Below are 57671 nucleotides of genomic sequence, written 5' to 3' on the forward strand. Positions count from 1 at the left end.
CGCCCTGGACCGCCCCGGCGCAGCGCCCGCCGCCGGGCCGGGCGGCGCGCTCGGCGCGGCCCGGGTGCCGTTCCACGGCGAGCACCAGGCCGGCATCCTCGAACCCCAGCAGGCCCGGGTCCAGCTGGCCGCCTTCGACTTGGCCGAGGGCGTCGGCCGGGACGGGCTGCGCACCCTGCTCCAACGCTGGACGAAGGCCGCCGAGCGGCTGACCGCCGGGGAGCCGGCCGAGGACACCGACAACCAGGTGGCGCTGGACGCCGGCCCCTGCTCGCTCACCCTCACCGTCGGCTTCGGCGCCGCCCTGTTCGACAAGGCCGGGCTGGCCGACCGCCGCCCGCAGGCGCTCGAACCACTGCCGCCCTTCCCCGCCGACGCGCTCGACCCGGCGCGCGGCGACGGCGACCTGTTCGTCCAGATCGGCGCCGACGACGCCCTGGTGGCCGTGCACGCGCTGCGGGTGCTGCAACGCCAGGCGGCCGGCACGGCGGCACTGCGCTGGCAGTCGGCCGGCTTCGCCCGTACGCCCGGTGCCACCGCGCGCCCGATGACCGGCCGCAACCTGATGGGCCAGATCGACGGCACCAACAACCCCCAGCCGGGCGAGGACGGCTTCGCCGCCAAGGTGTTCTGCACCGCCGGGCCGGACCAGCCGGCCTGGCTCGCCGGCGGCTCGTACCTGGTGTTCCGGCGGATCCGGATGCTGCTGGACAACTGGGAGGCGCTGCCGACCGACCGGCAGGAACGGGTGATCGGGCGGCGCAAGTCGGACGGCGCGCCGCTCGGTGCGCCCGCCGGGGCCGGCGAGCGCACCCCCGTCGACCTGGCCGCGCAGGGCCCGGACGGCGCGCTGGCGATCCCCGCCGACGCGCACGTCCGGGTGGCCGCCCCGGCCGCCAACGGCGGGGCGGCGATGCTGCGGCGCGGGTTCTCGTACCACGACGGCCTGCTGCCCGACGGCTCGCCGGACGCCGGGCTGCTCTTCCTCGCCTTCCAGGCCGACCCGCGCAAGGGCTTCACCCCGGTGCAGCGCAAGCTGGCCCGGGGGGACGGCCTCTCCCGCTTCCTGCGGCACGAGGCCAGCGGCCTGTACGCGGTGCCGCCGGGCGTCCCGGCCGGCGGCTACCTCGGCCAGCAGCTCTTCGAGTAGCACGCCCCCGACGGTCTCCGGTCCCGGCCACTGAAACGCTTTCCTGGCCGGCGCGCGGAGTCGTTATGGTGACTTCTTCGGCAACACCCCTGCCCCGGTTCCACCCTGTTCCCCACGGAGGCGTCATGTCGGCCACCCGCTACACCTACCTCGGCCCGGCCGGCACCTTCACCGAGGCGGCGCTGCGCACCCTGCCCGAGGCCGCGACCCGGGAGCTGGTGCCACTGGCCTCGGTACCGCTGGTGCTGGACGCGGTGCGCGGCGGGGACGCCTCCGGGGCGTTCGTCCCGATCGAGAACTCGGTCGAGGGCGCCGTCACCGCGACCAATGACGAACTCGCCGCCGGCACACCGCTGATGATCTACCGTGAGGTGCTGCTGCCGATCTCCTTCGCGCTGCTGGTGCGGCCGGGCACCGACCTGGCGGGGGTCAAGACGGTGACCAGCCACCCGGTGGCCCAGGCGCAGGTGCGCCGCTGGCTGGCGGCCAACCTGCCGGACGCGCAGTGGGAGTCGGCCGCCTCCAACGCGGACGGCGCCCGGCTGGTCGCCGAGGGCCGCTACGACGGGGCGTTCGCGGGCGAGTTCGCGGCGCCGATCTACGGGCTGGACCCGCTGGTCAAGGACATCGCGGACGCGCAGACCGCGACCACCCGGTTCGTCCTGGTCGGCCGCCCGGGCCGGGTCTCCTCGCCGACCGGCGCGGACAAGACCTCGATGGTGGTCTGGCTGCCGGACGACCACCCGGGCGCGCTGCTGGAGCTGCTCCAGGAGTTCGCGGTGCGCGGGGTCAACCTGATGCGGATCGAGTCGCGGCCGACCGGCGAGGGCATCGGCAACTACTGCTTCCTGATCGACTGCGAGGGGCACCTGTCCGATCGCCGGGTGGCGGAGGCCGTGATGGGGCTGAAGCGGATCTGCCCGCAGGTGCGGTTCCTCGGCTCCTATCCGCGCGCCGACCGGCAGGTCTCCACGCACCGGCGGCCGGGGACCTCGGACGACGATTTCACGGCCGCCGCCGACTGGCTGTCCCGGTGCCTCGACGGGCGCGGCGACATCTGATCCGCGCGACGGCACTGCGACGGCACCACGACAACATCTGATCGCCGCCCTTTGTCTTTCCGCCCTTTTCCGATCGTTTTCCCCCGGCCGGACGGGCGGGGACGGGTGACCGCACCCGTCGTCCACAGGGGCCCGTAGCGCCGGAACCCGCCATCCACAGGGGCGGGGACTATCCACAGCCGAAAGTTATCCACAGGCCTGGGGATGAGTCGACAAACCGGTATAGCCACTGCGGGTTTCGGTCGGATCATTGGTTAGCGGCGTAGAGATGACTAATCGGACCAGAGTCACCCGTGTGCCAGCAAATCACCCGTCTGAGTGCTTCAATTCCCTCACCCGAGAAGGTCAAATGAGGTTTGAAACCTCAATTCCCTGGCTTCGGCGATCGGAGGGTCGACCTCCCCTTCAATCCACAGGCACCGCCCGGATCCTGTGGATAACCCCGGCCCCGCCCGTTCCCCACAGAAGTTATCCACAGGATCCGGGTGGTTATCCCCAGGGGAAAACCCGTACCGGTGGACGAGCCTGCGCCCGGTACGCTTGGGCCTGTGATTGACCTTCGCCTGCTTCGTGAGGACCCTGACCGAGTGCGCGCCTCGCAGCGCGTCCGTGGCGAGGACGTCGACCTGGTCGACGCCCTCCTCTCCGCCGACGAACGGCGCCGGTCCTCGGGCAGTCGCTTCGACGAACTGCGCAGCGAGCAGCGGACGCTCGGCAAGCAGGTCGCCCAGGCCAAGGGCGAGGAGAAGGCCGCCCTGCTGCAGCGCACCAAGGAGCTGGCCGCCGCGGTCAAGGCCGCGGACGCCGAGCAGGGCGTGGCCAAGGAGGAGGCCGAGCGCCTGCTCCGCTCGCTGGCGAACCTCATCGACCCGGCCGCCCCGGTCGGCGGCGAGGAGGACTTCGTCACCCTGGAGGAGATCGGCACCCCGCGCGACTTCGCCGCCGAGGGCTTCGAGCCGCGCGACCACGTCGAGCTCGGCCAGATCCTGGGGGCGATCGACACCGAGCGCGGCGCCAAGGTCGCCGGCGCCCGCTCCTACTACCTGACCGGCGTCGGCGCGCTGCTGGAGCTCGCCCTGGTCAACATGGCCATCGCCCAGGCCACCGCGGCCGGCTTCATCCCGATGATCACCCCGACCCTGGTCCGGCCCGCCGCCATGGACGGCACCGGCTTCCTCGGCCAGGCCGCCGAGAACGTCTACCACCTCGCCGAGGACGACCGGTACCTGGTCGGCACCAGCGAGGTCCCGCTCGCCGCGTACCACATGGACGAGATCCTCGACGCCGAGAAGCTGCCGCTGCGCTACGCCGGCTACTCGTCCTGCTTCCGCCGCGAGGCCGGCACCTACGGCAAGGACACCCGCGGCATCATCCGCGTCCACCAGTTCGAGAAGGTGGAGATGTTCGTCTACACCACTCCCGAGGACGCCGAGAACGAGCACCGCCGCCTGCTCCAGTGGGAGAAGGACTTCCTCAACGCACTGGAGCTGCCCTACCGGGTGATCGACGTCGCCTCCGGCGACCTCGGCGCCTCGGCCGCGCGCAAGTTCGACATCGAGGCCTGGATCCCGACCCAGGGCAAGTACCGCGAGGTCACCTCGACCTCCAACACCACCGAGTACCAGGCCCGCCGGCTCTCCATCCGGATGCGCGAGGAGGGCAAGACCCGCCCGCTGGCCACCCTGAACGGCACCCTGGTCGCCATCCCGCGCACCATCGTGGCGATCCTGGAGAACCACCAGCAGGCCGACGGCTCGGTGGCCGTGCCCGAGGCGCTGCGGCCGTTCCTCGGCGGGCGGACCGTCCTCGAACCGGTCAAGTAGCACCGCGCCACCCGCACCACCCGCAACTCCCGGGAGACGTACGGCCCATGAGCACCACCAGCCCCAGCCCCGTCTCCCCCAACGGTGAGCACCCGAGCGGTGGCGACCTGCCCTACCGGCTGGTCGCCACCGACCTCGACGGCACCCTGCTGACCAGCGCGGAAACCGTCTCCGAGCGCACCCGCGCCGCCCTGGCCACGGCCACCGGCGCGGGCGCGCTGCACATCGTCGTCACCGGCCGCTCCGCCGCCTGGGCCCGCCCGGTCTTCGACGAGATCGGCTACACCGGGATAGCCGTCTGCGGCCAGGGCGCCCAGGTGTACGACGCCGGCGCGCACCGGCTGCTCACCTCCCTCACCCTGGACCGCCGGCTCGCCGCGCTCGCCATCGCCAAGATCGAGGCCGAGACCGGCCCGCTGGCCGTCGCCGCCAACCAGGACGGCCTGGACGGCCAGGTGCTGGCCGGCCCCGGCTACGAGCTGCTGATCGGCTCCGACCTCCCGGTCGTCCGGGTCGACCGCGACCAGCTGCTCGACGCCCCGGTCAGCAAGCTCTACATCCAGCACCCGGGCCTGACCGACGACGCGCTCGCCGAGGCCGCCCGCCGCGTCGCCGGGGACCTGGTCGGCGTCGTGATGGCCGGCGCCGGAGTGGTCGAACTGCTGCCGCTGGGCCTGTCCAAGGCCACCGGGCTGGCCGTCGCCGCCCGCCGCCTGGGCGTCCGCGGGGCCGACACCATCGCCTTCGGCGACATGCCCAACGACGTGCCGATGTTCGGCTGGGCGGCCCGCGGCGTGGCGATGGCCAACGCCCACGAGGAACTGCTCGCCGTCGCCGACGAGGTCACCGCGAGCAACGACGAGGACGGCGTCGCCGTCGTCCTGGAACAGCTCTACCCGGGCGTCTAGCCCCTTCTCCTCCGGACCTCGCCGTGGTGTTCGGCAGGGGTTCACCTCCAGTTGTAGGATGACCGGGCAAGCGGTTGTAGGATGACCGATGACCGGCGTTGACCAGCGACGCGGCGACCAACGACGAAGGGAGCACCGGCATGACCAACGACGGCAACAGCCTCCAGGCGGCCGGACGGCGCTCCCTGGTGGACACCGCGATCGACCAGCTGCGCGAGCAACTGGCCGGCGGCGTCTGGCCGGTGGGATCGCAGATCCCCACCGAGCACGAGCTCGCCGAGCGGCTGCAGGTCGGCCGGAACACCGTCCGGGAGGCGATCCGGGTGTTGGTGCACGCCGGCATGCTGGTCTCCCGCCAGGGCGAGGGGACGTTCGTCCGCTCCACCAGCGACCCGGCCGCCGTCCTGCGCGGCGTCCAGCGCTCGGGCATCCGGGACGTCCTGGAGGTCCGGGCCGCACTGGAGACCGAGGCCGCCCGGCTGGCCGCGCTGCGGCACACCCGCGAGGACGTCGAGCGGATGCGGGCCGCGCTGGCCCGCGAGGCCGAGGTGATCGCCTCGCACGCCGAGCGGACCGACCGCGAGGCCACCGTCGAGCACGACCTGGAGTTCCACACCGCCATCGTCGAGGCCGCGCACAACCCGGCGCTCACCGAGGTCTACCGCTACTTCGGCGCCTCCGTGCGCGAGTCGATGACCTCGGCCTTCGGCGACCACGACATGCCCGAGGTGGCCGTGGCCACCCACGCGGCGCTGGTCGACGCGATCGAGAGCGGCGACCCCGACCGTGCCGAGGCCGCGTGTCGTGCGCTGCTCGCCGAGCCGACCGCGGCCGTCGAGCAGCTCCTCGCGGCCATCGCGGCCCGGAAGTGACATAGGCACCCGCCTGCCTTCCGCCCTCCGCGCCCTCGCGCACATTCACGAAAGAACAGCACACCCATGGCCGTCACCCGTGCCCAGCAGCCGGTTGCCACCACGTCCCTCCCGCTTCCCGTCCGCACCCGGCTGGCCCACCCCGCGCTGCTGCTGACCGGCATCCTGCTGGTCGCGCTGAACATGCGCGCCTGCCTGGCGGCGGTGTCGCCGATGGTCGGCGAGATCCAGCGGACCTTCGGACTCTCCGCCACCGCGAGCGGACTGATCACCACCGTGCCGGTGCTGTTCCAGGGCGTCGGCGCCCCGCTCACCCCCCGGCTGACCCGGCGGTTCGGCACCGAGCGGGTGGTGCTGGGCGCCGTCCTGGTGCTGGGCGCGGGCGTGCTGCTGCGGGTGCTGCCCTCGGTGGCGGCGCTGTACGCGGGCTGCGTGGTGATCGGCGTGGCCATCGCGGTGCTGAACGTGTCGATGCCGGGCCTGGTCAAGCGGGAGTTCCCGGACCGGGCGGCGGCGATGACCGGCGTCTACTCGACCACCATGCTGGTCGGCGCGACCATGGCGGCCGGCCTCTCGGTGCCGCTGGAGCACGCCCTCGGCGGCGGCTGGCAGGCCTCGCTGGGCACCTGGTCGCTGCTCGCGCTGATCGCCGCGGTGGCCTGGCTGCCGCAGGTGCTGCGCTCCCGGCAGGAGCGGGCGGCGGTCGCGACCGGTCTCTCCACTGGCCCTGCGGCCGGTCAGGCGGCCGGTCAGGCGGCCGGTCGGGCGGCCGAGAAGCCGATCGAGGGCATCTGGCGCTCGCCGATGGCCTGGCAGATCAGCCTCTTCATGGGCATCTCGTCGCTGCTGGTGTACACCCTGGTCGCCTGGATGCCGACCATCCTGGCCGACCACGGCATGGACCGCGGCGAGGCCGGTCTGGTCTTCGCCTTCTCCAACCTGGTGCAGGTCGCGGGCGCCTTCCTGGTGCCGCTGCTGGCCGGCCGGATGACCCGCCAGCGCGGGCTGGCGGTGGCCATGGCCGGGCTGAACGGCCTCGGCATCGCCCTGCTGCTGATCGCGCCGGTGTCCGGCGCCTGGGTGTCGGCGACCATCCTGGGCGTCGCCCAGGGCGGTTCGCTGGGCCTGGGCCTGGCCTTCATCGTGCTGCGCACCGGCAGCGCGGCCGGCGCCGCCCAACTGGGCGGGATGTCGCAGGCGGTCGGCTACCTGGTCGCGGCGGCGGGCCCGGTCGGCGCCGGCGCGCTGCACCAGCTCACCGGCGGCTGGACGGCCACCCTGGTGCTGATGCTGGTGCTGGCCACCGTGGTCGGCGCGGCCGGCTGGGGCGCGGGCCGCAACCGGACGCTCGGCTAGCACCTCTGCTCGGACCGACCCGGGCTGGCCTCGTTGAGGCCGGCTCGGGCCGACCCCGGCTCGGGCCGACCCCGGTTACCCCGGTTACCCCGGGCCGACCCCGGTTACCCCGGGCCGACCCCGGTTACCCCGGGCCGGCCCCGGCCGGCTACTCCTCGGCGGCCAGGGTCAGTCCGGCCAGCTTCACCGAGGCCAGCACCGTCGCCGCCACGGTGACCGCCAGCAGCAGCGGGACGGCCACCCCGAGCGAGACGTCGGCGCCGATCGCGGCGTCCCCGGCGACCGCCTCGGCCACCGACCGGCCCCACTGCTGGACGCTCAGCGTCCGGGCGCCCGACACGAAGTTGCCGATCAGCGACTCCCAGACCAGCGCGTACCCCAGCCCGGCCACCACCGCGTGCCGGGTGACCACGCCGAGCAGCAGGAACAGCGCACTGTACGCCGCCCCGGCGACCAGCACGGCCACGGTGTAGCCGAGCGCGATGCCGTCCCTGGTGCCGATCAGCAGCAGGCCGCAGAGCAGCGTCGGGAGGGCCGCGAACACCCAGGTGGTGCCGATCGCGACGACCAGTTTGGTGGTGACGATCTTCCACCGCGGCAGCGGCTTGGCCAGCAGGTAGACGATCGACCCGTCGTCGATCTCGGTGGCGATCACGCCGGTGCCGACGACCAGGCCGAGGATCGGCACCAGGGTGCCGAGGCCGAGCTGCCCGAGGATCTTGACGGTGAGGTCGTGCTCGTTCCCGCTGGCGGTGCCGCTCGCGACGGCCGAGATGACCAGCAGCAGGGCGGGGACCACCAGCAGCAGGAGGCCGCGGCGGCGGCCCAGCAGGCCGCGCAGGGTCAGCCTGGCGACGGTCGGGTTCATGGTCGGTCGGCCCTTTCCTGGGTCCGGTACGGGAGTTCGGTGGCTCGGACGCCGGGCCTCACGCGGAGACCAGGTAGGAGAAGACGCTCTCCAGCGACTCGTCCGCCGGCGAGACGGTGTACAGCCGGATGTCCGCCTCCTGGGCGACCCGGGGCAGCAGGGTGGTGAAGCCCTGGAAGTTCACCGCCTCGATCCGCAGCGCCCGTTCCCGCGCGTCCACCTCGATACCGGTCGTGGAGCCGTCGGCGATCAGCGCGGCGGCCAGCCTGCGGTCGTCGCTGGAGCGGACCAGGTAGCGGTGCGGCCGGTCGGTCATCAGTCGGCGGATCTTCCGGAAGTCGCCCGAGGCGGCGTGCCGGCCGGCCACCACGACCTCGATGTGCCGGGCCAGTTGCTCGACCTCCTCCAGGATGTGGGAGGAGAACAGCACCGTCCGGCCGTCCGCGCCGAACCGGCGCAGCAGCTCCATCAGCTGGAGCCGCTGGCGCGGGTCCATGCCGTTGAACGGCTCGTCGAGCAGCAGCACGGCCGGGTCGTGGACCAGCGCGGAGGCCATCTTGACCCGCTGCTTCATGCCCTTGGAGTACGTCCCGGTGCGGCGGTCCTTGGCGTAGGCCATCTCCACCAGGTCCAGGGCACGCCGGGCGGCGGCACCCGGGTCGGCGAGGCCGTGCAGTTCGGCGTTGGCGAGCACGAACTCCCAGCCGGTCAGGTAGTCGTACATCGACTCCCGCTCCGGGACCAGGCCGATCTGCCGGTACACCTGCTGGTTGCGCCAGATCGGCGCGCCGTCCAGGGTGACCGCCCCGCTGGAGGGCGCGAGGAATCCGCTCATCATGTGGATGAGGGTCGACTTGCCCGCGCCGTTCGGACCGAGCAGGCCGGTGATGCCTGGGCCGATCGTCATACTGATGTCGTTGACGGCGACCACGTTCCCGAACCAGCGGGAGACCTTGTCGATGGTGATGGTGGCCATGACGCCCTCTCAAACTCCTCGGTTCATCAGACGCTGCGGTAGCGGCGCAGCAGCAGCCCGTACGAGCCGGACACCATCGCGAGAACGGCGACGGTGAAGACGACCACGCCGAGCCCGCCGGGCGCGTGCATCCGGCCGCCCATCCCGCCGACGTCGAAGAGCTGGTTGGTCAGGCTCTCCACCAGGTCGTTCGGCGACAGCAGCGCGATCCACTGGGCGGAGTCCGGGACGGTGAGCTCGGTGGCGGTGCCGATCCGGGTCAGGATCGCCACCACGGCCGTGCTGATCGCCAGGTAGCCCATGATCCCGGCCACCCCGAAGCCGCGGCGCGGGGTCGCGGCGGCGACCACCAGCGCCACCGAGGTCGGCACCAGGGAGTACAGCAGGGCGGCGACCAGGCCGGACAGGAAGTGCCCGGTGTTGTGCCCGAAGTCCAGCCCGCCCAGCAGCGCCCCGATGTAGAGGACCAGCAACGGCGCAGCCATCAACAGGAACTGGGCGCTGACCATGGCGGCGAACTTGGCCCGGACGTAGTCGGCGCGGGTGATCGGGCGGGAGAAGTACAGCGGGACGGTGTGGTACCGGAGATCCCGGGAGAACAGCACCGGCGCCTGCGAGGCCAGGAAGATCGACACGACCAGCACGAACGAGGACAGGTACCGCGGGTAGTCCAGCGGCAGCTCCTTCGCGCTGGTGGCGAGCGCGACCGCCACCATGACCACGGCCGGCAGCGTGACCACGCCGAGCACCAGCATCGGCAGCACCTTGGACTTGCCGGAGCGCCCGAGCCCGTACGCGGCGCGCAGGCTCTGGGTGAACAGCGAGCGGGTCGCGTAGGCCCGGCCGAGCCGGGGCCCGGTGTAGCCGCGGTAGCCGATGTCGTGGATGACGCCGGTGTCGGCGGACCTGGTGTCAGGAGGCAGCGACATCGTCCGTCCCTCCCCTGTTCTCGTCGGTGAAGATTTCGGCGACCCGGTGGCGGCGCTGCTCCAACCGGACCAGACCGAGGCCCAGGCCGGCGACCGTGTCGCGGATGGTGTCGTAGGTGTCGTCGCCGGCCAGCCGGACCAGCAGCAGGTGCGAGCCCTCCGGCTGGACGGACAGCCCGGCGGCGGCCAGCCGTGCGCGGACGGCGTCGCCCGGCTCCGGGACGGCGTCCTGCGGATGGTCCGTCACCTCGACCGCCAGGACGGCCGTCGCCTCGGTGAAGGAGGCGGTGGAGGAGGAGCGCAGCAGCTTGCCGCCGTCGATCACGACCAGGTGGTCGCAGGTTCGCTCCAACTCGCCGAGCAGGTGGGTGGTGACCAGCACCGAAATCCCGAAGTCGGTGTGCACCCGGCGGATCAGGCCCAGCATCTCGTCCCGGCCCGCCGGGTCGAGACCGTTGGTCGGCTCGTCCAGCAGCACCAGCTTCGGGTCGTGCACCAGCGCCTGCGCGAGCTTGACCCGCTGCTTCATGCCGGTCGAGTACCCGCCCATCGGCCGGTACCGCTCCTCGTACAGGCCGACGTGCCGCAGGGTGTCCGCGGTGCGCTCACGGGCGGCGGTGGCCGGCAGCCCCGCCATCCGCGCCATGTGCACCACGAACTCGGTCGCCGACACGTCCGGTGGCAGGCAGTCGTGCTCGGGCATGTAGCCGACCCGTTCACGGATCTCCGGGCCCCGGGTGGCGACGTCCAGGCCGAGGACCTCGCCGCGGCCGGACGTCGCCGGGGCGAGGCCGAGCAGGATCTTGATGAGGGTGGACTTGCCCGCACCGTTGGCCCCGACCAGCCCGACCACCCCGGGCCGCACCTCGACGGTGAGCTGGTCGAGGGCGGTGACCCGGGGGAACCTCTTGGTGAGGCCATCCGTCTTGATGACAGCAGTGGACACCTGCTCAACGTAACGGGCTTGCGCGCCAAGGGCTATGAGCTGGAATGACGAGCCCGTCTGCTGCTGCGGTATGACACTGCGGACGATCTCCCCTAAGGGGCGGAGGATCTCCCCCTCAGGGTCGACGCAACGCTCAGCCCAGCTGGGCGAGGCCCTCGGTGGCGATCTGCTCGAAGACGGCGAGGTCGTTCTCGAAGATCGAGTCCGGCACCGGCCAGTGGATCACCAGCTCGGTGATGCCCAGCTCCTGGTACTTCCCCGCCCAGTCCACGAAGGCGTCCAGCGACTGAAGCGGCCGCTCCGCCGTCGAGCCCTGGAGCAGCATCTTCTCCAGCTCGCGCACGTCCCGCCCGGTCGCCTCGCAGGCCGCGGTCAGCTTCTCGATCTGCTTCCCGACCACCTCGGGCGCCCGCTCGACGGGCACGTCCGCCGGGCCCTTCGGGTCCCCGTACGTCACCCAGCCCTGCCCGTACTCGGCCGCCAGCTTCAGCCCGCGCGGCCCGGTCGCGGCGACGTAGAACGGCAGTCGCGGCGTCTGCACGCAGCCGGGGATGTTCCGGGCCTCGACCGCCGAGTAGTGCGCCCCCTCGCGCGTCGTGGCGTCCGTACGCAGCAGCTCGTCCAGCAGCGGCAGGAACTCACCGAACCGGTCCGCCCGCTCCTTCGGCGACCACGCCTCCTGCCCCAACGCCGTCGCGTCGAAGCCCGTCCCGCCGGCCCCGATGCCCAGCGTCACCCGCCCGCCGGACACGTCGTCCAGCGTGATCAGCTCCTTCGCCAGCGTCACCGGGTGCCGGAAGTTCGGCGACGTCACCAGCGTCCCCAGCCGGATCCGCTCGGTGGCGGTCGCCGCAGCCGTCAGCGTGGGAACCGAGCCGAACCACGGCTCGTCCCGGAAGCTCCGCCAGGACAGGTGGTCGTAGGTGTAGGCGGCATGGAAGCCGAGCTCCTCGGCACGCTGCCAGATCTTCTGCCCCTCGCTCCACCGGTGGATGGGGAGGATCACGGTACTCAAGCGCATGCCGTCGACCCTACGTGTTCACTCCGGCAGGTGAGGTTTCGAGCGACCCTCGGCTAGAGCGCCTTCACGGCCGCTACCGTGGCGCCGTGGGTGCATCGGGCAGGGCGGGGCCGAGCTTTGGACCATGATCGATGAGGGCCACCGTCGGTGCCTACGGCAAGAGCCGAGCAACTCACACATCACGACTTCGGAACCGGCTTGTGGGGAGAGCAGGACATGGCGATCGCCGTTCGGGGCGCGGATCACGGCGAGCGCGCGCTCGCCGACCTCATCGAGCGCTGTGCCGAGTTGAAGGGGGAGCTGGTCGCCTTCGCGCAGGGTGCGCGCTTCGACCGGTGGTTGACTCCCCTGCTGCTGGAGGCCGCCGGGCCGGAGCGGCTGCTGGACGAGGGTGAGGCGGTCCGGATCACCGACCACTTCATCCTGCGCTTCCGCCTGCCGGACGGTTCGACGGTGGTGGACCGGTTCGTCGGTGGGCGGCGGGACTTGGGCGAGATCGACCGGGAGATGCTGCTCGGCTGGCGGGACCCGGTCGAGGGGATCTTCGAGATCTGCCGCAAGGACGGGGATGCCCTCGTCCTGCTGAACCTGGTCGACGACCTGGAGTACCGCACCTACTCGAACGCCGGACGGGCTGCTTTCCGCGGGGTGACGAGGGGAGGGTTCCTCCACACCTGCCTGGTGCCGGTCTTCTCGGCCGACGGGACGTGGCTGGTCTCCGGGGCGATGTCGTACTACCCCAAGTCCAGCGCCACCGAGATCGCCCGGGCCGCACTCCAACTGGCCACCAGCCACCCCGAACTGGTCTTCCGCAACCCCGAGAAGATCGAGCAGGGGTGGGAGTCGATGCGGAAGGACCGGGCCGCGTTCGTCGAGTTCTTCGGCAGCGACGAACTGGTCCTTCCGCCCGCCGAAGCCGAGGAACGGCTCAACGCCTACTACCGGCACCGGCGGGAGGACACCGCCGCCGAGCATCCCGACCGCGCCCGGGGCGGGCGGCGCCCGGCCCTCGACTTTCCGGCTTTCGAGCTGCCACGGGACCTTGCGGATGCGGACACCGTCGGAGTCATCTACGACGAGGTCGACGGACTCAACTTCTACGCGGGCTACGGGCTGTTGCGGGACCTCTTCGCCGCCCCTTCCCGCACGGGCCGTAAACCGCACCAGGACCTGCTGCGCACGTACCTGCGCGAGGAGTCGATCACGCCACTGCCGATCCGCCGGCTGGCCGCCGCCCACCCGGAGACCGCCGACTCGGTGTTCCGGAGGCTGCTGCGGAAGCCCGGGTTCACCTGGAGCGAGCACGGAGAGGCCTTGCTGCGCCGCCGCAAGCCCTGGTACTACGCGCAGGAGCCCCGCCCCGGCGTCTCCGTCATCGGCGAGCGCCTCGGCGAACTGGCCGCCGGCGGGCGACGGCAGAGGTTCACCAGCGCACGGCGCGTGCCGAGCCAATCCCATCGCCCGTAGCCGCGAACGCCGTGGCCGCCGTCGTCAGAAGTCCGCTGAAGGGCGGCCGGTCAGAGCTGGCGGACGATGGGGAGGGTGTCCGTGCCGCGCTGGCGGGCGGCGCGGCGGGCGAGGCCGGGGGAGTTGCCGGTGCCGAGGATCTGGCCGTCGGCGATCGCGATCCAGGTGCCCGGTGCCAGCCCGGTGGGCGGGGTGAGGGACAGGGCCGACGTCAGGGCGGGGTCCGGCTGGAGGCGGTCGGGGCGTGGGGCAGGCGAGTCGGTACCGGCGCGCCAGCGGGCCGTCGTCCGCTCGCCGCCCAGTCGGCGTGACCACAGCACGTGCTGCACCACGATCAGGGGGCCGAGCACGGTCAGCAGGGGGAAGCCCGCCGTCAGCACGCCCAGGGCGAACAGCGCGCTGACCGCGCTGGTCACGACCACTCCGACGGCTGCCGCCAGCAACGCGGCCGTCCGTCCGAACGCCTTGGCGGCGACCAGCGGGAACAGTACGAGGAGCAGCAGGTCGCCGAGGCCCACGGCGACCGGCGGGCTGCCGCCCGTCAGGACGAGCATCGGGGCGAACGGCCGTCCCTGGACCTGGGTGACGAAGTTCGCGGTGACCTGCGTCAGGGTGGTCGCCACCAGGTCGTAGCAGGACAGGACGGCGGCCAGGCCGGCCGCGTGCGCCGATCGCATTCCGCTCTGCGTCCACAGGTTGGCCACGCCCACCACCGCGACGGCGAGCATCACGTCGGTGCAGGCGCGCACCGCGACGGGGTGGCCGCTGCACGCCGCCGTGGCGCCGGCGGCCACGAGTGCGAGGCCCCAGGCCCAGCGGCCGGAGCAGACCGGTGCCAGGGTGAACTGCACCGCCAGGCAGAGCACCAGGCCGAAGAGCGCCGAGACGACCACGCCCGGCAGCTTGAGGTAGAGCAGCGGGGCGAGCACGACGCCGACGCACAGGACGGCGATGTCGCCGGAGGTGTAGACGCCCACCGGAGGCCTGGGCATCCGCACGCGGACCAGGTACCCCCCGGCCGCGGCCATCAGCAGGGCCACGCAGCAGCTCAGGGCGACGAGGGGGATCGCGTTCATGCGCCGCTCCCGGCCCGGACGCCGACCGGACGGGCCGACTCGAAGGTGTGTTCCCGCAGGTCCGCGCGGACCGGGCTGGACGGCGGCAGTTTCGACCGGTCGTCGTGGAGCACGATGCCGGCCAGCGGCAGCCCCGCCGCCGATGCCCCCTGTTCGAGCCTGCGGTGCAGTGTCGCCGCGGGCAGCGCACGGACCAGGAGGTGCAGCAGCGCACCGCCGTCCGGCTCCTCGGTCAGCGTGTACCTGGCCGGCAGCGGCACGTCCGGCTCCCCCTCGACCAGGTCGAGGACGTCCCTGGTCGGCACGGAGGCGCTGAGCGGCCCCGACCAGCGGCCCAGGACGGCGGACGTGGCCGGCAGGTGCGCCCACTCGCACCCGGCCTCGCCGACGGGCAGCCGGACCAGGTCGCCGGTGGCGTACCGCAGCAGCAGGGTGCACTCCCGGTAGGGCACGAAGGGGGTGTGCACCAGCATGCCGACCTCCCCCGGCGCGGTCGGCTCCCAGGTCTGCGGGTCGAGCACCTCCAGGTGCCCGAACTCGGTGGTGTGGTGCAGATGCCCCTGGGAGCACGGCGTGCCGCCCGAGGGGAGCGTCTCCGTCATCAGGTAGGACGTGGACACCGGTGCGCCGAACGCCGCTTCGGCCCGCTCCCGCAGGGGGGCCGACAGCACCTCGCCGCCCACCCCGATGCTCTCCAGCCCGAAGTCCGCGGACCGCCACCCGCCCTGTTCGGCCTCCTGCACGAGCGCGGAGAGGTACGACGCGGAGGCGGTGAGGTGGGTGATCTGCGGGGCCTTGCCGGGCAGGCCGAGCGGTGCGGCGAGGCGGTCCAGGGCGAGCGCGGGGTCGATCGTCCCGAACTGGACGAACGAGGCGCCGACCCGGGTGGTGGACTCCTCGGCGACGACCAGCGGCAGGGTGGCCCTGGAGCAGCCCGCGTACGCCACGGTGTGCCGGGGGCGCAGCCCGAGGGTCAGTGCCGCCGAGATGGTGCTGAGGGCGATCGTCGTCTCCAACTCGGCCCGGGAGTACCAGACCGCGGTCGGGGTGCCGCTGGTGCCGGTGGTCAGCGCCATCAGGGCGGGCGCGGCGGCGGCGGAGACGAACGCGGCGGGCAGGCCACGCAGGGCCGCCTTCGGGGTGACGGGCACCCGCGACCAGGTCTCCGTGTCGAGCGTGTCGGGGTCGATCCCGAGGTCGTCGAAGGTCCGCCGGTAGTAGGCCGTGTGGCGGACGGCGGCGCGCGCGGTGGCCCGCAGGCTCCGCCGGGTGACCGTGCGCCGCACCTCCGGGTCGACCTGCCCGGCCTGCCCCGGCAGCAGTGCCGAGTCCGCGCCCGGCTCGCCGAACTCGGCGAGCGTGCGGACCATGTCGTCGGCGATCCGTCCGAGGTCCTGGGGCCGGATCCTGCGGTTGAGCAGGATCGATGCGCCGTACCGGAGTTGACTCACCGCAGTGCCGAACACGAGACCTCCTGGAACCTGGGCCGGGGATGCTCACCCCGGCCCAGGCCGGGACGACTCGGTCAGGCCATGTGCGCGAACATGGCGGCGGTCAGGGTGCTCAGGGCGTACTTGAAGTAGTGCTTGACCATGTCAAGACCTCCTGGTGGGGCTGGCCGGCGCGGCCGAGCACGCCCCGATGGCGTGCTCCGGTGCCGGCGGGTGGGGAGTGCAGTTTAGGGAATCGAACAATGCGCGACCAGAGGTGAGACGGCATCAAATTCCGTGTTCCGAAAGGGCGGTGGCGCAGCTCGACCGGGCAGGGCCTACGGGTGCGGGCGGGTGCGCTGGGCCGGGAGGCGGGGCTCGGGGGCGCGGCGGGCGATCTCGGCGAGGGTGTGGAAGAGGACGTCGCCGAGCAGGACCGGCTCGCGGGAGGCGTCCGAGGAAACGTCCGGGGAAGCGCCCGAGGAAGCGCCCGAGGAAGCGCCCGAGGAGGCGTCCGAGGAGGCGTCCGGGGAGGCGGCGGGCGGGATGGTCGGGGGAGGCTCGTCTCGGAGCTGGCGAGTGGGCATGGCTCTTCCTGCCGACGGGGTGGCCGTGCACACTCCTGCCCGTCGCGCCCCGGGGACACCCCGGCCGCCGGGCGAATAGGCCGGAAACGGCGCCTCGGGGGCCGAAAGCCACAGGTCCGGCGGGTCGGCGGCGCCGTCCTGCGGGTCCGCGACGAGGTCCGTCCTCGCCGGTGACCGGTGCGGCACCGATGGGCGAAGATGGACCGGTGACCGAAGCCCGTACCGCCCCCCGCCTCATCGCCACCGACCTGGACGGCACCCTGCTGTGCGCCGGCGGCACCGTCAGCGAACGCACCGCCGCGGCCCTGGCGGCCGCGGAGGCGGCCGGGGTGCAGGTGGTGTTCGTCACCGGGCGGCCGCCGCGCTGGATGCAGCAGGTGAGCGCGCACATCGGCGGCCACGGGGTGGCGATCTGCTCGAACGGCGGCGCGGTGGTGGACGTGCGGCGCGGTGAGCTGCTGGAGTCGTTCCCGCTTCCGGTGGAGACCACCCTGGCGGTGGTCGAGGTGCTGCGCGCCGAGCTGCCCGGTACCGCGTTCGCCTTCGAGTACCCGGACGGGTGGGCCCGCGAGCCCGAGTACGCGGTGCCGATGTGGGGCGACGACCTGGAGCACGCGGTCGGCCCGGCGGAGAAGCTGCTGAGCGCCGGCGGGCCGGTCCGGGGCCTGTTCAAGCTGCTGGCCAAGCACCCCGACCTCGACCCGGACACGTTCCTCACCCGGGCCCGGGAGGCGGCCGGGCAGCTGGCCGAGATCACCCGCTCGGCGCCGATCCCGCTGCTGGAGATCAGCGCGCCCGGCGTCACCAAGGCCAGCACGCTGGCCCGTTGGTGCGCCGGGCACGGGATCGACCGGAGCGAGGTGGTGGCCTTCGGCGACATGCCGAACGACCTGGAGATGCTGGACTGGGCCGGCACCGCGTACGCCGTCGCCAACGCGCACCCGCAGGTGCTGGCGGCGGTGCCGCTGCACACCGTGAGCAACGAGCAGGACGGCGTCGCGGCGGTGCTGGAGGAGCTGCTGCGACTTCCCTGGCTCCCCTAGCTCCCCTGGCTCCCCTAGGACGTATCGCCTGGGCCCTGTCCGGCCGGGCAGGGCCTACCCGAAGCGGCCGTTCACGTAGTCGGAGGTCCGCTGGTCACGCGGGTTGCCGAAGACCTGCGCGGTCGGCCCGGCCTCCACGATCCGGCCCGGGGTGTCGTGGGTGGCCAGGAAGAAGGCGCAGGTCTGCGAGACGCGCTGGGCCTGCTGCATGTTGTGGGTGACGATCACGATGGTGAGCCGCCCGCGCAGTTCGGCGATGGTCTCCTCGACCCGTCGGGTGGAGGTCGGGTCGAGCGCGGAGCACGGCTCGTCCATCAGCAGGATGTCCGGCGAGACCGCCAACGACCGTGCGATGCACAGGCGTTGCTGCTGCCCGCCGGAGAGCGAGCCGCCCGGGGTGTGCAGCCGGCTGGAGACCTCGTCCCAGAGCCCGGCGCGGCGCAGGCTGGTCTCCACCAGGTCCCGGCGCTCCTCCTTGGAGACCTTGATCCCGGCCAGCTTCAGGCCGCTGGCGACGTTGTCCTGGATGGACATCGCCGGGAACGGGTTGGGCCGCTGGAACACCATGCCGATCCGGCGCCGCACCTCGGCGGGGCGCCGACCGGGACGGTAGACGTCGTCGCCCTCCAGCAGCACCTCGCCGGAGAGCGCGGCGCCGCGCACCATCTCGTGCATCCGGTTGAGGATCCGCAGGTAGGTGGACTTGCCGCAGCCGGACGGGCCGATCAGCGCGGTGACCTCGCCGGCCGGCATCGCCAGCGAGACCCGCTCCAGCACCTTGCGGGCGCCGAACCAGGCGGAGACCTCCCTGGTCTCCAGCCCGGCCAGCGGCTCGCCGCCGGGGTGCGGGGCCGGCGGCAGCGGCGGGAGGGTGAGGGTGTCGGCGGCCGGGTCGGTCGCCGGGGCGTCGACCGTCCCCAGGCCGGTGGTCGGGGTGTCGGTCATCGGTGCATCCGTCATCGGTACGGCCTTCCGGGCGCGCTTCAGTAGAGGTTGGGCAGCAGGGCGGCGGCGTTCTCGTAGACCGCCCAGAGCAGTGCGCCGAGCACCGGCGCGAGGCTCAGGTAGGCCGCCGAGGCCCGCCAGTACCGGGCCAGCAGGAGCGCGCCGAGCACCACGCCCAGCAGTCCGAGCGACCACAGTTGCAGCGTGGCCAGCGCGCCCTTGTCGGCGGCCAGCGCCTTGTCGTACGGGACGGTCCGGGGCCGGCCGCCGGGGTTCTGCTGGGGGTCGCCGTCCAGCCGGGCTCCGACCATCACGGTCGAGCCGGGGATCCAGTCCGAGTCCCCGGTGACCAGGACGAGCCGGTTGCGGGCCGGGTCGGTGATCGGGTGGTCGCCGTCGCCGTACACGTTGACGGTGTAGATGAACTTGCCCTGCCCGGTGGTGGCCTCGATCTTGTCGCCGACCCGGAGCCCGGACAGCTCGGCGAAGGGCGCGCCGAAGGTGGCGCCGCGGCCGAACAGCACCGCGACGCCGCCCTGGCCGGGCAGGGCGGTGTCCCGGCGGTGGCCGGGCCCGCGCATGAGGTCCCGGCCGGTGGTGCCCTCGACCACGACGGCCTGGTGCAGGCCGATCGCCGGGATGTCCAGCAGGGCCACCGGGGCGCCGTCGGCGGCGGCCCCGGTGGGGGCGACGGCCCGGGCGAGCTGGTCCCGGAAGGTCTTGTACGCGGTGGACTGGAAGTGCCGTTCCTGGACGTGCGAGAGCGTGAACAGGTAGCCGACGAAGCCCAGCACCAGCGCGGCCAGCAGGCTGGCCACCCGGGCGCCCTGGAGGAGGCGGCGCCGCGAAGGGGCGGCGGCGGGCCCGGCCGCGGGGGTCGCGGCGGGTGGGCCCGCGGGCGTGGCCGGCCGCACGGGGGCGGCCGGCTTCTCCAGCACCGGGGCGGTCACGAGGCGCCGTCCGAGGACTTGCGCCGCCGCAGCAGCCGCCGGCCGAGCAGCGGCGGGACGAGCACCACGGCGAGCAGTTCGAGGGCGGTGAGCGTGCTCAGCGTCCAGTCCTCGGGCTTGCCGGCCACCTCGACCACGTTCGCCGCGACCTCGGTGCTGCCGCCGCGGCCGCGGGCGACGACCTGGCCGGTCTGCGGGTCGACGACGTCCTCGGTGCCCGGGTCGCCCGGCGCGGCACCGGCCGCGTTCGGGTCCGTGCCGGCCGCGCCGTCGGCCGCTGCGCCGCCGTCCCCGGTGCCGCCGGTGCCCGCGCCGCCACCGCCCGTACCGCCACCGGTACCGCCGGTGCCGCCGGACGTGCCTGCGGCCGTGCCGTTGCCGGTCCGGCCCGAACCGCCGGCGGCCGTGCCGCCCGTGCCGCCGGTACCGCCCGTGCCGCCCGTGCCGCCGGTCCCGCCGGCCGCGCCGCCGCCGGTGCCGCCCGAACTACCCGCGCCCGAACCGGTCTTGACCGGCTGGCCGCCCTGCACGGTGCAGTCCAGCGGAGCGCCCTGCTTGTCGCAGGGGCTGGGCTGCGGCGCGTTCTTGAGGACGGTCAGCTCACCGGCCGAGTTGAAGGTCGGGTTCGCGCAGTTGGAGAGGGTGTCCAGGTCGACGGGGCTGGCGTTGCCCGGGATGCTCTTGGTCTGCAGCAACCCGCCCTTGACCAGGTTGCGCGGGATCGGCGAGTAGCCGAGGCCGTCCGCCTCGCCCTGGCCCTCGCACAGGACGTAGGCGAGGAAGCGGCTGAGTGCGCCGCCCTTGTCGTTGTTGAAGCGGGGCGGCGGCTTGAGCTCCGCTCCGGCGCGCGGAACGATCACGTAGCTGTAGCTGGAGATCGGGTAGGCGCGGGGGTCGTCCATCGTGTAGACGCCGTCGAGGTTCTGCTGGAGGTAGTTCGGGTCGCTCGCCGGGGTGTTGTCGTCGACGCCGCGGATCTTCGCCGCGGTGAGCGCGACCGCCACGTTGGAGGCCGTCGGCAGGGAGTAGTAGCCGGCCTTGTTGAGCACCTTCACGACCGGCCAGTTGCTGCGCTTGGCGAAGGCGTACTCGTCGTAGCCGATGGTGCCCTGGCCGATCGAGGACTTGATGTAGCCCGCGACGATGTCGGAGCCGTTCTGCGCGGTCATCCGGCCGGACGGCGGGTAGAACTCGGTGTAGTCGCCGCAGGTGGTGCCGTTGACGGACTTGCAGTAGTCGTCCCACTGAGCCTGGTAGCTGTGCTCCATCCAACGGGTGAACTGCGCGGTGGCGCCGGAGCCGTCCGAACGGACCACCGGGGTGATCGGCATGCTCTGCAGCGGCTTGCCGTAGTCGGCGGTGATCTTCGGGTCGTTCCAGTTGGTGATCTTGTTGGTGAAGATGTCCACGATGGTCTGCGGGGAGAGTCGCAGGTCGCGGACCTGCTTGCCGCCGACCTGCAGGTTGTACATGAAGGTGGTGCCGCCCGCGGTGATCGGCACGTACGAGAAGCCGTAGACCGGGTTCTCCCGGCCGCCCTGGCCGCCGGTGCGGGCCGATTCGCTGAGGCCGGTGTCATCCCCGCTGCGGAACGGCACGTCCGAGGCGGTGAAGTCGGTCTGCCCGTTGCTCCAGGCCGTGCGGCCGGCGGCCGAGCCGACCGGATTGAAGTTGATCTGGATGCCCTGCGGCCCGACGTCCTGGCGCCACTGGTCGATCGCCGGACCGGACCAGCTGGAGCCCTGGGCGCTCAGCGCGACCGACGCCGCGAACGCCGCCCCCTGCCCGAGCAGCAGTGAGGCCGCGGCGAGCGACAGGGACAGCAGCACGGCCAGGGTGCGGGCCACGGGGCGGCTTGCGGCCTCCCACGACATGGGAACTCCTCTGGTACGGAGGGTGGTTGGGCTGGGCATCAGCGCTTCTCCGGCTGGATGGCGTACGGGCGGGCGACGGCGGCCGCGGCGGCCGCCTCGAGACGACGGGCGTCCCGGTTGATCCGGCGCTTCTGGCCCCGCGTCAACTGGCCGGGCCGACGGCCGCCGAGCACCCGGGCGGTCACGAACAGGACCAGCACCACGGCCATCAGGGTCAGCCCCGCGGCGAAGGCCCGCGCGACCATCTCGGGGTAGGGCTGCTTGACGTAGTTCCAGATGTAGAGCGGCAGCGACACCTGAGGCTCGGTGAACGGGTCGGCATTGAACTGCGCGGTGAAGCCCGAGGTCAGCAGCACCGGCGAGGTCTCGCCGACGCCGCGCGCCATGCCGAGCACCACCGCCGTCACCAGACCGGGCCGGGCGGTCGGCAGCACCACGTTCCACACCGTCCGCCACTGGCTGCCGCCGAGCGCGTACGAGGCCTCGCGCAGGGTGCCCGGCACCAGCCGGATGACCACCTCGGCGGCCCGGGTGACGATCGGCATCATCATCACGGTCAGCGCCAGCGAGGCCGCGAACCCGCTCTGCTCGAACCCGAGGGTGAGGATCACCACGCCGAGCACGAACAGGCCCGCGACGATCGACGGCAGCGCGGTCATCGCCTCGACCAGGGTCCGCACCGGACGGGCCATCCGGCCGCCGACCTCGGACATGAAGACCGCCGCGGCGATGCCCAGCGGCACCGCGAACAGCGTGGCCAGGCCCAGCTGTTCGAGCGAGCCGACGATCGCGTTGAGCGCACCGCCGGAGGTGATCGGGGAGAGCGCGGCCGTCCTCTCCATCGACTCGGTGAAGAAGTTCAGGTGCTGGGCCGCCTCGGAGCCTCGGACCACCAGATAGCCGATCTGGTCGACGATCAGCGCGAGCACCAGCAGTCCGGAGCTCCACGCGACCACCGACACCAGGCGCTCGCGCACCAGCAGCCTGCCCCACTGGAGCCGCCCGAGGGTGAAGTAGCCGGCCAGGAACAGCACGTACCAGCAGACCAGGAAGCCGAACGCGCCGCTGAACGGCAGGATCCGCTCGTAGCTCATCCAGTCCAGCGCCAGCGAGCCGACCAGCGAGCCGGCCACGGTGAGCACGTCCTCGCGGGTGACCCCGCCGAGCTTCACCCGCCGCTCCGGGCGCGGGGGTACGGGTGCGGGGGCGGGCGGCGCCTCGGCGGGCTCGGACGCGGCCACGGGTGGCAGGTCGAGCGTGGTCATCGGGTCGTCCCTTCAACGGGGTTGGTCATGTCGGCCGCCCTTCTCAGTCCGCGGTCGAGGCGCCGGAGCGCGACCGGTTGATCACGAAACCGGCCGCGACGTTGACCAGCAGGGTCAGTGCGAACAGCACCAGGCCGGCCGCCATCAGCGCGGAGAGCGACAGCGCGTCCGACTCGCCGAAGCGCAGCGCGATCAGCGCCGAGATCGAGTTGGCGCCGTTCTCGAGGATGTGTGTGATGGTCTTGAAGTTCGGCGAGATGATCAGCGCGACGGCGATCGTCTCCCCCATCGCCCGGCCGAAGCCCAGCATCACCGCGCCGATCACACCGCCCTTGCCGAACGGCAGCACCACCGCGCGCACCATCCCCCAGCGGGTCGAGCCGAGCGCGTACGCGCCCTCCCGCTCGCCCTGCGGGGCCTGGGAGAACACCTCCCGGCTGAGCGAGGTGACGATCGGGATGATCATCAGGGAGACCACGACGCCCGCGATGAAGGTGGACGAGGTGTAGGACGTCCCGATGTCGCCGGTGCGCACCTTCAGGAAGGGGATCGCGTCGCCGAGGTGGTTGGCCAGCCAGCGGACGAAGCCGATGATGCGCGGCTGGAGGAAGAACAGCCCCCACAGGCCGTAGATGATGCTGGGGATCGCCGCCATCAGGTCGATCAGCGAGACCAGCACCGAACGCAGCCGCACGGGCGCGTACTCGGCGATGAAGACCGCTGTGGTCAGCGCCACCGGGACGGCGATGGCCAGGGCGATCACGGCGATCAGCAGGCCGTTCGGCAGGACGGCGGCGATGCCGAAGTTGTGCGCGGCGGTCTGCCACTTCTGCTCGGTCAGGAACGACCAGCCCACCGCGCGCAGCGCGTCCGTGCCGCGCAGCAGCAGGAAGAACGCGATCAGCCCCATGATGGCGAAGACCGAGATCCCGGCGAGCCGCAGCACGCCGCGGAACACCCGGTCGCCGGGGGTGGCGGGGGCGGTGATGACGCGCGGGACGTCGGGGTCGGGCTGGCCGTCGGGGTGGCCTGGCGCCCCGGCGTACGGTGCCGCGGGCTCGGCGGCGGCTGTCATGGTCTGCTCTCCGTGCTCGGGTACGGGTGCCGGGGCGGTGCCCCGGCCTGGACGGCGGCCCGACGAAAGCGTCGAAGGCGGCTCGGTCGGCTGGTTCGTGGTCGTCGGTCGGTCGTCGGCGTTCCGGTCGCCGGTCGGTCCGGTCGCCGACGCGCGGGCGGCGCGGGTCGGGCTGCGGGACTGGTCAGCGGGCCCGGGGCAGACGGCAACGGGACCGGGCGGACGAGTCGGCGGGGCCGGAACGGCGGCCCCGCCGAGTCGTCCGAGGTGCGCCGGCGTCAACCGGCGCGGGCGTCAACCGCGGGCGTCAGCGGCCCCAGCGGCGGCGACGCACCCGCGACCAGCCCTCGCGCAGCCCGGTCAGCGCCTTCTGCCCGGCCGGAGTGCCGCCCAGCAGCAGCGTCGCCGGTCCGCCGACCAGCAGCACCAGGCCGCCGATCAGCGCGATCGGGAGCAGCAGGCGGGCCATGCCGGAGCGGTCCGCCGCCGGCGTGCCGGCCGCGACGGGCGCCACAGTGATCGGCTTGCCGGACGCGGAGGGGGCAGCGGCGGCCTTCGCCCCGCCGGCCGTTGCGGCGGCCGGGACGGCGGCGGATCCGCCGGTGCCGGCCGTGCCACCGGTCGTCCCGGTGGAACCGGTGGATCCGATGGAGCCGGTGCCGCCGGTGCCGCTGGTCCCGCCGGTCGTGCCGAAGGTGTTGCCGTCGGCCGAGGTGTCCCCGGTCCCGCCGGCCGCCGTGCCGCCGTCGCTCACGGGCGCGGGCGCGGTGCCGGGAGCGGCGCCGTCCGTGGCGCCCGATCCGCCCGCCGGGGTGCCCCCGGTACCGCCGGTCGTCCCCGGGTCGGGAGTGACGGGGGGCGGGTTCGGCGGCGCGGCCTGGTTGCCGGGCAGCTTGCCGTCCTGCGTCTCCACGTGCGAGGCGGCGTCCGCCGCCTGCGCGCGCTGGGCGTTGGTCAGGGCGAGGAAGCCCTGCGCCAGCCGGCCGGGCTCGGTGCCGTACACCTGGCCGCTGGTCGTCACCGTCTTCAGGAACTTGGTGATCGCCGCCGCCTTGGCGTCGGGCACGCCCTTGGTCGGCACCATCGCGTACTGCACGCTGGTCAGCGGGTAGGCGAACTGGTCGTGGGCGTACGCCGTGTCGGCGACGCCGTACGGCAGTTGCTGGACACCCGTCGACGCGTCCACCGTCATGTCCGCCACCGCGGACTGGAAGCTGGACGTGCTGGGCGCAGCGAACCCGCCCGCCGGGTTGAGGAGTTGGGCCTCGGGGAGCGCGTAGGCCTTCGCCTGGCCGGCGTCCATGATCGAGAACAGCGTCCGGCTGCCCGGGTCCATCGGCGCGCACTGGTTGTGGCCGCCGTCGGGCTGGATGGTCGGATCGATGCAGGTCGGCTTGTTCTGCAGCAGCTTCCGCGCCACGTCACCGAGCCCCGTGGTGACCGGATTCCACTCGTACTCGCGCCAGTTGCTGCGCGGCTGCGTCGTCGCCCCGACCAGCCCGGAGGAGTCCTGCCGGGCGAAGGAGTCGGTCGGGTAGCCGGAGAAGGCCGGCCGCAGGTAGTACGTGTCCACCCGCATGCCCCACGGGTCCGGCTCGCCGTCCAGGAAGCGCGCGGCGTCCGGGTCGGAGGCGATCCACGAGGTCAGCTGGTACACCAGGTCCGTCGTGCCGCCGACCACGATGGGGCTGGACTGCGAGACCGCGCAGGACGTCGGCCACTTCAGCCCGCTCTCCGGCGGCAGCGGGTTCAACTTCAGGAACTCCTGGTCCCGGAAGATGCAGGTCGGGTTGCCCTTCACGGAGGCGATCACGCCTCCGGCGGGCGAGTACGACTGGGTGAGGAGCTTGGCCAGCAGCCGGGCGTTGAGCTTCATGTCCCTGATCTGCCGACCGGTCGACGGGTCGTCGACCACGAAGGCCACCGACACGCCCGAGGCCGACAACGGCGCGTAGACGTACGGGCGTTGCGGCGTCGACGTATCCGGTCGGACCGTCAGCGCGACGTCCGTCGCTCCGCCGAGGAAGTCGGCCCGGGCCTGCGGCTCACCGCCGGCGGGAAGGTACTGGAAGGACAGCGGGTTGTCGCCCAGGCACAGGCCGGAACGCCACAGTTGCACGGCCCGGTTGGCCGCCTCCAGGCCCGCGGCACGGAACGCCGACGTCTGCGCCTCGCAGGCGGCCGGCGAGGGCGCGAAGGCCAGCGGCACCACGGCCCGGTTCTCCCAGGCGCACTGCTCGCCGCTCGACATGCCGTTGGCCGCGTCCTTGCCGAACACCTCGTCCGACGCGAGCTTGTATCCGGTGGTGAGATCGAGGGTGTGGTTCGTGCAGTCCACGGTCTGCTGCGGATTCGTCTGGCCGAGGCTGTCACCGCCGTAGTTGGCCTCCACCACCAGGGAACACGGGTGGGTGGCATCGCAGGCCAGGGTCGGGCTCTGCAGCCCCGTGTACAACTCGATGGTCGCGGCTCCCGAACCGTCCATACTGGTGGGGGAGATCACCATGTTGCTCGGGAAGTCCGGCGCAGGCACGTCGGTCTTCCGCTGCTGGAACCCGGCAGCCGGATCCAGCCCGTACATGGTGCTGCCGTAACAGTCGGTGACCTTTGGATCGGTGCCGCGGCACTCGTAGATCCGGACGGCGAAGAAGGAGTAGGCGTCGCCGGGCTTCACGATCGTCCTCGGCTGGCCGTTGCCGTCCGTGGTCGGGGTGAAGCCGCTCCAGGAGAGCTGGACCACCTGGTTGGTGAGGTCCTTCGACTGCGAGAGCGTGATGCTCCCCTGCTTGCCGTACGTCCCGGTGCTCGGATTCCAGAGCTTCGGCCCCTTCACCGTCACCGCGGACGACGCCGCCACCGCCTGTGGCACCGCCCCCAGGCCGATCGGCACCACCCCGAGGGCCACCACCACCGACCACACCATCGCGATCGCCGGCCATCGGCGACGCCACCACCCCGGATCCCTCCGGTCGGGTAGTCGGACTCTCATGGCGGGCACCTCCGTGCGAATCCGCGCCGCCCAGCACGCGGCGCAAGAGGGATCAGGCATGCGGACGACCGGACGGTTCCGGTACCTGACCATTGCGCCAGCCGGATATGGCCGGATCCGGTCGACAGGGTGTACGAGACCCCAACGCGGCACCCATGGAACGGAGTTGCGTCGTCCGAATGCGTACGGGCCCGCACCGGGGTGCGGGCCCGCAGATCACCCCGCGGTCATCGCGGGCCGGGGGTCAGCTGCCCGGAGTGAAGGACAGGGCGAGCGAGCCGACCGACTGGCCGCCGGTGAAGTACGTGGTGCCGAGGGCCTTGTCCAGGTACTGCGCGCCCTCCGCGTCCACCTGGAGGCTGGACGCGGTGAGGCTCTGCGTGGTGCCGGTGCGGCCGACCTGGGTGTCGCCCAGCGGGTCCAGCAGCGCCACCGGGTTGGTGCCGCCGTCCGGGACGGCCGTGATCTTCCAGCTGCGGACGCCGAAGTCGAGCTGCTTGAAGACGACGCTCTTGCCGTTCGTGGCGTTGAAGAAGAGCAGGCTGCCGCCGAACTGCACGTCCCCGGAGAAGGACGGGATGTTGGCCGCTCCGCCGGTCACCGGGAAGGTCGCGGTGATGGCGTTGTTGGCGGCGGCCGCGGTGGCCGGCGTCAGCGGGACGACGACGATGCCCTTGAGCACCGACTTGGCCAGGAACGCGCCGTCGACGGTGATCACGGCGCTGCCGGTGGGCGCGGTGGCGGTGGTGTCGGCCACGGCCACACCGCCGACACCGGTGACCGCCAGGACGACGGCGGCACCGGTGGTGGCGAGGCGGATGCCGGTTCTTGCCATGCTGAACTCCTTGGGAGAGGTGGGATGGTGCGGGTGGAGCAGTGGTCAGCTGTGCGTGATGCTCCCGCAGGCGTGGGGCGGCAGCGGAAGGAAGCCGAACCCGGTGATGTCCGCGAGGGCGGTCGGATTGGTGCAGATCCAACCGTCGGCGCCGAAGACGGAGCGCAGTGCGGCACCGTGGGCGTCGGCGGCGTTCCAGTCGGAGCGGCGGAGCACGTGGTAGAGGGAGAGGACGTAGCTACCGCCGACGAAGTTCTTGTTGATGGCCTTCTTCGCGGTGTCGACCGGCGCGTCGCCGTTGACGTTGCGGATGGTCAGCGGGCCCTGCACATCCGAACCGCTGCCCCGGCCGTAGTACATCTGCCCGACGTAGTGCCCCACGGAGTAGGGGACCAGCGCGTCGGGGTCGTTCAACTGGGCGTCGCTGCCCTCGTTCTCCTGCACACCCTCGGTCACACAGAGGCCGAAGGCCGAGACGCCGATCTTCCACAGGAAGTTCGTGCGGAGGGCTGAGCCGGGCTGCGGCAGGAACGGCTTGATGGTGGTGCTGGGCAGGCTGGGGTCGATCTGGTCCCAGGTGGTGACGTTGCAGGTGTAGATGTCCTTGAGGTTCTGCGTGGTCAGGTTGGCCGGCGCGTTGCCGCCGTTCTGGGCCGCCCAGGACACCGCGTCCGTGGCGAACGCCACGAATTCGAAGGTGTTCGGGTCGGTCAGTGCCGGACCACGTGAGGAGCGGGCGAAGTCCACGGTGGTACTGGTGTTGTTCTTCAAGGCCTGGATGCCGGCGTCGGCCCCGTTCGGGCGGGCGATCGACGTGGCGCCGGTCTTGGTGGTGATCGGCGAGGTGCCCGTCGCGTCCCAGCTGTACAGGCGCGGCGTGGTGGTGTCGGTGCTCGGGATGGTGGCGTTGTAGTCCGCGGAGAGCTGGTTCATCACCAGCTGCGTGACGCCGTCCCCCACCCCCACGATGTCCCGTGCGGCCGGCAGCGACGTCGGATCGGCGGCCCCCGTGCCGCCGGTCGCGGTGACGACCGCCGTCGCCAGAGCGGCGGCGGCGAGCAGCTTCTTCGTCGTTCCACGCATGGTCCCGGGCCCCTTCGACGGCTCCTCCGATGGCCGGCGGCCACGGGCACTGCGCCCGTGGCCGCCGGATGGTGCGGGGTGGATCAGGAGTGGGTGACGCTGCCGCAGGCGCCGGCCGGCAGCGGCAGGAAGCCGAAGCTCTTCAGGTCGGCGGACGCGGTGGCGTTGGTGCAGACCCAGCCGCTGGTGCCGAAGATGGCGCGCAGCGCGGTGCCGTGGGTGTCGGTGGCGATCCAGTCGGAGTGACGGACCACGTTGTAGACGCTGCGGGCGTAGGAGGTACCGGCGAAGGCGTTGGTGATCACCTTGTTGACGGTGTCGACCGGGGCGACGCCGTTCACGTTGCGGATGGTCAGCGGGCCCTGGACGTCGGCGCCGCTGCCCTTGCCGTAGTACACCTGGCCGACGTAGTGGGCGACGGAGTAGGGGACCAGCGCGTCGGGGTCGTTCAGCTGGGCGTCGCTGCCCTCGTTCTCCTGCACGCCCTCGGTGACGCAGAGGCCGAAGGCCGAGACGCCGATGGTGGAGAGGAAGAAGGAGCGGGTGCCGGAGCCGGACTGCGGCAGGAACGGCTTGATGGTGGTGCTGGGCAGGCTGGGGTCGATCTGGTCCCAGGTGGTGACGTTGCAGGTGTAGATGTCCTTGAGGTTCTGCGTGGTCAGGTTGGCCGGCGCGTTGCCGCCGTTCTGGGCCGCCCAGGACACCGCGTCCGTGGCGTACGCCACGAAGTCGAAGGTGTTCGGGTCGGTCGACGCCGGGCCGCGCGAGGAGCGGGCGAAGTCCACGGTGGCGCTGGTGTTGTTCTTCAGCGCGGTGATGCCGGCGCCGGAGCCGTTCGGGCGGGCGATGGAGGTGGCGCCGGTCTTGGTGGTGATCGGCGAGGTGCCGGTCGCGTCCCAGCTGTACAGGCGCGGGGTGGTGGTGTTGCTGCTCGGAATGGTGGCGTTGTAGTCCGCCGAGAACTGGTTCAGGACGGCCTGGGTGGTGTCGGAGCCGACGCCCACGATGTCCTTGGCGGCCGGGAGCGATGCCGGGTCGGCCAGGGCGGTGCCGCTGGCGACGGTGGCCAGGGAGGTCGCCAGGGCGGCAATGGTGAGCAGCTTGGCAGCGGTCTTACGCATGTTTCTCTTCCTCCGGTGGGAGAGACGTCCATCGCGTGGACCCGTGCTCTGGTTGGGAGCCCGGGGCCGGTGGCCGCGTCCGCTGCGGCCGCTCCGGCAGTGCAGATCCTGTCCGGCCCGGTGGTTCCGCCGGAAGGGAGGTCGAGGGCGGGTCGGGATTGTCGACTCATCGGTTCGACGAGGTTTAGCGACTGGTCAGCGCGGGCGCGGCGGAGGGGAAAGGGGGTGGTCAGAGCCCGATGACGTTCTTCTCCAGGTGGCGACTCGGGGTGTTGCCGGAAACCTGCGCTTCACCGGAACTGCACGTGGGCCCCGGCCGCCTCACAGCGGCCAGCGGCCGTCCCGACCGCCCCGCCGCAACTCCTGCCCCACCCACTGGAGTCCGGACAGGAAGCCCTCGGCGCCGGCCTGGCACTGGTCGCGCCGCAGGTAGCCGCGGGCGCTGCGCGCCACCGGCGCGGGCTCGACCGCCGTCCGCCGGGTGCTGCGCACCGGCAGGTAGGCGGACCACACCCACTGCCGGCCCTCGGACTGGGCCACCGAACATCGCAGGGCCGCCCGCTCGATCAGCAACACCCGGACCGCCTCGGCGAGTTCCTCCTCGCTGCGGTAGGTGCGCACGCCCATGCCGAGCGGCCGCCCGTTGGCGGCGCGCAGCGCCCAGCCCAGGCAGCGTTCGGGTGCGGGGACGATCAGCAGACGGGGGCCGCGCCCCTCAGCGGCCATCGGGGCGTCTCAACGAGACGGTGTTCCGGGGAAGTTCACGGCCCGGCAGGTCACGAACCGGCCGCTCCCGAGCGGGCCGCTCACGAACGGACTGGTCGCGAACGGGCCGGTCCCGAGCGGGCAGCTCACGAACGGGCAGCTCCCGGACGGGCAGGTCCCGCGCGGGCTGTTTGGCCAGCAGCACGACGAAGCGCCGGAAGGCGTTCTGGCAGGTCGCGTACCGCTCGTACGCGCGGCTGGAGCGCACCTCGGGCAGGCTGCGCGACCCGGGAACGACCCAGATCCAGCCGATGCCGTCCCGGACGTGGGTGATCCGCGCGGTGAGTTCGGCGGCCCCGACGCGTAATCCGTCGAAGCCGCGCTCGGCCTCGCCGGGCGTCTCGAACATGGCGGCGGTGATGGCCACCACCCGGCCGTTCGGCGCCTTCAGCTGCCAGCGGTACCGCCCGTCCGGGGCGCGCTCCGTCCTGAACCCGCCTCGACTTGCCCCTGCTGCGGTGTTCCCGCGGCCAGACGCGTCCACTGCTCCCCCGTCCGGTTACCCCTCCGAGACCGGTGCAAAGCTATGTGTGCACACGGACCCACGGAAAGCCCAGAACGTTCACAACTTGCGCTGTTGGTCGGGAAGTTCTCCCTCGTTTAACTTTCACCGGCCAACCGCCGAGGAGGATCGGGCCGGGTTCAGAGCCGGGCCGTCCAGCGGACCCTGGTGCCCTTCCCGTACGGCCCGGCCTCGTGCCAGGCGGCGCCGCCGAGCGCCTCGGCCCGCCGGGTCAGGTTGAGCAGGCCGCTGCGGCGCCCGCCCGCCGGGATGCCGACGCCGTCGTCGGTCACCGTCAGCAGCACGCCCGGGCGCCCGCCCCGGTCCAACGACTCCGGGTCACCGCTCACCGGCCGGCCGGTGTCGTCCAGGTGGGCGGTCGCGTCGATCTCGACGCCGACCCGGGAGGCCCGCGCGTGCCGGGCCGTGTTGGAGAGCATCTCCCTGAGCGCGGCGAGCAGTTGGCGGCCGTTCTTCTCCTCGACCAGACTCTCCACCGGCCCGACGAAGCTCACCGAGGGCTTGAAGCCGAGCGCGGCCGCGGCCTGGCTGGCCTCCCGCAGCACCCGGGTGCGCAGGGTGTCCGGCGCGTCGCCGTGGTTGTCGTGCTGGAGGGCGTAGATGGTGGTGCGGACCTCCTGGATGGTGGCATCCAGCTCGTCCACCGCCTTGCCGATGCCGACCTTCACCTCGGGCACCACGGACCGCCGGGCCGCGCTCTCCAGCATCATCCCGGTGGCGAACAGCCGCTGGATCACCAGGTCGTGCAGGTCGCGGGCGATCCGGTCGCGGTCCTGGAAGACGGCCAGGCGCTGCTGGTCGCGCTGGCCCTCGGCGAGCCGCAGGGCCAGTGCGGCCTGCGAGGCGAAGGTCTCGGCGAGCTGCTTCTCGGTGTCGGTGAACGACAGGGCGCCGCGCGGGCGCCAGACGCAGAGCCCGCCGAGCACCCGCCCGGCGGCGACCATCGGGACGGCCATGGACGGGCCGAAGGCGCGGGCGAGCCGGATCTCCACGGTCGGGTCGCTGGACATGTCGTCCAGGTAGACGCTCTCCCCGGCGAGCAGCCGGGCCGCGAAGCTCTTCCTGGGCAGCAGCTCGCCCCGGACGAACTCGGCGGCCTCGCCGGAGGCGTGGGCGACCCGCATCTGCCCGTCGCCGTCCTCCGCCGGTTCGGTCGGGAGCAGGATCATGCCGAGCGCGGCGTCCGCCAGCTCCCGGACCTGCTCGGCCGCGACGGTGAGCGCGGTCTCGGCCTGGTCGGTGGAGAGCAGCGCCGTGGTGACGGCGGAGGCGCCGGCGATCCAGCGTTCCCGGCGCCGCCCCTCCTCGTACAGCCGGGAGTTCTCGATGGCGACGCCGGCCGCCGCGGCGAGCGCGTGCACCACCTGTTCGTCCTCGGGGGTGAAGGCGCCGCCGCCCTTCTTCTCGGTGAGGTAGAGGTTGCCGAAGACCTCGTCGCGGACCCGGATCGGCTCGCCGAGGAAGGTCTTCATCTCCGGGTGGTGCGGCGGGAATCCGGAGGAGCGCGGGTCGGCACCGAGGTCGGCGAGCCGCAGCGGCTCGGGGCGGTCGATCAGCGCGCCGAGGATGCCGCGTCCGGCGGGCAGTTCGCCGATCTCGGCGGCGGTCTCGTCGTCGACGCCGACGTGGATGAAGTCGGCCAGGCCGGTGCCGCCGGGGGCGATCACACCGAGGGCCGCGTACCGGGCGTCGACGAGTTCGGCGGCGCCGGTGGCGATCCGGTGCAGGGTGGCGTGCAGGTCGAGCCCGGCGCCGATCGAGACCACCGCCTCCAGCAGCCGCTGCATCCGGTCGGTGACCGCGGCGGCCGACTGCAGCCGCTCCGCGACCTCGGTGACCAGGGTGTCCAGCCCGAGCGAAGCGATCTCCGGCACCCGATGGGGTGTCGGCTCGGGCGCGGCGGCGGAGGGCTCTGGCGTGGGGTCCATGCAGAAAGCCTAGTTTGTACGCTTTTCATCCGAAGGACGGCGCGGCTCGGGAAACGCGCCCTGACCGGGCCTGGCAGGTGGCCCCGACCGGTCCTAACGGGTGGCCCCGACCGGCTCCACCAGCCCGTCCGCCTCCCGCTCCAGCAGCCCGTCCGCCTCCCGCTCCAGCAGCCCGTCCGCCTCCTGCTCCCGCCGCCACATGGCGTGCAGCCGCCCGTCCCGGTCCGCGATCAGCTCCGACCAGCGGCCGCGCTCGGCGACCCGGCCGCCGTCCAGCACCAGCACCTCGTCGACGGTGGTGTCGTCCAGGCCGGCCAGCCGGTGCGTGATCAGCACGGTGGTGCGGCCCTCGGTGGCGGCCAGCAGGTCGGTGGTGAGCGCGTCGGCGGTGGGCAGGTCGAGGTGTTCGGCGGGCTCGTCCAGGACGAGCACCGGGAAGTCGGCGAGCAGGGCCCGGGCCAGTGCGAGGCGCTGCCGCTGGCCGCCGGAGAGCCGGGCGCCGTGCTCGCCGACCATGGTGTCCAGGCCGTCGGGCAGGGTCAGCGTCCAGTCCAGCAGCCGGGCGGCGGCGAGCGCGGCGCGCAGGTCGTCCTCGGTGGCGCCCGGCCGGGCCAGCCGCAGGTTCTCCCGCAGCGAGCTGTCGAAGACGTGGGCGTCCTGGGCACACAGTCCGATCACCCGGCGGACGTCCTCGCCCGCGAGCGCGCGGCTGTCCACTGCCTGTGGGCGGCCGTCGACGAAGGTGACGGCGCCCGCGCTCGGTTCCAGGAACCGCAGCAGCGCCTGGGCCAGCGTGGTCTTGCCGGAGCCGGACGGGCCGACCACGGCGATCCGGCGGCCGGCCGCGAGGTCGAGGTCGACGCCGGTGAGCGCGTCCACGGCCTGCCCGGGGTGCCGGACGGTCAGTCCGCGCACGGCGACCGGCAGCGGCTGTTCGGGCAGCGCGGCGGGTGCGGCCGGCTCCGGGACGGCGGCCTCGGCCTCCAGCACCTCGTCCAGCCGGGCCCGCGCGGCCCGGCTGCGCTGGCGCGCCTGGACGGCCAGCGGCATCCCGGTGACGGCCTCGAACGCGGCCAGCGGGGTGAGCACGACCACGGCCAGGCAGACCGGCGCCAGCGCGCCGCCGTGCACCCCCTGGACGCCGACGGCCGCCGCGGCGGTCACGGTCAGCCCGGTGAGCAGCGCGATCAGCCCGGTGCCGAGCGCGGTGGTGGCCGCTGAGCGGGCGGCCAGCCGGGTGAGCGCGGCGTCGGCGCCGTGGACGGCGGCGAGCCGGCCGGGCAGCGCGCCGGCCACGGTGAGTTCGGCGGTGCCGGTGAAGGCGTCGACGACGGTGGTGGCGAGCCGCCCGCGCTCCGGGGCCTGCCGCCGTTCGGCACCGGCCGACCAGCGGGCGGCCAGGGCGGGCACCACCGCGCCCGCGAGCAGCAGCCCGATCCCGAGCACGACCCCGGCGGCGGGCAGGAAGGCGCCCATCGCCGCCGCCGCGGCCAGCGAGACCACGCCCGCCACGGCGGCCGGCAGCCGCCAGCGCAGGTGGTGGTCCTGGATCGCGTCGACGTCGGCGACCAGCCGGGAGAGCAGGTCGCCGCGCCGGAAGGCGGGCAGTCCGGCCGGGGCGAGCGCGGTGAGCCGCCGGTAGACGGCGGCCCGCAGGGTGCCGAGGGTGCGCAGCACGGCGTCGTGCGAGACCAGCCGTTCGGCGTAGCGGAAGACGCTGCGGCCGATGCCGAAGGCCCGTACGGAGGTGACGGCCATCATCAGGTAGAGCACCGGCGGCATCTCGGAGGCCCGGGAGATCAGGTAGCCGGAGGTGGCCATCAGCGCGACGGCGCAGCCGAGGGCGAGCGCGCCGAGCAGGACGGACAGCGCCAGCCTCGGGGTGGCGGCGTCGGCTTCGGGCTCGTCCTGCGCCGTGGCGGGGGCGGGCGTCGGCCGCCCGCTGTGCGCGGGCCGCCCGACCGCAGCGGAGACCGCAGCGGAGGCCACCGCCGCAGCCGGGCCGGCGGCCGGGGCGGGCGCCCCCGCCAGCCGGACCCGCCGGTCGGCGACGGCCAGCAGCGCCGGCCGGTGGGCGACGATCAGCACGGTGCGCGCCGGGTCCTCGGCGAGCGTCCGGACGGCGTCCACGACGGCGGCCTCGGAGGCGCCGTCCAGGTTGGCGGTCGGCTCGTCGAGGAGGACCAGCGGCCGGTCGTCGGCGAGCAGGACGCGGGCGAGCGCGAGCCGCTGGCGCTGCCCGGCGGAGAGCCCGGCGCCGTCCTCGCCGAGCGGGGCGTCCAGCCTGGTCACGAAGTCGAGCGCGTGCGCGGCCCGCAGCGCCGTCCACAGCTGCTCGTCGGTGGCCTCCGGGCGGTAGAGCCGCAGGTTGTCGGCGACCGTCCCGGCGAACAGGTGCGGGTGCTGCGGCACCCAGGCGATCTGCCGCCGCCAGCTCGCCGGTTCCAGTGCGGCCAGGTCGTGGGTCCGCCCGTCGGCGGCGGTGATCCGGACGGTGCCGGCGTCCGGGGCGACGAGGCCGAGCAGGACGGCGAGCAGGGTGGACTTGCCGGCCCCGCTCGGGCCGGTGAGGGCGGTGGTGGTGCCCGGGCGCAGGGTCAGCGCGGCGCCGTCCAGGGCGGGCTCGGTCCGGCCGGGGTGGCGTACGACCAGGTCGGAGACGGCGACGACGGCCCCGGTGAGGGCGGGTGCGGGCACCGTGCCGGCGGCGGGCAGCGGGGTCTCCAGCACCTGGAAGATCTCGTCGGCGGCGGTCAGGCCCTCCACGCTGGAGTGGTAGAGCGCGCCGACCTGGCGGATCGGGAAGTACACCTCGGGGGCGAGGATCAGGATCAGCAGCCCGGTCTCCAGGTCGAGCGTGCCGTCCACCAGCCGGAAGCCGACGGTGACCGCGACCAGTGCGACCGACAGGGTGGAGAGCAGTTCCAGCGCGAAGGAGGAGATGAAGGCGATCCGCAGGGTGCGCAGGGTGGCGCGGCGGTAGTCGGCGGTGATCCGGGCGATGGTGGCGGCCTGGGCGCGGGCCCGGTTGAACACCTTGAGGGTGGGCAGTCCGGCCACCACGTCGAGGAAGTGGTGCGAGAGCCGGGCCAGGGTGCCCCACTGCCGGTCCATCCGACTCTGGGTGGCCATCCCGATCAGCACCATGAACAGCGGGATCAGCGGGAGCGTCCCGGCGATGATCGCGGCCGAGGTGAAGTCGGCGCCGACGATCCGCAGCAGCACGATCACCGGGACGACGACGGCGAGCGCCAACTGCGGCAGGTAGCGGGCGAAGTAGTCGTCCAGCGCGTCGACGCCGCGGGTGGCGAGGGTGGTGAGTTCGCCGGTGCGCCGGCCCGCCAGGTAGGCCGGGCCGAGCGCGGTGGCGTGGTCGAGCAGCCGGCGCCGCAGGGTGGACTTCACCCGGGCGACGGACCGGTGCGCGGTGAGTTCGGTGAGCCAGCCGACCAGCCCGCGCCCGACGGCCGTCAGGGCGAGCAGCAGCAGCGGCGTGGTCAGTTCGCCGAGGGTCGCCTGGCGCTGGAAGGCGCGGACGACGATCTCGGCGATCAGACTCGCCTGGGCGACCACCAGGGCCGCGCCCGCCCCGCCGAGGAGCACGGATCCGGCGAGGAAGGCACGGGTGGTGCGGGCGTACCCGAGGAGTCGGGGGTCGACCGGCTTCACGGCGTCAGGCCTGGTCGAGCGCGGCGGCCGGGGCGTGCCCGGGGATGTGCTGGACGCCGATGCGCTTGCGGAACACCCAGTACGTCCAGCCCTGGTAGAGCAGCACGAGCGGGGTGAACACCGCGGCCACGATGGTCATCAGCTTCAGCGTGTACGGCGAGGAGGCCGCGTTGCTGACGGTCAGGCTCCAGCCGTCGTTGAGGGTGGAGGGCATGACGTTCGGGAAGAGCGCCAGGAAGAGCATCGCGACGGCGGCCACGATGGTCGCCCCGGAGAGGATGAACGCCCATCCCTCGCGGCCGAGTTGGTTGGCCGCCAGGGCGCCGACCAGGGCCAGCACGGCGATGATCAGGGCGGCCAGGCTGCGGCCGTTGCCGTTGCCGGCCTGCGTCCAGAGCAGGAAGGCCAGCGCCAGCACCGCCGCCACCACGCCCACCCGCAGGGCGGTGGCCCGGGCCCGGTCGCGGATCTCGCCGACCGTCTTGAGCGCCGCGAACACCGCGCCGTGGAAGGTGAACAGGCTGAGCGTCACCAGGCCGCCGAGGATGGCGTACGGGTTGAGCAGGTCCCAGAAGGTGCCGACGTAGTTCTTCTGCGCGTCGATGTCGACGCCGCGCACGATGTTGGCGAAGGCCACGCCCCACAGGAAGGCCGGGAGCAGCGAGGTCCAGAAGATGGCCTCCTCCCAGTTGCGCTGCCAGCGCGCGTCGTCGCGCTTGGCCCGGTACTCGAAGGCCACGCCGCGCACGATGAGGCAGACCAGGATGATCAGCAGCGGGATGTAGAAGCCGCTGAACAGGGTCGCGTACCAGTCCGGGAAGGCCGCGAAGGTGGCGCCGCCGGCGGTCAGCAGCCAGACCTCGTTGCCGTCCCAGACCGGGCCGATGGTGTTGATCAGGACGCGCCGTTCGGCGGTGTTGCGGGCGAGCGGCTTGGTGAGGATGCCGATCCCGAAGTCGAAGCCCTCCAGGAAGAAGTAGCCGATCCACAGGACCGCGATCAGTACGAACCAGACGTCGTGGAGTTGCATGTCAGATCCCCTGTGGTCCTCAGTAGGCGAAGGCGAGAGGCTTGTCGGCGTCGTCGTCCGAGGACGGTCCGCGCAGCGTCGGGTCCTTGGCGGGGGGCTGCTCGGTCACCACCGGGCCGGCCTTGGCGTACTTCACCAGCAGCCGGACCTCGACGACGGCGAGGATCGCGTACAGCAGGGTGAAGGTGGTGAGGGCGCCGATCTGGGTGCCGACGCTCACGTTGGGGGAGACCGCGCTCGCCGTGGTCATCAGGCCGAAGACGGCCCAGGGCTGGCGGCCCATCTCGGTGAAGATCCAGCCGAAGCTGTTGGCGATCAGCGGGAATCCCATGGTCAGGATGCCGATCCGCCAGCTCCACTTGGTGAGGAACGGACCCATCTCCCGCCCGGGGGTGAGCATCAGCCGGGGCACCTCGGTCTCGCCGGTGCGGAACTCGGGGCGCAGGAACTTCTTGCGCCGGGTGGTCCAGAGCCCGATCAGGCCGGCCACGAAGGAGGTCATCCCGAAACCGATCATGAGGCGGAAGCCCCAGTAGGTGACGAAGATGCTCGGGATGTAGTCCTTGGGGTCGCCGCCGTACTTGGCGGCCTCGGCGGCCGCGGTGTCGTTGATGCCGGGGACGGAGGAGTTGAAGTCGCTGTGGGCGAGGAAGGAGAGTATCCCGGGGATCTCCAGCTCGACCGAGTTGTGGCCCTTGCTGACGTCGCCGACCGCGAAGATCGAGAACGGCGCGGGCGACTGGGTGTCCCACAGGGCCTCGGCGGCGGCCATCTTCATCGGCTGCTGCTCGAACATGACCTTGGCGAGCGAGTCGCCGCTGAGCGCGGTGCCGGCGCCGAAGACCACGGCGAGGACGAGGCCGAGCCGCAGCGAAGTGCGCATCACGGCGGTCTTCTTGGGGTCGGCGTTCTCCGGCTTGCGCTTGGCCTTCCAGAGGTGGAAGGAGGCGATGCCGACCATGAAGGCCGCGCCGGTGAGGAAGGCGGCGGTCAGGGTGTGCGCCACCACGGTGAGGGTGGTGTTCTGGAACAGCACCTTGGCGATGTCGGTGAGCTGGGCCTTGCCGGTGGCCGGGTCGATCGAGTAGCCGACCGGGTGCTGCATCCAGGAGTTGGCCGCCAGGATGAAGTAGGCGGAGAGCACGGTGCCCAGGGCGACCATCCACATGCAGGCGCAGTGGATCTTCTTCGGCAGCTTGTCCCAGCCGAAGATCCACAGGCCGATGAAGGTGGACTCGAAGAAGAAGGCGATCAACGCCTCCATCGCGAGCGGGGCGCCGAAGACGTCGCCGACGAAACGGGAGTAGTCGGACCAGTTCATGCCGAACTGGAATTCCTGGACGATGCCGGTGACCACGCCCATCGCGATGTTGATCAGGAAGAGCTTCCCCCAGAACTTCGTGGCGTGGAAGTACTTCTCCTTGTTCGTCCTCACCCAGGCGGTCTCCAGCCCGGCCACGATGGCGGCGAGGCTGATGGTGAGCGGGACGAAGAGGAAGTGGTAAACGGTGGTGATGCCGAATTGCCATCGCGCGATGGTCTCGTGAGCGATTGCCAGCTCCACGTCGCCCTCTCTCCAACCGACCGGCCCTGTTGAAGGGCATGTTTCGGACAAACTTCATCTATAGCTGTAGACCGCTGCCCGACTACGCAAGCTTGTCCGCTTGTGAACGTGAACACGTTCACAAGGAGCAGTATCCATCATCCTTACGAAGGAATCGCAGGCGGGGTGGGGTTGACACCTTCGGAACGGTGCGTAGCCGTACGTAGCGGGGCGTGGCCTTGTGTGGCCGCATGTGACCGCGCGTGACCGTGCGGCGGCGGTGCAGTGGTGAACGCAGTGGCGGTGGGGACAGTCTGCGGAGCCGCCCACGGCCCTGACAACGAACGGCCGGGCAGCCGGCGGAGCGGTCTTGGCCGATCCGGCGCTTGACACGGCGGCGCGGGCGCCTGGCGGGACCAGCGACCCCTGGTCCCGTCCTCGCTTCTCCGCTACGCCCTCCCGCTACGCCCGGCCGAGGAGCTGGGTGCCCGGGGTGGAGTCGGCACGGGCGGTGAAGAACTCGGTGAAGCCGTGCAGGAACTCCTCCACGGTGATCCGGCCGTCCCCGTCCACGTCCAACTGGCGGAACCCGTGCGACAGTTCGGCCGGATGGACGCGCGGGCCGCCGAACACCGCCCGGTACTCGTCCGCCTCCAGGAAGCCGCTGCCGTCGGTGTCCGCGGCGGCGAACACGGCCCGCAGCGCGGGCAGCAGCCCCTGCTCCAGATAGGCCGGATCCCGGTCGCAGCCCGCGACGGTGGCCGCCACGAACTCCTCCCGGCTCACCTTGCCGTCGCCGTTCGCGTCCATCGCCGCGCGCAGCTGCTCCCACCAGCCGTCGAAGGCCTGGTACACCCGCGCCTCGGCGGCCTCGTCCAACTCCAGCTGCCAGCAAACGTTGTGCGCCATCGCCCGCAGGTCGTGGACGGTGAGGAAGCCGTCGCCGGTCTGGTCCAGCACCTCGCGGAAGAACCGGTCCACCCGGGACCCGCGCGCGTCCCGGCGCGGGTCCCTGCGCGGCGGACGCCACCGGGCCGGAGCACCGCCCTGCTCCGGAGAGCGGTAGCGCAGCCGGTCCGGCAGCCGCGGGACGACCGCGCCGGCGCCCCGGTGCAGCAGCCAGGACAACAGCGCGGCCCGCCGCGTCCGCACCAGCCCGAACCGCTCCCGCACCGCCGGCGGCAGATCCGCCACCGTCAGCGCCGTGATCGCCCGCGCCACCACCACCCGCAGCACCCGCCACCCGGCGTCCCCGAGGAACCACAGCCGGCGCGGCCGCGGCGCCCCGCGCAGCATGTCCTCCAGCAGGTAACGGGTCGCCTCGGTGAACTCCAGCCGCTCACGCGCCGCCCGGGCGAAGTACGCGGGCAACTCGGCTGCGCTGGCTGGGAGTTCGCCCTCAGGCAGCCCGAAGGCCGCCACCGATCCGGTGAACTCCTGGTACGCCGCCTCCAGTTGGCCGGCGTCGTACGGATCACCGCCCAGCCGCCGCATCGCGACCACGCACTCGAACAGCGTCAGCAGCACCCACGCCCGGGTCGCCGCGTCCTCGGCGTCGTACGCCCGCCCGTCCGGCGCCGTCCCGCGGATCCGCTTGTGCGCCCGGTCCAGCCGCGCGACCTCCCGCCGCAGCGCCTCCCCGTCCTGGTAGAACAGCCGCCGCCCGCTACCCAGCGTGTGCTCCACCCGCCGCCACGGATGCGCCTGGTACGTCGAGTGCTCGGCCATCCCGGCCCCCACCACCGGATCCGCCGCCTGCAACACCAGCAACCGCCACGCGACCAGCGCGACCCGCCACTCGGACAGATCCCGCCGGAACGAGACCCCAGGACCAGCCACGGGATCAGCCACGGCGCTCACCGGTGATCTCCGGCCCGATCACGAACCCCTTCGCGGGGCCCTCGGGGATCACGGCCTCCTCGCCGTACGGGATCCGGGTCGAGGACGCGTACGCACGACGTTCGGCGTCGGGACGGGAAAGTACGGTCACGGTACCGCCGTGATCGTAGTCATCGATGATCACGTACACCGGAATGTCTGCGGAAGCGTAGGCGCGCGGCTTGAACTCCTGGTCACGGCGTTCGTAGCAGTCGGGCCACACGACCTCGGCGACAAGGGGAATCCCGGACGCCAACAGCCCCACACCCTCCGGGTGTTCGGTCGCCTTCGTGTCGTCCGGCGCCACGGCGAGGTCAGGTTTCATCGCCTTCAAACCGGCGGTCACATACCGGCCTTGCGTCGCCGTGTACCCCGTCCCGCGCAGGTGCTTCGTCAGCGCCTTCCTGAGGCCACCTCCCACCGCTGCATGACGGAGGTCACCGATGACCGAGATGGTGATGCTGTCTTCGTCGATCTCTGCGCGTGCGATCTCCGGGACGGCCATGGCCTTCCAGGCCTTCCACAACCTCTGATCAGGGTCCATAGCGACCTCCCGGTGCGTGAGTGAGCACCTGGACCGTCGCACACGACCGGGGGGCCAGTCGGGTGAACGGCGGGGGTTCACCCGATCGGGGCGTTTCGGGGCCGGGAAACGCGAAACCGCAGGGCGGGCCGGGAGGGGGCCTGCCCTGCGGTGCGGGGTGCTGTGGGGTCCGCGCCCTCCTCCCGAGCGGGCGCGAACCGGGTGGATCAGGAGGAGGAGCGAACCGGCTTGCGGCGGGAGACGTAGAGGGCCGCCGCACCCAGGCTGAGGGCCAGGCCGGAACCCAGCGCCAGGTACGGGGTGGCCGGGTTGGAACCGGTCTCGGCGAGCTCGGTGGTCGAACCGGTCGTCGCCTTGGCCGTGGCAGCGGTCGTCGACTTGGCCTGGCTGCTCGCCGCGGTCGCCTTGGTGCCGGCGCCGGTGCCGTTGGTGGTGGTCGCGGTGGTGTCCGAGACCGGGGTGACGGCGGCGGGCTGCTGGGCCGGCTGCTCCGCCGGGGCCGGGGCGGGCTGCTCGACCGGCTTCTCGCTCGGCTTGTCCGCGGGCTTGTCGGCGGGCTTGTCGGCCGGCTTCTCGGCGGCGGCCTTGGCGTCGGCGAGGGCCTTGTCCGCAGTGGCCTGGGCGGCGGCCGCGGTCTTGGTGGCCTCCTGCAGCCCGTGGAGCTTGCGCATCGCCGCGACCTTGGCGTCGTCCAGCGCCGTGCCGGCGGCAGTCACGGCGGCCTTGGCGTTGGTGTCCGCGTCGGTGGCGGCGTTGGCCGCGTCGAACGCCGCCAGCATCCGCACCCTGGCCGCTTCCAGTTCCTCCGGCTTCGCGGAGCGGTACGCGGCCGAGGCCTCCACGGCTTCGTTGTAGGTCTTGTCGTGGGCCGCGGCGGCCGTCTTGGCGGCGGCCTGGGCCTCCTGGAGCTTGCCGAGGTAGGGCTGCGGGTTGTTCATGAAGGCCGTGGTCTCGGCCTGCCCGGCGGCCTCGGCGGCGACGGCGGCCTGGTGGGCCTTGGCCGCGCCGGCGGCGGCCTTCTCCAGCTCCGCGATCGAGCCGGTGTCGTTCCGGGTCTGCGCCGTCGAAGCCGACTCCGCGAAGGCGGGTGCTGCGGAGAGCATGGCTGCGGGCGAGATCACGGCAGCGACGAGGGCGGCCGAGACCAGCGTACGGCGGAGTTTCACAATGACCCCTTTCGGGTCGGAAAGAAAGCAAAAGCCGTGTGCCGGGCCGTTATTGACGCCCCGACAGCATTGATCATAGGCACACGGATTCTTTACGCTCCATGCCGTATTCCGGCAACGAAAACGGCCTTCCATTGCCTGGTCAGCAAGGGAATTGACGTGTCGACAATGCCGTCAGGAAGTCCGGTCACCGTTGGTGGGCAGTTCGACCCGGAACGTGGCGCCGGCGCCGGGAGCGGTGTCCAGGGTGAGGGTGCCGCCGTGCGCGTGGGTGAGCGCGGTGGCGATGGCGAGGCCGAGTCCGGCGCCGCCGCCGCCGTGCCGGCTGCGGGAGGCGTCGACCCGGTAGAAGCGGTCGAAGACCCGCTGGGCCTGGCCGTCGGTGAGCCCCGGCCCGGCGTCGGCGACCTCCAGCAGGCAGACGCCGCCCGCGCCGCCGACCCCGATCCGCACCGGGGTGCCGGGCGGGGTGTGCTTGACCGCGTTGCCGACCAGGTTGGTGACCACCTGGCGCAGCCGGGCCTCGTCGCCGAGGACGGGGGCCGCGCCGGGGGCGCCGGTGCCGGACGGGCCGGTGAGGGAGACGGGCCGGGTCGGGTCGAGGGCGGTGAGGTCGTGCAGCGCATCCGCGGCGAGGGTGCGCAGGTCCATCGGGGCGAGGTCGAGCGGGCGTTCCTCGTCGAGCCGGGCGAGCACCAGCAGGTCCTCGACCAGGGCGCCCATCCGGACGGCCTCGCTCTCGATCCGGGTCATGGTCCGCTTGACGTCCCCGTCGGTGGGCAGCGCGCCCATCCGGTAGAGCTCGGTGAAGCCGCGGATCCCGGCGAGCGGGGTACGCAGTTCGTGCGAGGCGTCGGCGACGAACCGCCGCATCCGGGCCTCGGATTCGGCGCGGGCGGCGAAGGCGGCCTCGATCTGGGTGAGCATGCCGTTGAGCGCGATGGAGAGCCGCCCGACCTCGGTGCCGGGGGAGAGTTCCGGCATCCGGTGGGAGAGTTCGCCGTCGGCGATCCGGGCGGCGCCGGCCTCGATCCGGCGCAGTGGCCGCAGCCCGGCCCGGACGGCGAAGAAGCCGAGTGCGGCGATCAGCACCAGGACGGCGCCGCCGATCGCGAGGAAGGAGCTGCGCAGCTTGCCGACGGTGGCGTCGATGTCCGCGCGGGAGACGGCCACCATGACGTAGGTCGCGGTGACGGCGGGCGAGGCGTAGTCGCTGGGGCTGGCGGCGGCCGGGGCCCGGGGGGTCTGGATCGGCAGCACGAGCACCCGCCAGTTGTAGTGGCCGCGCTGGTCGGGCAGGTCGAAGGGGACGTCGGGTTCGGTGCGGGTCGGGTCGAGGCCGGCCAGTTGGGGCGCCGGGTCGCTGTCGGAGACGGGCTGGCGCATGACGGCCTGCACCTTGCCGTCCGAGGAGAGGTACTGGACCAGGTACTGGCTGGGCAGGGTGCTGCGCTTGCCGGTGACGGCGGGGCGCCCGGCCTCCGGGGTGCCGACCCGGACCGGGCCCTTGTGGGACAGCGGCAGCCCGTACCGCTGGAGCTGCTCGTCGAGTTGGTCGACCAGCTGCACCCGGACGGTGCCGAGGACGACGGCGTCGCTGACCGCCAGGCCGGTGGTGACCAGCACCAGCGCGAGCACCAGCAGCCGGGCGCGCAGGGACAGCCTTGACAACCGGGACAGCCCGGACAGCCTCGACAGCCGGGAGAGCGGCCGCCGGGGCAGGGGCAGCCGGGAGAGCGGCCGCCGGAACACCGACAGCCGGGTGGAGAGCCGGGCGGACACGGAGCGGACCGGTCAGCCCTGCGGGGGGCGGCGCAGCGCGTAGCCGATGCCGCGCACGGTGTGGATCAGCTTGGGGCCGTGGGCCGGGCCGGAGTCGAGCTTGCGGCGCAGGTAGGAGATGTACGACTCGACGATGGAGAGGTCGCCGCCGAAGTCGTAGGCCCAGACGTGGTCGAGGATCTGCGCCTTGGAGACCACCCGGCCGACGTTGGCCATCAGGTAGTGCAGCAGCTTGAACTCGGTCGGGGAGAGCGCGACGGGGGTGCCGGCCCGGGTGACCTCGTGGGCGACCGGGTCGAGGCTGAGGTCGGCGACGATGAGCCGGCCGTCCTCGGCGGGCCCGCCGGAGCGGCGCAGGATGGCGCGGATCCGGGCGATCAGCTCCTCCAGGCTGAACGGCTTGGTGACGTAGTCGTCGGCGCCCGCGGCGAGGCCCTGGACCTTGTCGCCGACGCCGTCCTTGGCGGTGAGGAAGAGCACCGGGAGGTGGTCGCCGGGGTGGCCGTGCACGGGCCCGGCGATCTGGCCGCGGTTGGTCCGCTCGCGCAGCTTCTCGACGACGGTGAAGCCGTCGAGGTCCGGGAGCATCACGTCGAGGACGACGAGGTCGGGGCGTTCGACGGCTATCAGGTCGAGGGCCTCGGTGCCGCTGGCGGCGGAGGCGACCCGGAAACCGGAGAAGCGCAGCGAGGCGGCGAGCAGTTCGCGGATGTTGGGTTCGTCGTCGACGACGAGGAGGAAGGCCTCGCCAGGGCCGCCGGCCACCGCGGACCCGCCTGGTGTGGTGACTGTGCCTTGCACGGGGCTTTCGCCTCCTGGTCGGACGATGGCGTTCAGCATGAGGCTAGCCCCCGGAGGCTATGCGGCATCGATGAATGTTGGATTAACACCTTATCGGTCGGTTTTTTAAGCACAAGGCCCCCAGCACAGGCTGGGTGGTATGCGCACGGACGGTAACGCCCCGCAAGCGCCGACGGCCGAGAGCCCGACGCCTGCGGCCGGGGAGACCACTCCCCGGCCGCGGAAGGGGCTCCGGTCAGGCGTGCTGACCGGGCCGGTACCCGCCGGCGGGCATCCGGGTGATCACGTTGCCGCGGTTGAAGGCGTTGATGATCGCGATGAGGGCCACCAGGGCCGCGAGCTGCTCCTCGTCGTAGTACTTCGCGGCGTTCGCCCAGGCCTCGTCCGTGACCCCGCCCGCCGCGTCGGCCAGGCGGGTGCCCTGCTCCGCCAGCTCCAGGGCGGCACGCTCGGCGTCCGTGAACACCGTCGCCTCCCGCCAGGCCGCGACCAGGTTGAGGCGGGTCGCCTCCTCCCCGCCGTGCACGGCGTCCTTGAAGTGCATGTCGACGCAGTAGCCGCAGCCGTTGATCTGGCTGGCACGCAGCTTCACCATCTCCTGCGTCGCGAACGGCAGAGCCGAGTCCACGATCGCCTTGTTGGCCGCGATGAGGTGCTTGAGGACCTTGGACATGGTCTGGCTGGCGAAGGGGTTCAGGCGGGCTTCCATCGTGTGCTCCCTTGTCGTCGTCCGCTGGTGCCCTCTGAGACAGGGCACCCCGGCGAGTCGTGACAGGCATGGATGTGACCTGCATCACCATCTTCGCCGCGCCGTTGGGTAGCCTGCGGATACCCTGCTCGGCCAACCGGGGGAGGAGCTCCATGGCGGAATCGGCAGTTGCGACGGATGCGGCCGGCTACCGACCGCTGCTGTTCTCCATCGCCTACGGGATGACGGGCTCCGTCGGCGACGCCGAGGACATCGTCCAGGACGCCCTCCTCGGCCTGACCCGGGCCGACCGGGCCGGGACCACGATCACCAACCCCAAGGCGTACCTGACCACGTCGGTGACCAGACTGGGCATCAACCACCTGACGTCGGCGAGGGTCCGCCGGGAGACGTACATGGGCGAGTGGCTGCCCGAACCCGTCGTGGTGACCGCCGACCACCCGGGCCCGCCGAACACACCGAGCTGGCCGACGCGTTGTCGATGGCGTTCCTCGTCCTACTCGAAGCCCTCTCCCCCACCGAGCGGGCGGTGTTCATGCTCCGCGAGGCCTTCGGGTACGGCTACCCGGAAATCGCCGACGCCGTCGGCAAGTCCGAGGCCAACTGCCGCCAGATCCTCACCCGCGCCCGCAAGCGCCTCACCCCCTCGGCCCAGACCGTCGACACCCGGGCGCGCAAGGCCGAGGCCGACGAACTCGCCCGCAGGTTCTTCGACGCCACCGAAGGCGGCGACCTGGACGCCCTGCTCCAAATCCTCTCCCCCGACATCGCCTTCCACGGCGACGGCGGCGGCAAGGCCCGCGCCCTCGGCAAGACCCTCACCGGCCTACGCCGCGTCGCCCAACTCCTCATAGGCGGCCTCCGCCGCAACCGCAGACTCGGCGTCACACTGACACCCGCCACCGTCAACGGCCGCCCCGGCGCCGCCTTTTATGACACCGAGGGCCGCATCGCCGGCGTGCTGGAACTCGACATCGCCGACGGCGCCATCCGGGCCGTCCACTCGGTGTCCAACCCCGACAAACTCACCCACCTCGGCCCGGTCTCCGACATCGCCCTGATGAAGACGAAGTGACCCTCCTCAGAGCTTCCACTGGATCGAAGATCCGTCCGGGCCCGTGTAGCCCACGGACTGCCCTCAGGCCCCGTCTCGACGGTGAACCACTCCCGACGGGGCCGGTTGCGGTCGAGCCAGGTTCGGTGCGCGGTCTCGATGGCCTGCCACAGGTCCCGGGGGCCGCTGACGGCGACGGTCGACGAGCCCTCGGGGTGGTCCTGCACCTGGGCCACGCCACCAACTCCGGCATTTGTCAGATGAATCCGAGGCATGACTCGTACGCTGGGCCGCCGCCTGACCCGTGGCGGGCGAGCACCAACATATATAGGGCAGTGAGGCGCGCTAGAAGACGATTTCCTGTTCCCTCAAGAACTCGTCCCTGATGCTTTCGATCAGGCTGCGCATCTCGTCACCGAACAAGGCCGCGCCCACGAACCCGTCGAACTTTCGGACATAGACCTCAACGTCGCGAGGGTCAGTCACGACCAACTCGGCACGAGGGGGCGGCGGCTTCGGCGCAGGAAGTCGGTTTGGCCGACTTCCTGTGCTGAGGGGACTCGGGCAGTGCCGTGACGTACCGTCAGCGACTGGGCGCGGGGCGCGTCGGGGCACTGCCGGTGGGGCCGGGCGGGGGCAGGTCGCGCAAGTCGGCGTCGAGGCTCCCGGGCGTAGGCAACCTTTTGGGCCGCTCGCGGCATCTAAGTGGTGTCGGGGCTGCGAGAGGGGGAGGGCGCGGTAGGCGGGCAGGTGTGGTCCGTGGTCGTGCCACCGAGGGGGAGCTGAATTGGTTGCGGGTGGCCTAAATTTCTTATTGCGCTTATTTGGTGCGTATGCGACTTGATGTTTTGAAGTCGAATTACGGTATCTGTTGCACAGCCGTGACAGCCGCATGCGAAAAATCGTTCGACCAGCGAGGTGTGCGGGCTAGCATTCCTGGATGGAATCGAATCTCCCTCCGATATGGAATTCCTCCGACAGCGCGGCTCTCCCCCCGCCCCGCAAGGCGCCGCTTCGGCTGGCCCGCTTCGGTGGGATCTTCCTGGCGGCGAGCGTGGTGTCCGGTGTGCTGCTGGCGGGCCTCGCCCTGCCTGCCGCCGGCGGTTTCGGGCTGACTGCCAAGGGCACGGCGGAGGGCTTCGAAGACATCCCCAGCGACTTCAAGACTCCGCCGCTCACCCAGGCGACGCAGATCTTCGATGCCAAGGGCGGCCTGATCGCCAAGGTGTACGAGCGCGACCGTACCGTCCTCGCCCCTGAGCAGATGTCGCCGTTCATGCGGCAGGCCCAGGTCGACATCGAGGACGCCCGCTTCTACGAGCACGGCGCCGTCGACCTGAAGGGCGTGCTCCGGGCGATCGGCAAGAACGCCGAGAGCGGCACCGCCTCGCAGGGTGCCTCGACGCTGACCCAGCAGTACGTGAAGAACGTCAACGTCGAGAAGGCGGGCGAGGATCAGGCCGCGGTGCTGGAGGCGCAGCGCAAGACCCTGGGTCGCAAGATCCAGGAGCTCAAGGTCGCGATCAAGCTGGAGGAGGACCTGTCTAAGGACCAGATCCTCACCAACTACCTCAACATCACGTACTACGGGAACGGCGCCTACGGCGTGGAGGCCGCCTCCCAGCGCTACTTCAGCAAGAGCAACAAGGACCTGACCATCGCCGAGGCCGCCATGCTGGCCGGGCTGGTGCAGAACCCCTCCCAGTACGACCCGAAGCTGCACCCGGTGGCCGCGCAGAAGCGCCGGGACACGGTCATCGACAAGATGCTGGAGAACAAGCACATCACCGCGGACCAGGCCAAGGAGGCCAAGGCCGCCCCGCTGGGTCTCAACTTCAAGGACCCTCAGAACGGTTGCATCACCGCCACCGCCCAGGGCGGCATGGGCTTCTTCTGCGACTACGTCCGGCACGTGGTCAAGCAGGACCCGGCGTTCGGCCAGAACGCCGCCGACCGCAAGAAGTTCTGGGACACCGGCGGCCTGAACATCTACACCACGCTGGACCCGGACAAGCAGGCCGCCGCCCAGAACGCGGTGACCGCCAACGTGAAGGTCACGGACAGCGTCTCGGCCGCCGCCACCATGGTCGAGCCCGGCACCGGCAAGATCCTCGCCATGGCGCAGACCCGCCCGTACGGCCTGGACACCAACAAGAACCAGACCGTCGTCAACCTCAACGTGGACGCGGCGATGGGCGGCGGCAACGGCTTCCAGCCCGGCTCCACGTTCAAGCCGGTCGTCGCGGCCGCGGCCCTGGAGGCGGGCCTGCCGGCGACCCAGGAGTACTCGGCCCCGAACAAGCTCGAGTACCCGACGATGAAGACCTGCGAGGGCACCTGGAAGAACCAGGGCCGGCCCAAGACCGTGGTGCCCAACGAGTCCGAGAACGAGAAGGGCCCCTACCAGCTGAAGCAGGCGATGGCGCTCTCGGTCAACACCTACTTCGTGCAGATGGAGCAGGAGATCGGCCTCTGCGCGGTCAAGCAGATGGCCAACAAGCTGGGCGTCACCAGCAAGGCCAGCGGCAAGCCGCTGGAGGAGGTCCCCGCGATGGCCCTGGGAGTGGAGGAGATGAGCCCGCTGACCATGGCCAACATCTACGCGACCTTCGCCGCCCAGGGCAAGCACTGCGCCCCGATCGCCATCAACAAGATCACCACCGTGGACGGCAAGGACGTCCCCGTCCCGGCCGGCCAGTGCGAGAAGGCGTTCTCCGATGACACGGCGCGGGCGATGAACACCGTCCTGAACGGCGTGACCGAGAACAAGGGCACCGGCGCGGCGCTCAACCTCGACGACAACCGCCAGATCGCCGGCAAGACCGGCACCTCGGACCGCAAGCGGGCCGCCTGGTTCAACGGCTACACCCCGCAGCTCGCCACCGCCGTCTGGCTCGGCGGCCCCAACGGCGGTGTCGAGATGCGCAACCTCACCATCAACGGGAAGTACCGCACCGAGGTGTTCGGCGCGGACGGCCCCGGCCCGATCTGGCGCGACGCCATGAACCAGGCCCTGCACGGCACGCCCAAGCAGTCCCTGCCGATGGCCGACATCCCCGACCCGGCCCCCAAGACCGACCCGAACAACACCGGCACCGGCACGGGCGCCCCGGCCACCAACCAGCCCGACCAGCAGCACTGACAGCAGTTACACCGGCGGCCCCTTGCGAGCAGCAAGGGGCCGCCGGATCGTTTCGCTCAGACGTCGGCGGTGAGGTGGTCGAACTCGCCCGCCTTCGCCCCCTGGAGGAACGAAGCGAACTTGAGGGCGGTGGTGCGGACGATGACCTCGCCCTCGTCGGACTCCCGGAGTTCGATCAGCCCGGCGACCGCACGGACCTCGACACAGTTTTCGCTGGAGCTACTGAAGGACGACTTCTGCCATTGGTCTTGAGACATCTCAGCCTTTCAGGTTCTTGCCCGTGCGATGGATTAGATCTCGCGAATCCTCGCCGCTGAGGGCAGCCTTCTCGATGCGGTTGAAGACTTCACGATAGGACTCAAGCTCACTCGGGGCATCGAAGAAAATCGGGCCCTGCGATGACTCCACCTCGGCCGTATCAAGCTCGGGCACCTCCCCGGAGGTGTAGATGAGGCTCTCGGCCGGTCCGGGATAGGTGTGGGCGGTGAAGGGAATGACGCGGATGCTTATGTCATCCCTGAGGGAGTCATCGATCAGGCTGTGAAGCTGCCCTCGCAGCACGTCGGTGCCACCGAAGCGCGTGAGCAAACTGGACTCATGTAGATAGGCTTCGAGCTTCTTCCGAGGGCTCTGAAGGACCCTCGTTCTGCGCTCCGATCGGAACGCGGCATGCAGATCGAGTTCGTCGGCAGGAAGTCGAGGGATCCGTCGACTGAAGATTCCTCGTGTGTAGTCGTCTGTCTGCAGAAGCCCCGGAAGGAACGTCGACGCGCAAACCCTGATCTTCGTTGCCGCGAAGTCCTCGTGCTCGGCGGATTCGAGGAAGACGTCGGGGATGTGGTTGCGGTACTGCTCCCACCAACCCTTGTCTCGCACTGTGATGATGCCGTTGAGGGCGTCGATGAGCGGCTGGTTGTAGCACTCGCAGGCATCGGCGACTGTCCGGAGCCGGTCCACGCTGACGCTGGTCTTCCCGCTCTCCATCTGCGTCACCTGGGCAGGGCTCACTCCGAGCACGCGAGCAAGTTGGCTGCCTCCGAGGCCTGCTTGCTCTCTCATCTTTCGCAGTTCAGCGCCCAGGCGACGCTGACGAAGGGTTGGGTTGTGGCGACCTGGCATGGCGTCCTCTCAACATCCTGTGGGATCAGTGTGCCGCGTCGGCTGCGGCAAGGACCATCCGTCCCCCGGGAGAGGGATCTTCCTCGCAACTACCTAAATTTAAGTTCCGGTGCGCTATCGTCAACCTCAGATCGATCCGATGGATCGTCAGCAATGCCTGCTCGTCGGGCAGTAGGCGCCTGCTGCCCGCGCGCTGAAGGCATCCCCCCTCCCCACACCAGCAGCCTCGCGGAGGTTCCCGTGTGCACCCTCAACACCCCCTCGCTCGCGCTCGCCCGGCAGTCCCTGCGGGACGCCCTGACCCGCTCCGGGTGGGACGCCGAGACCATCTTCTTCGCCGAACTCGCCCTGGCCGAACTGGTCGTCAACGCCTGGCGGCACGGCAAGACCGCCTCCCCCGTCGTCCTCCTCTCGCTCCTCGACGGCACCCTCCGGGTCTCCGTCTCGGACGAGAGCGACGTCTTCCCCGAACGACGCCAGCTCCCCGCCCTGGCCACGACCGGCCGGGGGCTCCAGCTCATCGAAGGGCTCACGCACCGCTGGGGCGTGGACTCCCAGGAGCGCGGCAAAACCGTCTGGTACGAGCTGGACTTCGCCGCGTGAGCGCCGCCCGCGAACCCGTCGCGCCGGACGACCCCCGGATGCGCGACTACACCCAGCCCCAGATCGTCGCCCTGCTCGGCGAGGTGCACCAGCGCGGACGCTCCTACGGTCTCCTCTGGGGCTCGGCATTCCCCCACGAAACCACCCTCGACGGCCGCATCCTCGTCGACTTCGGCAACGCCCCCGTGAGCACTCTGCTCAACCTCCTCCACCTCCTCCGCGACGTGGAACGGGACGAGGCGTGGGGGTGATGGGTTTCACCGCGGCTCTCAGCATCATCGCGACCCTCAGGACGCCGCACCCCGACGACGACCGCAACGACTGGCGCTGAGCACACGCGAAGGCCCTCGTCCCAGGGATGGGCGAGGGCCTCGCGGCGTCCGGGAGCTACGGGGTCAGCCCCCGGACGGGTTCTTGGGAGCACCTCCACCGCCGAAACCGCCCGCGCCGCCCGCGCCGCCCGCCGCGCCCTCGACGAGCTGGCTGGCCGCGTAGCCGCCGTTGGCGTCGGGGGCGCCGACGACGGTCACGCTCTGGCCGGGCTGGAGGTCGGTGACCTTGCCCTCCTTGTTGAGCTGGACCTTCGTCGCGTCGCCGGTGGTGACCTTGACGGTGTTGCCGTTGGCGTCGGTCAGGTAGACGGTGGTGCCGTCGACGGCCTTGACCGTGCCCCGGGTGAACCCGCCCTGGCCGCCCTGCCCAGCGCCCTGACCAGCGCCCTGGCCGGAACCCTGGGCACCACCCTGCCCACCCCGGCGGGACCCGCTCTGCCCGTACCCGCCTCCGCCACCACCACCCGCCCCGGCCGCCCGCTGCTGCCCGGCGGCGGAAGCCGTCGCGTGCGAGGCGCCGCCGTTCGTCCCGTGGTTCTGCTGGTACCAGACCCCGCCCGCGAAGGCCCCGCTGGCGATGACGCCCCCCGCCAGCACCAGGCTGAGCCAGGGCAGCTTGCGCCGCGGCGGGGCGGCGAGTTCGGCGGTGACGTCGCGGGCGTCCGGCGGGGTGGCGAGCAGGGCGACCTGCTCGGCCGGCGTGCTGCTGCTGACCGTGGCGATCTCGTTGCTCATGGGAGTCCTACTCGTGCCGGAGGGCGTCGATCGGCCGCAGCGAGGCGGCCCGGTTGGCGGGGTAGCTGCCGAAGAACAGCCCGATGGCGACGGCGATGCCGAACGCGCCGATCACGGATTCGGGGATCACCACCGGTTTGATGCCGACGATGCTGAAGTGCGAGCCGGCGATCCCGGCGGCCACCCCGAGCCCGGCGCCGAGCACCGAGAGCAGGGTCGACTCGGTCAGGAACTGCCCGAGGATCACCGCGCGCGGGGCGCCGAGCGCCTTGCGGATGCCGATCTCCCTGGTCCGCTCGGTGACCGTCACCAGCATGATGTTGGTGATCCCGATCCCGCCGACGAGCAGCGAGATCGCCGCCACCGCGCCGAGCAGCACGGTGAAGGTCTTCGTGGTGCTCTCCCTCGCCGTGAGCAGCGAGGACTGGCTGGTGATCCGGAAGTCGGCCTTGGTCGGGTCGGCGATGGCGTGGGTGCCGAGCAGCACCCGGGTGATCTCGGCCTGGGCCGCGGTCGTGCTGTCGGCCGAACCGGCCTGCACCAGGATCTGGTTGACCGATCCGAAGCCGGTGAAGGCGTTCTGCACGGTCGGCAGCGGGGCGATCACCACGTCGTCCGGGTCGGTGAAGCCGCTGCCGCCCTTGGCCTGGAGCACGCCGACCACGGTGAACGGGGTGCCGCCGAGGACGATCTTCTTGCCGACCGGGTCCACGGTGTCGAACAGCTGCTTGGCCGTCGTGGCGCCGAGCACCGCGACCTTGCGCGAGCCGAGCACGTCGTCGTCGGTGAAGTACTCGCCGTGCGCGACCTTCTGGTTGGCGGTCTCGAAGTACGCCGGGTAGGTGCCGACGATCGAGCCGGGGCTGTACGAGATGTCCCCGTACAGCGCCGTCCCGCTGGTGGTGACCACCGGGGCGACCGACTTGATCGCGGTCGAGTCGGTGTCGGCGGCCAGCGCCTTGGCGTCGGCGACCGTCAGCTTCTTCACCGAGGAGGTGGCACGGGAGCCGCCGCTGGCCGAACCGGAGCTGACCGTGAGCGAGTTGGTGCCGAGCGAGGTGATCGACTCCTTCACCGCGACCGACGATCCGTTGCCGACGGCCAGCAGCAGGATCACCGAGGCGACGCCGATCAGCACCCCGAGCATGGTGAGCGCCGAACGCACCTTGTTGGCGGCCAGGCCGCCGACCGCGAAGCGGAGCATCTGCCAGAGGATCACGCCGACACCCCCAGCTCGCGCAGCAGCGGCGGCGGCCCGTCCACCGGGGCCTGCCGGACGTCGCTGACGATCCGGCCGTCGACCAGCCGGAGCACCCGCTTGGCGTGCCGCGCGACTTCGTCCTCGTGGGTGATCAGGACGACGGTGCGGCCGGTGGCGTTGAGCGCGTCGACGAGGTCGAGGACCTCCTCGGTGGAGCGGCTGTCCAGGTTGCCGGTGGGCTCGTCGGCGAGCAGCATCGCCGGTGCGGTGACCAGTGCCCGGGCGACCGCGACGCGCTGCTGCTGGCCGCCGGAGAGCTGGTTGGGCCGGTGCCCGGCGCGCTCGGCGAGGCCGACCAGGGAGAGCGCGGCCAGGGCCCGGCGGCGCCGCTCCGAGGCCCGGACGCCCGCGTAGGCGAGCGGCAGCTCGACCTGGGCGAGCGCGGTGGTGCGCGGGATCAGGTTGAAGGACTGGAAGACGAAGCCGATCTTGCGGTTGCGGACCAGCGCGAGCTGCCCCTCGTCGAGGTGGCCGACGTCGATGCCGTCCAGCAGGTAGCGGCCGGCGGTCGGGACGTCCAGGCAGCCGAGGATGTTCATCATGGTGGACTTGCCGGAGCCGGAGCTGCCCATCACCGCGACGAAGTCGCCCTGGTGGATGTTCAGGCTGACGCCGAGCGGGCCGCCGGTGTCCGGGTCCTCCGGGCCGTGCAGCGCGTGCACGACGGCGTCGCCGTGCCCGTACGCCTTGGTGATCCGGCGCAGCTGGATGACGGGCGGGGGCGCCGCCGGGACGCGCTTGTCGATGACGTGACGCATGCTCAGCCCTTACCGCCCCGGCCGGCCCCGCCGCCGCCGTTGCCGCCACCGCCGACGCCCGCCAGGCCGGCAGCGCCGCCCTGACCGCCACGGCCCTGGCCGCCGCCGACCCCCGGGAAGGAGGCGTTCGGGAAGCCGTTGCCGCCGCTGGTGGTGGGGAGTTCGACCTTGTCGCCCTCCTTCAGCCCGGAGACCACCTGCACCGTGCTGTCGCCCTCGACGCCGACCCCGACGCTGACCCGCTCGCTGGAGCCGTCCGGGTGCACCACGGTCGCGGTGCGGCTGGTGCCGGTGCCGGAGAGCGCGGAGGTGGGCAGCGACAGCGCGCTGTCCGCCTCGCCGGTGATCACCTGGACGGTGGCGCTGAGGCCGGTGCGCAGCGCGCTGGTGTCGCCGCTGAGCTGGAGCGTGGCGGCGTACTGGACGGCCGTCGAGCCGGCGCTGCCGCCGCCGCTGCTGGGCAGCGAACTGACGGACAGGACACTGGCGTTGAGCTTGGTGTCGGACTGCGCGTTCAGGGTGACGGTGGCCGCCTCGCCCTTCTTGAGCTTGAGCGAGTCCAGCTCGGAGAAGTTGGCGGTGACCTGCATCCCGGTCGGGTTGGTCAGCACGATGAAGCCGCTCGGCGCGCCGCCCGAAGCGGTGCCGCCGGTGGACGACTTGCCGGTCGACCCGGCCGACCCGGCGGAACCGGCGGAACCGGAGGAGCCGGACGAGCCACCGGAGCTCGCGCCCACGGTGTCGCCGACCTTCGCCGAGACGGACGCGACCGTCCCGTCCACCGAGGCGGTCAGGGTGGTGCCGGTCAGCGCCGCCTGGGCGTTGGCGAGGGTGGTCTGCGCGGTGGCGACCTGCTGCTGGGCCTGGGCGACGACCGCGTCGTCGACCTTGGTGGTGGTGATGGTGGTGGTCTGCGGAGCGGGCGTGCTGTTCGCGCCCGCTCCGCGTTCCCCACCACCGCCGCCGTTGCCGCCGGCGCCGGAGGTCGCACCCGGCAGCGGCTGGGTGGTCGTGGTGGTGACACCGGCCTGCGCCTTGGTGAGGTTGGCGTTGGCCGTGGTGAGGGACGCCTGGGCGGCGTCCACCTGCTGCTGGGCGGCCGTGGTGTCGACGGTGGCGAGCAGCTGGCCCTTCTTGACGGCGTCCCCCACCGCGACCTTGACCGAGGTGAGCCGGCCGCCGGTCGCGAAGTCCTGGGCCGCGTCGGTCGGTGAGACCAGGGTGCCGGTTCCGGACACGGTGGCCAGGACCGTTCCCTTGGCCACGGTCGCCGTACGGATCTGGGTCTTGCCGGCGGCGGCACTGGTGCCGCTGTTCACTGTGGCGTACACCAGGGCGGCACCGCCCAGGAGCGCCACGCCGAGCGCGGAGTTGACGAGGACGACGCCTCGCCGTCGCGGGAGCACCTTCATGCCGGACAGCTTTCCTGGGCGCTCTTGCGGAGCCCTGGGCGCGGGCTGGGAGAAGACTGACCGTGCGGATCCGGGCATTCCGGTCACACCGCCCGGTTCGCGCGGGCGCCTTGGCCGTGCCGTGGGCCGTCGTTGGCCGAACTCCCAGCGGGCTCCCAGCGAGTTCCGGTGATCTCCAGCCATCCGGCAGCGCCCCGGGTCCCACCGCCGACCGGCCCCAGGCCCCCGGGAACGCCGTAGGGGCGCACCGCGAACGGCGCGCCCCTACGGAGAAGAGAGGGATCAGAGCGTCTTGCGGAACGCCTCGGCCACCGAGAGGAAGATCGAGTTGCCCTCGGTCTCGCCGATCGAGATCCGGACGCCCTCCGGGAACGGCCGGACGATCACCCCGGCCTCGGCGCACGCGACGGCGAACTCCTGCGAGCGCTCGCCGAGGCCCAGCCAGACGAAGTTGGCCTGCGAGTCCGGGATCTCCCAGCCCTGGGCGCGCAGCGCGGCCACCACCCGGGTGCGCTCCTCGACCAGCGCGTCCACCCGCTCCAGCAGCGCCTGCTCGGCGCGCACCGAGGCGACGGCGGCGTTCTGGGCGAGCTGGCTGACGCCGAACGGGACGGCGGTCTTGCGCAGCGCGTTGGCCACCGGCTCGTGCGCGATCGCGAAGCCGACCCGCATGCCCGCGAGGCCGTACGCCTTGGAGAAGGTGCGCAGCACGCAGACGTTGGGGCGGTCCCGGTAGAGGTCGATGCCGTTGGGCACCTCGGGGTCGCGGATGAACTCGATGTACGCCTCGTCGACGACCACCAGGACGTCGGACGGGACGGCGTCCAGGAAGCGCTCCAGCTCGGCGCGGTGGATCACGTTGCCGGTGGGGTTGTTGGGGTTGCAGACGAACACCAGCCGGGTCTTCGGGGTGATCGCGGCGAGCATCGCGTCCAGGTCGTGGTCGCCGGCCTCGGTGATCGGCACCGGGACGGGGGTCGCGCCGGCGACCTGGGTGATGATCGGGTACGCCTCGAAGGAGCGCCAGGCGAAGACCACCTCGTCGCCGGGGCCCGCCGTGGCGAGGATCAGCGACTGGGCGACGCCGACCGAGCCGGTGCCGGTGGCGATGTGCTCGACGGGCACGCCGAAGCGCTCGGCCAGCACCTCGCTGAGCTCGCCGACGGCCATGTCGGGGTAGCGGTTGAGCGAGCCGGCCGCCGCGACCGCCGCCTCCAGCACGCCGGGCAGCGGGTCGTACGGGTTCTCGTTGGAGGACAGCTTGTAC

Annotated in this window: 48 protein-coding genes and 1 pseudogene (1 of these 49 running past the window's edge); 13 read left to right on the plus strand and 36 right to left on the minus strand. The window is 72.1% G+C overall.

Going from position 1 to position 57671, the window contains the following annotated elements:
• The 6 genes from efeB to ACFVX9_RS11755 form a co-directional block, all read left to right on the plus strand.
• The coding region (gene efeB, locus ACFVX9_RS11730; protein WP_387981441.1) for an iron uptake transporter deferrochelatase/peroxidase subunit at nucleotides 1-1150 on the plus strand (1150 nt) is incomplete at its 5' end.
• A gap of 125 nt (nucleotides 1151-1275) precedes the next feature.
• Nucleotides 1276-2211, plus strand: a complete 936-nt coding sequence (gene pheA / locus ACFVX9_RS11735) for a prephenate dehydratase (RefSeq protein WP_063348373.1) — start codon at nucleotides 1276-1278, stop codon at nucleotides 2209-2211.
• A gap of 548 nt (nucleotides 2212-2759) precedes the next feature.
• On the plus strand, nucleotides 2760-4034 hold the full coding sequence (gene serS / locus ACFVX9_RS11740) for a serine--tRNA ligase (protein WP_079135713.1): 1275 nt from the start codon (nucleotides 2760-2762) through the stop codon (nucleotides 4032-4034).
• A gap of 47 nt (nucleotides 4035-4081) precedes the next feature.
• Entirely contained in the window at nucleotides 4082-4942 is an 861-nt protein-coding gene (locus ACFVX9_RS11745; protein WP_363368054.1) for an HAD family hydrolase, read from the plus strand.
• A 140-nt stretch (nucleotides 4943-5082) separates the two neighbouring features.
• Entirely contained in the window at nucleotides 5083-5814 is a 732-nt protein-coding gene (locus ACFVX9_RS11750) for a FadR/GntR family transcriptional regulator (RefSeq protein ID WP_063351236.1), read from the plus strand.
• Between the two features lie 66 nt (nucleotides 5815-5880).
• Entirely contained in the window at nucleotides 5881-7170 is a 1290-nt protein-coding gene (locus ACFVX9_RS11755; RefSeq protein WP_387981443.1) for a CynX/NimT family MFS transporter, read from the plus strand.
• Nucleotides 7171-7318: 148 nt separating this feature from the next.
• Here the strand turns inward: ACFVX9_RS11755 and ACFVX9_RS11760 are convergent, their stop codons facing one another.
• The 5 genes from ACFVX9_RS11760 to ACFVX9_RS11780 form a co-directional block, all read right to left on the minus strand.
• A complete protein-coding gene (locus ACFVX9_RS11760) occupies nucleotides 7319-8038 on the minus strand; it encodes an ABC transporter permease (protein ID WP_063348377.1) in 720 nt (239 codons plus the stop codon).
• A 58-nt stretch (nucleotides 8039-8096) separates the two neighbouring features.
• A complete protein-coding gene (locus ACFVX9_RS11765; RefSeq protein WP_063348378.1) occupies nucleotides 8097-9014 on the minus strand; it encodes an ABC transporter ATP-binding protein in 918 nt (305 codons plus the stop codon).
• Nucleotides 9015-9040: 26 nt separating this feature from the next.
• Nucleotides 9041-9943, minus strand: a complete 903-nt coding sequence (locus ACFVX9_RS11770) for an ABC transporter permease (protein WP_380379609.1) — start codon at nucleotides 9941-9943, stop codon at nucleotides 9041-9043.
• Nucleotides 9927-10889 (minus strand): ABC transporter ATP-binding protein, encoded by a 963-nt coding sequence (locus tag ACFVX9_RS11775; RefSeq protein ID WP_063348380.1) that lies wholly within the window; start codon nucleotides 10887-10889, stop codon nucleotides 9927-9929. Before ACFVX9_RS11775 ends, ACFVX9_RS11770 begins: the two co-directional genes overlap by 17 nt.
• 133 nt (nucleotides 10890-11022) lie before the next feature.
• On the minus strand, nucleotides 11023-11910 hold the full coding sequence (locus ACFVX9_RS11780) for an LLM class flavin-dependent oxidoreductase (protein ID WP_387981446.1): 888 nt from the start codon (nucleotides 11908-11910) through the stop codon (nucleotides 11023-11025).
• Nucleotides 11911-12126: 216 nt separating this feature from the next.
• On the opposite strand from ACFVX9_RS11780, the gene ACFVX9_RS11785 reads away from it, so the two are divergent.
• A complete protein-coding gene (locus ACFVX9_RS11785) occupies nucleotides 12127-13377 on the plus strand; it encodes a hypothetical protein (protein WP_380484866.1) in 1251 nt (416 codons plus the stop codon).
• Between the two features lie 50 nt (nucleotides 13378-13427).
• Here ACFVX9_RS11785 and ACFVX9_RS11790 read toward each other — a convergent pair whose 3' ends face one another.
• The 3 genes from ACFVX9_RS11790 to ACFVX9_RS11800 form a co-directional block, all read right to left on the minus strand.
• Entirely contained in the window at nucleotides 13428-14453 is a 1026-nt protein-coding gene (locus tag ACFVX9_RS11790; RefSeq protein WP_387981448.1) for a hypothetical protein, read from the minus strand.
• Nucleotides 14450-15919 carry a phenylacetate--CoA ligase family protein gene (locus ACFVX9_RS11795; protein WP_380379599.1) on the minus strand — a complete coding sequence of 490 codons (1470 nt, stop codon included), beginning with the start codon at nucleotides 15917-15919 and terminating at the stop codon, nucleotides 14450-14452. Before ACFVX9_RS11795 ends, ACFVX9_RS11790 begins: the two co-directional genes overlap by 4 nt.
• Before the next feature lie 302 nt (nucleotides 15920-16221).
• On the minus strand, nucleotides 16222-16470 hold the full coding sequence (locus ACFVX9_RS11800) for a hypothetical protein (protein WP_380379597.1): 249 nt from the start codon (nucleotides 16468-16470) through the stop codon (nucleotides 16222-16224).
• Nucleotides 16471-16658: 188 nt separating this feature from the next.
• Here ACFVX9_RS11800 and ACFVX9_RS11805 point away from each other — a divergent pair, with 188 nt between their 5' ends.
• Nucleotides 16659-17513: an HAD family hydrolase gene (locus ACFVX9_RS11805; RefSeq protein ID WP_380379594.1), complete on the plus strand. Its 855-nt coding sequence runs from the start codon at nucleotides 16659-16661 to the stop codon at nucleotides 17511-17513.
• A gap of 54 nt (nucleotides 17514-17567) precedes the next feature.
• Here the strand turns inward: ACFVX9_RS11805 and ACFVX9_RS11810 are convergent, their stop codons facing one another.
• The 21 genes from ACFVX9_RS11810 to ACFVX9_RS11910 all read right to left on the minus strand — a co-directional run bounded on the left by ACFVX9_RS11810 (nucleotide 17568) and on the right by ACFVX9_RS11910 (nucleotide 45988).
• A complete protein-coding gene (locus tag ACFVX9_RS11810; protein WP_079135714.1) occupies nucleotides 17568-18458 on the minus strand; it encodes a phosphate ABC transporter ATP-binding protein in 891 nt (296 codons plus the stop codon).
• A gap of 38 nt (nucleotides 18459-18496) precedes the next feature.
• The gene (locus ACFVX9_RS11815) at nucleotides 18497-19408 is read right to left on the minus strand and encodes a class E sortase (protein ID WP_387981450.1); all 912 of its coding nucleotides are present in this window, start codon (nucleotides 19406-19408) and stop codon (nucleotides 18497-18499) included.
• Entirely contained in the window at nucleotides 19405-21282 is a 1878-nt protein-coding gene (locus tag ACFVX9_RS11820) for a substrate-binding domain-containing protein (RefSeq protein WP_387981452.1), read from the minus strand. Before ACFVX9_RS11820 ends, ACFVX9_RS11815 begins: the two co-directional genes overlap by 4 nt.
• 38 nt (nucleotides 21283-21320) lie before the next feature.
• Nucleotides 21321-22547 (minus strand): phosphate ABC transporter permease PstA, encoded by a 1227-nt coding sequence (gene pstA, locus ACFVX9_RS11825; RefSeq protein ID WP_380380658.1) that lies wholly within the window; start codon nucleotides 22545-22547, stop codon nucleotides 21321-21323.
• 43 nt (nucleotides 22548-22590) lie between these two features.
• Nucleotides 22591-23622 carry a phosphate ABC transporter permease subunit PstC gene (gene pstC / locus ACFVX9_RS11830; RefSeq protein WP_063348389.1) on the minus strand — a complete coding sequence of 344 codons (1032 nt, stop codon included), beginning with the start codon at nucleotides 23620-23622 and terminating at the stop codon, nucleotides 22591-22593.
• Between the two features lie 307 nt (nucleotides 23623-23929).
• Nucleotides 23930-26611, minus strand: coding sequence for a hypothetical protein (locus ACFVX9_RS11835; protein ID WP_380482853.1), 2682 nt, complete (start codon nucleotides 26609-26611; stop codon nucleotides 23930-23932).
• Between the two features lie 244 nt (nucleotides 26612-26855).
• Nucleotides 26856-27446, minus strand: coding sequence for a hypothetical protein (locus ACFVX9_RS11840; RefSeq protein WP_063348391.1), 591 nt, complete (start codon nucleotides 27444-27446; stop codon nucleotides 26856-26858).
• Nucleotides 27447-27491: 45 nt separating this feature from the next.
• Complete coding sequence (locus ACFVX9_RS11845; RefSeq protein ID WP_387981455.1) at nucleotides 27492-28529, minus strand: PstS family phosphate ABC transporter substrate-binding protein; 1038 nt, start codon at nucleotides 28527-28529, stop codon at nucleotides 27492-27494.
• Nucleotides 28530-28612: 83 nt separating this feature from the next.
• A complete protein-coding gene (locus ACFVX9_RS11850; RefSeq protein ID WP_063348393.1) occupies nucleotides 28613-29650 on the minus strand; it encodes a PstS family phosphate ABC transporter substrate-binding protein in 1038 nt (345 codons plus the stop codon).
• 321 nt (nucleotides 29651-29971) lie between these two features.
• Nucleotides 29972-30376 (minus strand): hypothetical protein, encoded by a 405-nt coding sequence (locus tag ACFVX9_RS11855; protein ID WP_063348394.1) that lies wholly within the window; start codon nucleotides 30374-30376, stop codon nucleotides 29972-29974.
• Entirely contained in the window at nucleotides 30366-30899 is a 534-nt protein-coding gene (locus tag ACFVX9_RS11860; protein ID WP_107452896.1) for a DUF1508 domain-containing protein, read from the minus strand. The genes ACFVX9_RS11855 and ACFVX9_RS11860 overlap by 11 nt, the downstream gene beginning before the upstream one ends.
• 158 nt (nucleotides 30900-31057) lie before the next feature.
• The gene (locus ACFVX9_RS11865) at nucleotides 31058-32866 is read right to left on the minus strand and encodes a GAF domain-containing protein (RefSeq protein WP_380335304.1); all 1809 of its coding nucleotides are present in this window, start codon (nucleotides 32864-32866) and stop codon (nucleotides 31058-31060) included.
• Between the two features lie 93 nt (nucleotides 32867-32959).
• Nucleotides 32960-36535 (minus strand): thiol reductant ABC exporter subunit CydD, encoded by a 3576-nt coding sequence (gene cydD, locus ACFVX9_RS11870; RefSeq protein WP_387981459.1) that lies wholly within the window; start codon nucleotides 36533-36535, stop codon nucleotides 32960-32962.
• Between the two features lie 4 nt (nucleotides 36536-36539).
• Complete coding sequence (gene cydB / locus ACFVX9_RS11875) at nucleotides 36540-37565, minus strand: cytochrome d ubiquinol oxidase subunit II (RefSeq protein WP_387981460.1); 1026 nt, start codon at nucleotides 37563-37565, stop codon at nucleotides 36540-36542.
• Between the two features lie 19 nt (nucleotides 37566-37584).
• Nucleotides 37585-39129 carry a cytochrome ubiquinol oxidase subunit I gene (locus ACFVX9_RS11880; protein ID WP_063348399.1) on the minus strand — a complete coding sequence of 515 codons (1545 nt, stop codon included), beginning with the start codon at nucleotides 39127-39129 and terminating at the stop codon, nucleotides 37585-37587.
• Between the two features lie 441 nt (nucleotides 39130-39570).
• Nucleotides 39571-40959: an oxygenase MpaB family protein gene (locus ACFVX9_RS11885; protein ID WP_387981462.1), complete on the minus strand. Its 1389-nt coding sequence runs from the start codon at nucleotides 40957-40959 to the stop codon at nucleotides 39571-39573.
• Nucleotides 40952-41530 (minus strand): Uma2 family endonuclease, encoded by a 579-nt coding sequence (locus tag ACFVX9_RS11890; RefSeq protein WP_387981464.1) that lies wholly within the window; start codon nucleotides 41528-41530, stop codon nucleotides 40952-40954. The genes ACFVX9_RS11885 and ACFVX9_RS11890 overlap by 8 nt, the downstream gene beginning before the upstream one ends.
• 206 nt (nucleotides 41531-41736) lie before the next feature.
• The gene (locus ACFVX9_RS11895; RefSeq protein ID WP_387981465.1) at nucleotides 41737-42696 is read right to left on the minus strand and encodes an LAETG motif-containing sortase-dependent surface protein; all 960 of its coding nucleotides are present in this window, start codon (nucleotides 42694-42696) and stop codon (nucleotides 41737-41739) included.
• 174 nt (nucleotides 42697-42870) lie between these two features.
• Nucleotides 42871-44478, minus strand: coding sequence for a sensor histidine kinase (locus ACFVX9_RS11900; RefSeq protein WP_380371395.1), 1608 nt, complete (start codon nucleotides 44476-44478; stop codon nucleotides 42871-42873).
• 12 nt (nucleotides 44479-44490) lie between these two features.
• Nucleotides 44491-45279 (minus strand): response regulator transcription factor, encoded by a 789-nt coding sequence (locus ACFVX9_RS11905; protein ID WP_244293403.1) that lies wholly within the window; start codon nucleotides 45277-45279, stop codon nucleotides 44491-44493.
• Nucleotides 45280-45514: 235 nt separating this feature from the next.
• Complete coding sequence (locus tag ACFVX9_RS11910) at nucleotides 45515-45988, minus strand: carboxymuconolactone decarboxylase family protein (RefSeq protein ID WP_063348403.1); 474 nt, start codon at nucleotides 45986-45988, stop codon at nucleotides 45515-45517.
• A 221-nt stretch (nucleotides 45989-46209) separates the two neighbouring features.
• Between ACFVX9_RS11910 and ACFVX9_RS11915 the strand changes: the two are divergent.
• The 3 genes and pseudogenes from ACFVX9_RS11915 to ACFVX9_RS11925 form a co-directional block, all read left to right on the plus strand.
• Nucleotides 46210-46305 (plus strand): annotated as a pseudogene (locus ACFVX9_RS11915) (RNA polymerase subunit sigma-70); the annotation flags it as partial.
• A gap of 86 nt (nucleotides 46306-46391) precedes the next feature.
• Entirely contained in the window at nucleotides 46392-47063 is a 672-nt protein-coding gene (locus tag ACFVX9_RS11920) for a sigma factor-like helix-turn-helix DNA-binding protein (protein WP_387981467.1), read from the plus strand.
• 919 nt (nucleotides 47064-47982) lie between these two features.
• Nucleotides 47983-50184: a transglycosylase domain-containing protein gene (locus ACFVX9_RS11925; protein ID WP_387981469.1), complete on the plus strand. Its 2202-nt coding sequence runs from the start codon at nucleotides 47983-47985 to the stop codon at nucleotides 50182-50184.
• Between the two features lie 56 nt (nucleotides 50185-50240).
• Here the strand turns inward: ACFVX9_RS11925 and ACFVX9_RS11930 are convergent, their stop codons facing one another.
• Together ACFVX9_RS11930 and ACFVX9_RS11935 are read right to left on the minus strand one after the other, a co-directional pair.
• Complete coding sequence (locus ACFVX9_RS11930) at nucleotides 50241-50441, minus strand: DUF397 domain-containing protein (protein WP_380482872.1); 201 nt, start codon at nucleotides 50439-50441, stop codon at nucleotides 50241-50243.
• Nucleotide 50442: 1 nt separating this feature from the next.
• On the minus strand, nucleotides 50443-51303 hold the full coding sequence (locus tag ACFVX9_RS11935) for a Scr1 family TA system antitoxin-like transcriptional regulator (RefSeq protein ID WP_387981471.1): 861 nt from the start codon (nucleotides 51301-51303) through the stop codon (nucleotides 50443-50445).
• A gap of 240 nt (nucleotides 51304-51543) precedes the next feature.
• On the opposite strand from ACFVX9_RS11935, the gene ACFVX9_RS11940 reads away from it, so the two are divergent.
• Nucleotides 51544-51906, plus strand: a complete 363-nt coding sequence (locus ACFVX9_RS11940; protein WP_371517817.1) for an ATP-binding protein — start codon at nucleotides 51544-51546, stop codon at nucleotides 51904-51906.
• Nucleotides 51903-52157, plus strand: coding sequence for a hypothetical protein (locus ACFVX9_RS11945; RefSeq protein WP_063348409.1), 255 nt, complete (start codon nucleotides 51903-51905; stop codon nucleotides 52155-52157). The genes ACFVX9_RS11940 and ACFVX9_RS11945 overlap by 4 nt, the downstream gene beginning before the upstream one ends.
• Nucleotides 52158-52301: 144 nt before the next feature.
• Here ACFVX9_RS11945 and ACFVX9_RS11950 read toward each other — a convergent pair whose 3' ends face one another.
• The 5 genes from ACFVX9_RS11950 to hisC form a co-directional block, all read right to left on the minus strand.
• A complete protein-coding gene (locus ACFVX9_RS11950) occupies nucleotides 52302-52973 on the minus strand; it encodes a hypothetical protein (protein ID WP_387981472.1) in 672 nt (223 codons plus the stop codon).
• A 7-nt stretch (nucleotides 52974-52980) separates the two neighbouring features.
• Entirely contained in the window at nucleotides 52981-54192 is a 1212-nt protein-coding gene (locus ACFVX9_RS11955) for an ABC transporter permease (RefSeq protein ID WP_063348411.1), read from the minus strand.
• Nucleotides 54189-54992: an ABC transporter ATP-binding protein gene (locus tag ACFVX9_RS11960; RefSeq protein WP_387981474.1), complete on the minus strand. Its 804-nt coding sequence runs from the start codon at nucleotides 54990-54992 to the stop codon at nucleotides 54189-54191. Before ACFVX9_RS11960 ends, ACFVX9_RS11955 begins: the two co-directional genes overlap by 4 nt.
• A 2-nt stretch (nucleotides 54993-54994) precedes the next feature.
• Nucleotides 54995-56404, minus strand: coding sequence for an efflux RND transporter periplasmic adaptor subunit (locus ACFVX9_RS11965; protein ID WP_387981475.1), 1410 nt, complete (start codon nucleotides 56402-56404; stop codon nucleotides 54995-54997).
• A gap of 282 nt (nucleotides 56405-56686) precedes the next feature.
• Nucleotides 56687-57671: the 3' portion of a histidinol-phosphate transaminase gene (gene hisC / locus ACFVX9_RS11970; protein WP_063348414.1), read on the minus strand. The gene runs 92 nt beyond the window's last position; only the last 985 of its 1077 coding nucleotides appear in the window; its start codon lies off the right edge, out of view; its stop codon occupies nucleotides 56687-56689.

Origin of the sequence: Kitasatospora sp. NPDC058243 (assembly GCF_042882025.1) — a bacterium.
Classification (GTDB): domain Bacteria; phylum Actinomycetota; class Actinomycetes; order Streptomycetales; family Streptomycetaceae; genus Kitasatospora.

Excerpts from the sequence above, each read along its gene's own strand:
- pheA (WP_063348373.1), top strand. The coding sequence starts at position 1,276 with ATGTCGGCCACCCGCTACACCTACCTCGGCCCGGCCGGCACCTTCACC.
- ACFVX9_RS11745 (WP_363368054.1), top strand. The coding sequence starts at position 4,082 with ATGAGCACCACCAGCCCCAGCCCCGTCTCCCCCAACGGTGAGCACCCG.
- ACFVX9_RS11750 (WP_063351236.1), top strand. The coding sequence starts at position 5,083 with ATGACCAACGACGGCAACAGCCTCCAGGCGGCCGGACGGCGCTCCCTG.
- ACFVX9_RS11755 (WP_387981443.1), top strand. The coding sequence starts at position 5,881 with ATGGCCGTCACCCGTGCCCAGCAGCCGGTTGCCACCACGTCCCTCCCG.
- ACFVX9_RS11760 (WP_063348377.1), bottom strand. The coding sequence starts at position 8,038 with ATGAACCCGACCGTCGCCAGGCTGACCCTGCGCGGCCTGCTGGGCCGC.
- ACFVX9_RS11765 (WP_063348378.1), bottom strand. The coding sequence starts at position 9,014 with ATGGCCACCATCACCATCGACAAGGTCTCCCGCTGGTTCGGGAACGTG.
- ACFVX9_RS11770 (WP_380379609.1), bottom strand. The coding sequence starts at position 9,943 with ATGTCGCTGCCTCCTGACACCAGGTCCGCCGACACCGGCGTCATCCAC.
- ACFVX9_RS11780 (WP_387981446.1), bottom strand. The coding sequence starts at position 11,910 with ATGCGCTTGAGTACCGTGATCCTCCCCATCCACCGGTGGAGCGAGGGG.
- ACFVX9_RS11785 (WP_380484866.1), top strand. The coding sequence starts at position 12,127 with ATGGCGATCGCCGTTCGGGGCGCGGATCACGGCGAGCGCGCGCTCGCC.
- ACFVX9_RS11790 (WP_387981448.1), bottom strand. The coding sequence starts at position 14,453 with ATGAACGCGATCCCCCTCGTCGCCCTGAGCTGCTGCGTGGCCCTGCTG.
- ACFVX9_RS11800 (WP_380379597.1), bottom strand. The coding sequence starts at position 16,470 with ATGCCCACTCGCCAGCTCCGAGACGAGCCTCCCCCGACCATCCCGCCC.
- ACFVX9_RS11805 (WP_380379594.1), top strand. The coding sequence starts at position 16,659 with ATGGGCGAAGATGGACCGGTGACCGAAGCCCGTACCGCCCCCCGCCTC.
- ACFVX9_RS11810 (WP_079135714.1), bottom strand. The coding sequence starts at position 18,458 with ATGACCGACACCCCGACCACCGGCCTGGGGACGGTCGACGCCCCGGCG.
- ACFVX9_RS11820 (WP_387981452.1), bottom strand. The coding sequence starts at position 21,282 with ATGTCGTGGGAGGCCGCAAGCCGCCCCGTGGCCCGCACCCTGGCCGTG.
- pstA (WP_380380658.1), bottom strand. The coding sequence starts at position 22,547 with ATGACCACGCTCGACCTGCCACCCGTGGCCGCGTCCGAGCCCGCCGAG.
- pstC (WP_063348389.1), bottom strand. The coding sequence starts at position 23,622 with ATGACAGCCGCCGCCGAGCCCGCGGCACCGTACGCCGGGGCGCCAGGC.
- ACFVX9_RS11835 (WP_380482853.1), bottom strand. The coding sequence starts at position 26,611 with ATGAGAGTCCGACTACCCGACCGGAGGGATCCGGGGTGGTGGCGTCGC.
- ACFVX9_RS11840 (WP_063348391.1), bottom strand. The coding sequence starts at position 27,446 with ATGGCAAGAACCGGCATCCGCCTCGCCACCACCGGTGCCGCCGTCGTC.
- ACFVX9_RS11845 (WP_387981455.1), bottom strand. The coding sequence starts at position 28,529 with ATGCGTGGAACGACGAAGAAGCTGCTCGCCGCCGCCGCTCTGGCGACG.
- ACFVX9_RS11850 (WP_063348393.1), bottom strand. The coding sequence starts at position 29,650 with ATGCGTAAGACCGCTGCCAAGCTGCTCACCATTGCCGCCCTGGCGACC.
- ACFVX9_RS11855 (WP_063348394.1), bottom strand. The coding sequence starts at position 30,376 with ATGGCCGCTGAGGGGCGCGGCCCCCGTCTGCTGATCGTCCCCGCACCC.
- ACFVX9_RS11865 (WP_380335304.1), bottom strand. The coding sequence starts at position 32,866 with ATGGACCCCACGCCAGAGCCCTCCGCCGCCGCGCCCGAGCCGACACCC.
- cydB (WP_387981460.1), bottom strand. The coding sequence starts at position 37,565 with ATGCAACTCCACGACGTCTGGTTCGTACTGATCGCGGTCCTGTGGATC.
- ACFVX9_RS11890 (WP_387981464.1), bottom strand. The coding sequence starts at position 41,530 with ATGGACCCTGATCAGAGGTTGTGGAAGGCCTGGAAGGCCATGGCCGTC.
- ACFVX9_RS11910 (WP_063348403.1), bottom strand. The coding sequence starts at position 45,988 with ATGGAAGCCCGCCTGAACCCCTTCGCCAGCCAGACCATGTCCAAGGTC.
- ACFVX9_RS11925 (WP_387981469.1), top strand. The coding sequence starts at position 47,983 with ATGGAATCGAATCTCCCTCCGATATGGAATTCCTCCGACAGCGCGGCT.
- ACFVX9_RS11930 (WP_380482872.1), bottom strand. The coding sequence starts at position 50,441 with ATGTCTCAAGACCAATGGCAGAAGTCGTCCTTCAGTAGCTCCAGCGAA.
- ACFVX9_RS11935 (WP_387981471.1), bottom strand. The coding sequence starts at position 51,303 with ATGCCAGGTCGCCACAACCCAACCCTTCGTCAGCGTCGCCTGGGCGCT.
- ACFVX9_RS11950 (WP_387981472.1), bottom strand. The coding sequence starts at position 52,973 with ATGAGCAACGAGATCGCCACGGTCAGCAGCAGCACGCCGGCCGAGCAG.
- ACFVX9_RS11960 (WP_387981474.1), bottom strand. The coding sequence starts at position 54,992 with ATGCGTCACGTCATCGACAAGCGCGTCCCGGCGGCGCCCCCGCCCGTC.
- ACFVX9_RS11965 (WP_387981475.1), bottom strand. The coding sequence starts at position 56,404 with ATGAAGGTGCTCCCGCGACGGCGAGGCGTCGTCCTCGTCAACTCCGCG.